The sequence below is a fragment of the uncultured Aliivibrio sp. genome (assembly GCF_946479765.1).
Lineage (GTDB): Bacteria > Pseudomonadota > Gammaproteobacteria > Enterobacterales > Vibrionaceae > Aliivibrio.
Map to the genome: position 1 here is coordinate 1 of NZ_CAMLHO010000022.1, position 57,671 is coordinate 57,671.

55 protein-coding genes and 2 tRNA genes are annotated in these 57,671 nt (G+C 39.5%); 21 read left to right on the forward strand and 36 right to left on the reverse strand.

The window, feature by feature from the left end; translation table 11 throughout:
• Positions 1-133: 133 nt before the first annotated feature.
• The 4 genes from Q1K78_RS09905 (at position 134) to grxB (ending at position 2,228) form a co-directional block, all read left to right on the forward strand.
• Positions 134-217, forward strand: a tRNA-Tyr gene (locus Q1K78_RS09905).
• Between the two features lie 161 nt (positions 218-378).
• The gene (locus Q1K78_RS09910) at positions 379-570 is read left to right on the forward strand and encodes a hypothetical protein (protein WP_300177610.1); all 192 of its coding nucleotides are present in this window, start codon (positions 379-381) and stop codon (positions 568-570) included.
• Positions 571-660: 90 nt separating this feature from the next.
• A complete protein-coding gene (gene xthA, locus Q1K78_RS09915; RefSeq protein WP_300177613.1) occupies positions 661-1,467 on the forward strand; it encodes an exodeoxyribonuclease III in 807 nt (268 codons plus the stop codon).
• Between the two features lie 110 nt (positions 1,468-1,577).
• Entirely contained in the window at positions 1,578-2,228 is a 651-nt protein-coding gene (gene grxB / locus Q1K78_RS09920) for a glutaredoxin 2 (protein ID WP_300177616.1), read from the forward strand.
• Between the two features lie 285 nt (positions 2,229-2,513).
• Here the strand turns inward: grxB and Q1K78_RS09925 are convergent, their stop codons facing one another.
• The 4 genes from Q1K78_RS09925 to Q1K78_RS09940 all read right to left on the reverse strand — a co-directional run bounded on the left by Q1K78_RS09925 (position 2,514) and on the right by Q1K78_RS09940 (position 5,695).
• Complete coding sequence (locus Q1K78_RS09925; RefSeq protein WP_300177619.1) at positions 2,514-3,191, reverse strand: ABC transporter permease; 678 nt, start codon at positions 3,189-3,191, stop codon at positions 2,514-2,516.
• 2 nt (positions 3,192-3,193) lie between these two features.
• Positions 3,194-3,934 carry an ABC transporter permease gene (locus tag Q1K78_RS09930; protein ID WP_300177622.1) on the reverse strand — a complete coding sequence of 247 codons (741 nt, stop codon included), beginning with the start codon at positions 3,932-3,934 and terminating at the stop codon, positions 3,194-3,196.
• A gap of 132 nt (positions 3,935-4,066) precedes the next feature.
• Positions 4,067-4,843 carry an ABC transporter substrate-binding protein gene (locus tag Q1K78_RS09935; protein ID WP_300177625.1) on the reverse strand — a complete coding sequence of 259 codons (777 nt, stop codon included), beginning with the start codon at positions 4,841-4,843 and terminating at the stop codon, positions 4,067-4,069.
• Between the two features lie 81 nt (positions 4,844-4,924).
• Positions 4,925-5,695, reverse strand: a complete 771-nt coding sequence (locus Q1K78_RS09940) for an ATP-binding cassette domain-containing protein (protein WP_300177628.1) — start codon at positions 5,693-5,695, stop codon at positions 4,925-4,927.
• Between the two features lie 629 nt (positions 5,696-6,324).
• On the opposite strand from Q1K78_RS09940, the gene Q1K78_RS09945 reads away from it, so the two are divergent.
• From Q1K78_RS09945 to Q1K78_RS09960, 4 genes are all read left to right on the forward strand, one after another.
• Positions 6,325-7,851, forward strand: a complete 1,527-nt coding sequence (locus Q1K78_RS09945; RefSeq protein ID WP_300177631.1) for a DUF3360 family protein — start codon at positions 6,325-6,327, stop codon at positions 7,849-7,851.
• A gap of 286 nt (positions 7,852-8,137) precedes the next feature.
• Positions 8,138-10,414, forward strand: coding sequence for a formate C-acetyltransferase (pflB, locus tag Q1K78_RS09950; protein ID WP_300177634.1), 2,277 nt, complete (start codon positions 8,138-8,140; stop codon positions 10,412-10,414).
• A 161-nt stretch (positions 10,415-10,575) separates the two neighbouring features.
• Positions 10,576-11,313 (forward strand): pyruvate formate lyase 1-activating protein, encoded by a 738-nt coding sequence (gene pflA / locus Q1K78_RS09955; protein ID WP_300177637.1) that lies wholly within the window; start codon positions 10,576-10,578, stop codon positions 11,311-11,313.
• A gap of 65 nt (positions 11,314-11,378) precedes the next feature.
• Complete coding sequence (locus Q1K78_RS09960) at positions 11,379-12,545, forward strand: cupin domain-containing protein (RefSeq protein ID WP_300177640.1); 1,167 nt, start codon at positions 11,379-11,381, stop codon at positions 12,543-12,545.
• A 101-nt stretch (positions 12,546-12,646) separates the two neighbouring features.
• Here Q1K78_RS09960 and oppF read toward each other — a convergent pair whose 3' ends face one another.
• The 5 genes from oppF to Q1K78_RS09985 form a co-directional block, all read right to left on the reverse strand.
• Positions 12,647-13,642, reverse strand: a complete 996-nt coding sequence (gene oppF / locus Q1K78_RS09965) for a murein tripeptide/oligopeptide ABC transporter ATP binding protein OppF (protein ID WP_300177643.1) — start codon at positions 13,640-13,642, stop codon at positions 12,647-12,649.
• On the reverse strand, positions 13,642-14,607 hold the full coding sequence (locus tag Q1K78_RS09970; protein ID WP_300177646.1) for an ABC transporter ATP-binding protein: 966 nt from the start codon (positions 14,605-14,607) through the stop codon (positions 13,642-13,644). Before Q1K78_RS09970 ends, oppF begins: the two co-directional genes overlap by 1 nt.
• Before the next feature lie 50 nt (positions 14,608-14,657).
• On the reverse strand, positions 14,658-15,560 hold the full coding sequence (gene oppC / locus Q1K78_RS09975; RefSeq protein WP_300177649.1) for an oligopeptide ABC transporter permease OppC: 903 nt from the start codon (positions 15,558-15,560) through the stop codon (positions 14,658-14,660).
• A gap of 14 nt (positions 15,561-15,574) precedes the next feature.
• Positions 15,575-16,495: an oligopeptide ABC transporter permease OppB gene (gene oppB / locus Q1K78_RS09980; RefSeq protein ID WP_300177652.1), complete on the reverse strand. Its 921-nt coding sequence runs from the start codon at positions 16,493-16,495 to the stop codon at positions 15,575-15,577.
• Between the two features lie 105 nt (positions 16,496-16,600).
• Positions 16,601-18,265, reverse strand: coding sequence for an ABC transporter substrate-binding protein (locus Q1K78_RS09985; protein ID WP_300177656.1), 1,665 nt, complete (start codon positions 18,263-18,265; stop codon positions 16,601-16,603).
• 619 nt (positions 18,266-18,884) lie between these two features.
• Here Q1K78_RS09985 and Q1K78_RS09990 point away from each other — a divergent pair.
• A complete protein-coding gene (locus tag Q1K78_RS09990) occupies positions 18,885-21,419 on the forward strand; it encodes a glycosyl hydrolase family 18 protein (protein WP_300177659.1) in 2,535 nt (844 codons plus the stop codon).
• Between the two features lie 84 nt (positions 21,420-21,503).
• Here the strand turns inward: Q1K78_RS09990 and Q1K78_RS09995 are convergent, their stop codons facing one another.
• Positions 21,504-22,082, reverse strand: a complete 579-nt coding sequence (locus Q1K78_RS09995; protein WP_300177661.1) for a thymidine kinase — start codon at positions 22,080-22,082, stop codon at positions 21,504-21,506.
• A gap of 81 nt (positions 22,083-22,163) precedes the next feature.
• Positions 22,164-23,552 (reverse strand): cysteine--tRNA ligase, encoded by a 1,389-nt coding sequence (gene cysS / locus Q1K78_RS10000; RefSeq protein WP_300177664.1) that lies wholly within the window; start codon positions 23,550-23,552, stop codon positions 22,164-22,166.
• Between the two features lie 148 nt (positions 23,553-23,700).
• On the opposite strand from cysS, the gene Q1K78_RS10005 reads away from it, so the two are divergent.
• The 4 genes from Q1K78_RS10005 (at position 23,701) to Q1K78_RS10020 (ending at position 26,711) form a co-directional block, all read left to right on the forward strand.
• Complete coding sequence (locus Q1K78_RS10005) at positions 23,701-24,198, forward strand: peptidylprolyl isomerase (protein WP_300177667.1); 498 nt, start codon at positions 23,701-23,703, stop codon at positions 24,196-24,198.
• Between the two features lie 60 nt (positions 24,199-24,258).
• Complete coding sequence (gene lpxH, locus Q1K78_RS10010; protein WP_300177670.1) at positions 24,259-24,984, forward strand: UDP-2,3-diacylglucosamine diphosphatase; 726 nt, start codon at positions 24,259-24,261, stop codon at positions 24,982-24,984.
• A gap of 115 nt (positions 24,985-25,099) precedes the next feature.
• Positions 25,100-26,302, forward strand: a complete 1,203-nt coding sequence (locus tag Q1K78_RS10015; RefSeq protein WP_300177673.1) for an HDOD domain-containing protein — start codon at positions 25,100-25,102, stop codon at positions 26,300-26,302.
• A 10-nt stretch (positions 26,303-26,312) separates the two neighbouring features.
• Positions 26,313-26,711, forward strand: coding sequence for a YchJ family metal-binding protein (locus Q1K78_RS10020; protein ID WP_300177675.1), 399 nt, complete (start codon positions 26,313-26,315; stop codon positions 26,709-26,711).
• A gap of 148 nt (positions 26,712-26,859) precedes the next feature.
• Here Q1K78_RS10020 and Q1K78_RS10025 read toward each other — a convergent pair whose 3' ends face one another.
• Complete coding sequence (locus Q1K78_RS10025) at positions 26,860-28,290, reverse strand: sodium-dependent transporter (protein WP_366899818.1); 1,431 nt, start codon at positions 28,288-28,290, stop codon at positions 26,860-26,862.
• A 306-nt stretch (positions 28,291-28,596) separates the two neighbouring features.
• Between Q1K78_RS10025 and cls the strand changes: the two genes are divergently transcribed.
• Positions 28,597-30,051 (forward strand): cardiolipin synthase, encoded by a 1,455-nt coding sequence (cls, locus tag Q1K78_RS10030; RefSeq protein ID WP_300177681.1) that lies wholly within the window; start codon positions 28,597-28,599, stop codon positions 30,049-30,051.
• 92 nt (positions 30,052-30,143) lie between these two features.
• Here cls and folE read toward each other — a convergent pair whose 3' ends face one another.
• Complete coding sequence (gene folE / locus Q1K78_RS10035; RefSeq protein WP_300177684.1) at positions 30,144-30,797, reverse strand: GTP cyclohydrolase I FolE; 654 nt, start codon at positions 30,795-30,797, stop codon at positions 30,144-30,146.
• Between the two features lie 153 nt (positions 30,798-30,950).
• Here folE and moeA point away from each other — a divergent pair, with 153 nt between their 5' ends.
• The 6 genes from moeA to pstB all read left to right on the forward strand — a co-directional run bounded on the left by moeA (position 30,951) and on the right by pstB (position 36,705).
• Entirely contained in the window at positions 30,951-32,195 is a 1,245-nt protein-coding gene (moeA, locus tag Q1K78_RS10040; RefSeq protein WP_300177784.1) for a molybdopterin molybdotransferase MoeA, read from the forward strand.
• A gap of 11 nt (positions 32,196-32,206) precedes the next feature.
• Positions 32,207-32,956, forward strand: coding sequence for a molybdopterin-synthase adenylyltransferase MoeB (moeB, locus tag Q1K78_RS10045; protein WP_300177687.1), 750 nt, complete (start codon positions 32,207-32,209; stop codon positions 32,954-32,956).
• 240 nt (positions 32,957-33,196) lie between these two features.
• Positions 33,197-34,018: a phosphate ABC transporter substrate-binding protein gene (locus Q1K78_RS10050; RefSeq protein WP_300177690.1), complete on the forward strand. Its 822-nt coding sequence runs from the start codon at positions 33,197-33,199 to the stop codon at positions 34,016-34,018.
• Positions 34,019-34,096: 78 nt separating this feature from the next.
• On the forward strand, positions 34,097-35,023 hold the full coding sequence (pstC, locus tag Q1K78_RS10055) for a phosphate ABC transporter permease subunit PstC (RefSeq protein WP_300177693.1): 927 nt from the start codon (positions 34,097-34,099) through the stop codon (positions 35,021-35,023).
• Between the two features lie 4 nt (positions 35,024-35,027).
• Positions 35,028-35,885 carry a phosphate ABC transporter permease PstA gene (pstA, locus tag Q1K78_RS10060; protein WP_300177696.1) on the forward strand — a complete coding sequence of 286 codons (858 nt, stop codon included), beginning with the start codon at positions 35,028-35,030 and terminating at the stop codon, positions 35,883-35,885.
• A 70-nt stretch (positions 35,886-35,955) separates the two neighbouring features.
• A complete protein-coding gene (pstB, locus tag Q1K78_RS10065; RefSeq protein ID WP_300177699.1) occupies positions 35,956-36,705 on the forward strand; it encodes a phosphate ABC transporter ATP-binding protein PstB in 750 nt (249 codons plus the stop codon).
• Positions 36,706-36,789: 84 nt separating this feature from the next.
• Here the strand turns inward: pstB and Q1K78_RS10070 are convergent.
• The 7 genes from Q1K78_RS10070 to Q1K78_RS10100 all read right to left on the reverse strand — a co-directional run bounded on the left by Q1K78_RS10070 (position 36,790) and on the right by Q1K78_RS10100 (position 41,914).
• Positions 36,790-36,877: transfer RNA gene (locus tag Q1K78_RS10070), tRNA-Ser, on the reverse strand.
• Positions 36,878-37,009: 132 nt separating this feature from the next.
• Positions 37,010-38,230 (reverse strand): hypothetical protein, encoded by a 1,221-nt coding sequence (locus Q1K78_RS10075; protein ID WP_300177702.1) that lies wholly within the window; start codon positions 38,228-38,230, stop codon positions 37,010-37,012.
• On the reverse strand, positions 38,230-38,844 hold the full coding sequence (locus Q1K78_RS10080; protein WP_300177705.1) for an energy transducer TonB: 615 nt from the start codon (positions 38,842-38,844) through the stop codon (positions 38,230-38,232). Before Q1K78_RS10080 ends, Q1K78_RS10075 begins: the two co-directional genes overlap by 1 nt.
• Positions 38,844-39,248, reverse strand: coding sequence for a biopolymer transporter ExbD (locus Q1K78_RS10085; RefSeq protein ID WP_300177707.1), 405 nt, complete (start codon positions 39,246-39,248; stop codon positions 38,844-38,846). The genes Q1K78_RS10080 and Q1K78_RS10085 overlap by 1 nt, the downstream gene beginning before the upstream one ends.
• Complete coding sequence (locus Q1K78_RS10090; RefSeq protein ID WP_300177710.1) at positions 39,239-39,775, reverse strand: MotA/TolQ/ExbB proton channel family protein; 537 nt, start codon at positions 39,773-39,775, stop codon at positions 39,239-39,241. Before Q1K78_RS10090 ends, Q1K78_RS10085 begins: the two co-directional genes overlap by 10 nt.
• Positions 39,759-41,087, reverse strand: a complete 1,329-nt coding sequence (locus Q1K78_RS10095) for a MotA/TolQ/ExbB proton channel family protein (RefSeq protein WP_300177713.1) — start codon at positions 41,085-41,087, stop codon at positions 39,759-39,761. Before Q1K78_RS10095 ends, Q1K78_RS10090 begins: the two co-directional genes overlap by 17 nt.
• Entirely contained in the window at positions 41,087-41,914 is an 828-nt protein-coding gene (locus tag Q1K78_RS10100; protein ID WP_300177716.1) for a DUF3450 domain-containing protein, read from the reverse strand. The genes Q1K78_RS10095 and Q1K78_RS10100 overlap by 1 nt, the downstream gene beginning before the upstream one ends.
• 251 nt (positions 41,915-42,165) lie before the next feature.
• Between Q1K78_RS10100 and Q1K78_RS10105 the strand changes: the two genes are divergently transcribed.
• On the forward strand, positions 42,166-42,756 hold the full coding sequence (locus Q1K78_RS10105; RefSeq protein WP_300177719.1) for a UPF0149 family protein: 591 nt from the start codon (positions 42,166-42,168) through the stop codon (positions 42,754-42,756).
• Positions 42,757-42,854: 98 nt separating this feature from the next.
• Here Q1K78_RS10105 and nadA read toward each other — a convergent pair whose 3' ends face one another.
• The 16 genes from nadA to aspS all read right to left on the reverse strand — a co-directional run bounded on the left by nadA (position 42,855) and on the right by aspS (position 57,307).
• A complete protein-coding gene (gene nadA, locus Q1K78_RS10110; protein ID WP_300177722.1) occupies positions 42,855-43,904 on the reverse strand; it encodes a quinolinate synthase NadA in 1,050 nt (349 codons plus the stop codon).
• A gap of 111 nt (positions 43,905-44,015) precedes the next feature.
• Positions 44,016-44,780, reverse strand: coding sequence for a tol-pal system protein YbgF (ybgF, locus tag Q1K78_RS10115; RefSeq protein WP_300177725.1), 765 nt, complete (start codon positions 44,778-44,780; stop codon positions 44,016-44,018).
• 25 nt (positions 44,781-44,805) lie between these two features.
• Positions 44,806-45,378, reverse strand: coding sequence for a peptidoglycan-associated lipoprotein Pal (gene pal, locus Q1K78_RS10120; protein WP_300177728.1), 573 nt, complete (start codon positions 45,376-45,378; stop codon positions 44,806-44,808).
• Positions 45,379-45,412: 34 nt separating this feature from the next.
• Complete coding sequence (tolB, locus tag Q1K78_RS10125) at positions 45,413-46,765, reverse strand: Tol-Pal system beta propeller repeat protein TolB (protein ID WP_300177731.1); 1,353 nt, start codon at positions 46,763-46,765, stop codon at positions 45,413-45,415.
• Positions 46,766-46,775: 10 nt separating this feature from the next.
• Positions 46,776-47,807, reverse strand: coding sequence for a cell envelope integrity protein TolA (gene tolA / locus Q1K78_RS10130; RefSeq protein ID WP_300177734.1), 1,032 nt, complete (start codon positions 47,805-47,807; stop codon positions 46,776-46,778).
• A 16-nt stretch (positions 47,808-47,823) separates the two neighbouring features.
• On the reverse strand, positions 47,824-48,270 hold the full coding sequence (gene tolR / locus Q1K78_RS10135; protein WP_300177737.1) for a protein TolR: 447 nt from the start codon (positions 48,268-48,270) through the stop codon (positions 47,824-47,826).
• Complete coding sequence (tolQ, locus tag Q1K78_RS10140) at positions 48,270-48,953, reverse strand: protein TolQ (protein WP_300177740.1); 684 nt, start codon at positions 48,951-48,953, stop codon at positions 48,270-48,272. Before tolQ ends, tolR begins: the two co-directional genes overlap by 1 nt.
• Positions 48,943-49,353, reverse strand: coding sequence for a tol-pal system-associated acyl-CoA thioesterase (gene ybgC, locus Q1K78_RS10145; protein ID WP_300177743.1), 411 nt, complete (start codon positions 49,351-49,353; stop codon positions 48,943-48,945). Before ybgC ends, tolQ begins: the two co-directional genes overlap by 11 nt.
• Before the next feature lie 183 nt (positions 49,354-49,536).
• The gene (locus tag Q1K78_RS10150) at positions 49,537-49,839 is read right to left on the reverse strand and encodes a cyd operon YbgE family protein (protein WP_300177746.1); all 303 of its coding nucleotides are present in this window, start codon (positions 49,837-49,839) and stop codon (positions 49,537-49,539) included.
• Positions 49,832-49,939: a cytochrome bd-I oxidase subunit CydX gene (gene cydX, locus Q1K78_RS10155; protein WP_012550467.1), complete on the reverse strand. Its 108-nt coding sequence runs from the start codon at positions 49,937-49,939 to the stop codon at positions 49,832-49,834. The genes Q1K78_RS10150 and cydX overlap by 8 nt, the downstream gene beginning before the upstream one ends.
• A gap of 11 nt (positions 49,940-49,950) precedes the next feature.
• Positions 49,951-51,087, reverse strand: coding sequence for a cytochrome d ubiquinol oxidase subunit II (gene cydB / locus Q1K78_RS10160; RefSeq protein WP_300177756.1), 1,137 nt, complete (start codon positions 51,085-51,087; stop codon positions 49,951-49,953).
• A 17-nt stretch (positions 51,088-51,104) separates the two neighbouring features.
• Complete coding sequence (gene cydA, locus Q1K78_RS10165) at positions 51,105-52,691, reverse strand: cytochrome ubiquinol oxidase subunit I (RefSeq protein WP_300177787.1); 1,587 nt, start codon at positions 52,689-52,691, stop codon at positions 51,105-51,107.
• A gap of 377 nt (positions 52,692-53,068) precedes the next feature.
• Positions 53,069-54,082 carry a Holliday junction branch migration DNA helicase RuvB gene (gene ruvB / locus Q1K78_RS10170; RefSeq protein WP_300177759.1) on the reverse strand — a complete coding sequence of 338 codons (1,014 nt, stop codon included), beginning with the start codon at positions 54,080-54,082 and terminating at the stop codon, positions 53,069-53,071.
• Between the two features lie 58 nt (positions 54,083-54,140).
• Entirely contained in the window at positions 54,141-54,764 is a 624-nt protein-coding gene (gene ruvA, locus Q1K78_RS10175) for a Holliday junction branch migration protein RuvA (protein WP_300177762.1), read from the reverse strand.
• 91 nt (positions 54,765-54,855) lie between these two features.
• Positions 54,856-55,377: a crossover junction endodeoxyribonuclease RuvC gene (ruvC, locus tag Q1K78_RS10180; protein WP_300177765.1), complete on the reverse strand. Its 522-nt coding sequence runs from the start codon at positions 55,375-55,377 to the stop codon at positions 54,856-54,858.
• A gap of 154 nt (positions 55,378-55,531) precedes the next feature.
• Entirely contained in the window at positions 55,532-57,307 is a 1,776-nt protein-coding gene (aspS, locus tag Q1K78_RS10185) for an aspartate--tRNA ligase (RefSeq protein ID WP_300177767.1), read from the reverse strand.
• Positions 57,308-57,671: the final 364 nt, after the last annotated feature.

A 57,671-nucleotide genomic window follows, 5' to 3' on the forward strand; every position in this document is an offset into this window, starting at 1 on the left:
TAAATCTGCCGCGTAAGCTTCGATGGTTCGAATCCGTCCCCCTCCACCATTATTTTTTTACTCGTTATTAACGGATAAGATAACTTGATTGCTCTGTTGGGAAACGAGTTGATTAAGTATAAAAATCCCCGTTGGAGGGGTTCCCGAGTGGCCAAAGGGAGCAGACTGTAAATCTGCCGCGTAAGCTTCGATGGTTCGAATCCGTCCCCCTCCACCATTATTTATCTCGTCAGAGATCAAAAAGCCAATTCAGTAATGAGTTGGCTTTTTTTGTGCCTGCTAACAAATTAAAAATATCTTATTCTTAATGTTAACACTTGCCAAAATAACTGTATAAATATACAGTTAAAATAACTATTCAAACTCAGAGATTGTTAAATGCACATTGCAGAAGTACAAAAAAAACAAGAACAGCCTTCACAATGGAAAACATGCAGCCTATGCAATAAAGAAGCGTTTTGTAACCCTTCTACCAGCGTAACCATGGCATGGATAAAAGCCGGATTTGGGCAACAGAAATGCACATGGCGCTGTGAAACTTGCCAGCCTAATGCGAAGTTAATGAATTAACCTTTCTCTTAAATTAATGGTAATATCATTGTATTAAAAAGATCCTTTCTTAGATTAGGATTCAAAATAAAAACAAGGATTTTAACCACAATGAAAGTAATCAGCTTTAATATAAATGGCCTTCGTGCTCGTCTTCATCAACTGCAAGCAATCATTGATAAACACAACCCTGATGTGATTGGCCTGCAAGAAATCAAAGTACATAACGAGATGTTCCCTGTCGAAGCCGTTGAGGTGATGGGCTATAAAGTCTACTTCCATGGCCAAAAGGCACATTACGGTGTTGCTATGCTATGTAAGCAAGAACCAATCTCTGTTCAATATGGTTTCGATACCGATACTGAAGAACACCAAAAGCGCATGATAATGACAACGCATCAACGTGAAGATGGCTCAAAGTTCACGGTGATGAATGGCTATTTTCCACAAGGCGATAGCATCAAGCACGAAACTAAATTCCCTTATAAACGCCAATTCTATAAAGATTTAATGACTCACCTGAACACTCACCACAATAGCGATGAAGAACTAATTATAATGGGTGACATTAATATCAGCCCTATTGATGCAGATATAGGTATTGGTGAGCCGAACGCAAAACGCTGGTTAAGAACAGGCAAATGTTCTTTCCAACCAGAAGAGCGTGAATGGCTACAAACCTTAAAAAATTGGGGATTTGAAGATACTTTCCGTAACCTTCACCCAGAAGTGACCGATCAATTCTCTTGGTTTGATTATCGCTCAAAAGGCTTTGTTGATAATCGAGGCCTTCGTATTGATGTTGTTATGGCAACGCCAGCACTCGCAGCTAAGTGTACTGAAGCTGGCATTGATTACGAACTACGCGGTATTGAAAAGCCATCTGATCACGCTCCGATTTGGTCTACCTTTAAATAATATTAAGCTCTCACCTTATTTAAGGGAGAGCTTTTTTATTACGTTGTTGTTACGAGCCAAAATAAGTCAACACTGACCTTTATTTAGGCTCGTATTATTGAGGAAATGCAATGAAATTATTCATCTTTGATCACTGTCCGTTTTGCATGAAAGCAAAAATGGTCGCAGGAATAAAAAACCTTCCTGTTGAATTTACTTATCTTCAAAATGATGATGTCGATACACGGATCGCAATGGTAGGTGCAAATATGGTACCTATTCTAGAGAAAGACGATGGCAGCTACATGGCTGAAAGTCTTGATATTGCCAAGTATCTAGATAAAAATGACCATTATCCTGTCATTGAACAAGGTACTTGTGCTGATGATATTTCAGAATGGTTAATTAGTGCTCGCCCTTTATTTAATAAATTGACCTTCCCTCGTTGGACTCAATTTGATTTACCAGAATTTGAACGACCTGAAGCCGTTACTTGGTTTACAGAGAAAAAAGAAGCATTTATTGAGATGAGCTTTAAAGAGGCCCTTGCTCAAAGCGATGAGTATATTGCTGCGCTAAGACCTTTATTAGTTGATGTTGATTTCATTACTTTACCGTCAGAAAAAGGCAACAAGATCACTTGGGATGACATCAACTTTTTCCCATTCCTGCGCAACTTAACCGTTGTAAAAGGACTGGATTTTCCTCCTCATTTAAAAAACTATTTAGAAGAGATCAGCGAGCTAACAGGTGTAAATCTATACTTAGATGTCGCTGTATAACAGTAATGTTAATCTGTGATTATAGAATCAAAAAAGAGCACATAAAAAGTGCTCTTTTCTTATCACTACTACTATAACCAGCGTTGGTGCCAAAGGATTTCACCATATTCAATGAAATCAAAAACACTCAAAAATAATGCACAAATCAGTGTGAATTTTACTAGCCTTACCAATAAAGATGATAAGCCCATAACGACCTCCTCAAAGAGTATAATCTGGCTATACTACATCCAAACAAAAAGAGCACAGTTCTGTACTCTTTTTTATTATAGCTTAAAAATACAATTAACTTAATGGCCTCATAAATCTAAGCATTCGTGTTTCTAACTGTTTAAATACAAAAATAATGATAAAGGTTAGACACATATAAAACATACCCGCGGCAATATATGACTCAAAAGGTGCGTAGTAACGTGAGTTCACTAATCGTGCAGCGCCAGTCAAATCCATTAAGGTTACAATGCCGGCTATCGCAGAACCATGTAACATGAAGATCACCTCATTACTGTAAGCGGGTAACGCCCTGCGTAATGCACTTGGCAAAATAATACGCTTATAGGTTTGAAATTGATTCATGCCATATGCTTTCGCGGCTTCAATTTCACCTTGTGGCAAGCCATTAATAGAGCCTCGAACGATTTCAGAAGTATAAGCGCCTGTATTTAATGCAAAAGCAACTAAAGCACAAAAAGAAGCATGCTCCCATACCGTGTCTTTCACTGGATAAAATTGATCCATCCCGTAATAAATAAGATACAGTTGGATCAATAACGGTGTACCACGGAAGAAGTAAATATAAGCCCAAGCAGGAACCCAAATTAATGGATTATTGCTATTTCTTGCTATCGCAGAAGGTACGGCTATACACAGGCCAATAACAAGAGATAACGCAACTAACCAAACTGTTGTCCAAAGCCCATCTAAATAAATCGGTAGGCTCTCAATAATAATTGAAAAATCCATGCTTACCTCATATGAATGCTGAATTTACGTTCAACCAGTTTTAAAGCACCAGTTGAAACCGCAGTAAATAATAAGAAAATACAAGCAACTGTCATATAAAAAGTAAATGGCATTTTGGTTGTCCCTGCAGCCATAGAGCTGACTCGCACCATATCTTCCAAACCAATAATAGACACTAAAGCCGTGGTTTTAAGCAAAACTAACCAATTATTACCAAATCCTGGGAGTGCATGTCTGATCATCTGTGGAAACAAAATACGACGGAAGGCCATTGGCCCACTCATACCATACGCTTTTGCCGCTTCCATTTCACCACGATCAACAGCCATGATTGCACCACGGAAAGTTTCAGCCATGTAAGCACCAAAGATAAACCCAATGGTTAAAACACCTGCGATAAACGGGCTAATTTCAATATAGTCTGGAAGGTAAGAAAACCATTCATGATCTGGATTAGAATTAGTCATCCACTCATTAATCCATTCATTCGTTGCGTACAATCCGTTATTAAGCAGCATCTGACCGCCAAAAAATAACAACATCATTAACACAAGATCGGGGATACCACGAACAACAGTTGTATAAATAGTTGCTATTCCTCTCGCCCAACGATAAGGCGCCATTTTAGCCAGTGCGCCAAGTAAACCTAAAAACACAGCTAAAATAAGAGACAATAATGCAACTTGTAGCGTCACTATCGCTCCGTCTAAGATGGAGGATTCATATCCTTGTAAATCTAACATACTACTTCCAAGCTTTCGCTTTAATACCTACTCCAATAAAAATCAGTCGCTATTTATTGGAGTGGATATAACTATTAGAAATAATGGAAGAGACACTAGACATGCCTCTTCCCTTTTTATACTTGCTACCGCTTACTCACCATAAACATCATAGTTGAAGTATTTAGCAGCAATTTCTTGATAAATGCCTTTTTCACGCAGTGATTGAATCGCTGCATTTAGTTGTTTAGTTAAGTCTTTATCTTGCTTACGAGTCGCAATACCAAAACCGTCACCAAACCATTTTGGATCGGTTAATGATGGCCCAACAAACTCATACTCTTTACCGCCAGGTTTATTCAAAAGACCTTCTTCTAATGCAGATGCATCACCTAAAACAGTATCAATACGACCGGCTTTAAGATCTAGGTATGCTTCATCAAATGAACCGTAACGTTTAAGATCAACACCTTTACCAAAGTTATCTGTTAGGTATTTATCGTGCGTAGTTGCACGTTGAACACCAACAGTCACGCCTTTAAGGCCTGCTTTTGTCATGACTAAATCTGTGCCTTTTTTAGCAACAAATTTATTCGGGATCAGTGCGTATTTTTCTGTGAAATCAATTTTCTTTTTACGCTCTTCAGTAATCGACATTGCTGCAATAATCGCATCGTATTTACGAGCCAATAGTGATGGGATAATACCATCCCAATCTTGAGCAACGATCTTACAACGCGCTTCCATTTCTTTACACAGTGCGTTCGCAATATCAACATCAAAGCCTTTTAGCTCACCAGAAGGTTCAGTCCAACTAAAAGGAGGATAAGCGCCTTCAATACCAAATCGTATTTGCTTCCATTCTTTTGCTTGAGCTGCGCCAGTGACGGCTGTAGATGCAACAACTGCTGCTAGTAACCACTTTTTCATTTCCTTGCTCCTGTAACTAACGATTTTTATATTTATACTATATTGTTGTGTTTCACTTATTACTAAGAGATCCCTCTACTTCTAATAAATAGATGAGATAAACTGTTGTAGTCGTGCAGATTCTGGATTAGTAAAAAGCTTTGCAGGATCACCTTGTTCTTCTACTAAACCTTGATGTAAAAACATCACATGATTCGATACATCGCGCGCGAAAGCCATTTCGTGGGTAACCACCAACATAGTACGCCCTTCTTCGGCAAGATCTCGCATTACACCAAGAACTTCACCCACTAACTCTGGATCAAGTGCTGACGTTGGTTCATCAAACAGCATAACTTCAGGATCAACAGCTAATGCACGTGCAATAGCAGCACGTTGCTGCTGACCGCCAGATAAATGCCCAGGGTAATAGTCCCTACGCTCGTATAATCCAACTTGCTTTAATATTTGTTCTGCTTTTTCAATCGCTTCTGTTTTTGGCACTCCTAATACATGTACAGGCGCTTCAATTACATTTTGCAGTACCGTCATATGAGACCATAAATTAAAGCCTTGAAATACCATCGCAAGACGAGAGCGAATTCGCTGAACTTGCTTTTCATTGATAGGAACAGATTCACCTAAACGATTATTCTTCATTTCGATAAGCTCACCGTTCACCCAAATTTCGCCTTGAGTCGGCGTTTCGAGTAAATTGATACAACGTAGGAAGGTACTCTTACCTGAACCAGATGATCCAATAATCGAAATTACATCACCTTTATTGGCTTCTAAAGAGATACCTTTCAGCACTTCATTTTGTCCAAAGTGCTTATGTAAATCTTTTACTTCTAGCGCGACAGCATCCTTCATGCGCCATAACTCCTAATTCAAATACACACTAATTATTTTGATTTTTCGTTTATTTGTAGAATTTAACACTCAAAAACAGCGCAAGCAACAATTTGTTAACTACCGACCTCTCAGTATTAATATAATTACATTCAAGGGATTAAATATGCGAATTTTTATAGATTGAAATTCACTTTATCTATCTTTTTTATAATAACTATTCAAATTTAAAAATTAACAAATGACTTACATCTGATTGTGGCATGTTTTTACGTATTACATTATAAACCTTCCGTGCAACACGTAAAAACCTGTATACATGTAACCTAATTACTGCGGCTTTATTTTTTGTTCATATTTTTTAATAAAAAAGACCAGGAAATCAAAGAGCTAATTACTAACAAAAAATAACATAAGCTACTGAAAAACATAATTAATACCAACGATAACGATTAAATTAACATTATAACCATAAAGTATTAACGTTCTCATTTTGTAGTTTTCTTTCATATACAAATATAAAATGATCAAGATCAATCATTAGATGTTTTTTCATGTGCTACACTCAGCTCAAATAACAAGAAACACCATCAATATCAGCTAAGATATTGACAGTTAATTTTACTTTAAAATTCTATTATGAGGATTCTATGTCTATAGACAAAGACCAGAACGAAAAAAGCTACAGCGAGTTACATCGCCCAGCTTCTGAGTTCAACAACCGTTCAGATTATTTAGATCACGAACTTCAAATCATGAAACCACGTCGTTTTCGCCTAAATTTACCAGGCCGTGATTTCCGTTTTGAATTTGAAGATCTTGTTCCTGCTTTAGCCGGCACAATTGGTATTATCGCAATGTATTCTGCGGTAATGATGTCTTGGGCTGATGGCCTAACTCAAGCATGGGATCACGTGAACTTAGGCAAAGAATTTGCCATTGAAGTTGCTCGTGTTGAAATGCTTATCCCTGCATTACTATTTTGTATCCTTGCATCTGGTTTTATTAACCCTAGAGCTAACCTTGCAGGTAACCACGGCCCAATGATACCCCTAATCGGTACGATCGCTCTTGCCGGTGCCCACCCTCTTGCTCTTGCTCTTCTTTTGGGTGTCTTTGGTCTCTTACTCAGTTACTTCAAAGGTGGCTCTAAATTAGTGAATTTAACCAGTGAAGGTGTTGCTGGTGGTTTACTTGTTTTCTTAGGCTTTACCGGTGCGATGAGCCAAATTGGTGAAATCCAATCTTGGGCAACAGGCCTTGAATCAGCAGACGTTGCAAAAGGCAGTTTAGGCTATGTCGGTTTAGTTGTTTTAGCCGCTAACATTGTTTTATATGCGTTATTGGCTCGTATTAATAAGCGTTGGTTAGCTATTCCTGCTTGTGCGTTTACTGGCTTAATCATTGCTCTTATGTTTGGAACTGGATTTGATCTGGTTTTTGAAACAGAAATGGGCTTGCCTAATTTAAACCCTGTTTACTGGTGGGGCTCTACCACTGAAGGTTGGATGCTTGGTTTACCAAACCTTCAACACTTTATTGCTTCGCTACCATTTGCTATTCTTGCTGTAGCAATGTGGTCACCTGATTTCTTAGGTCACCGTATATTCCAAGAATTAAACTACCCACGTCGTACTGAAAAAGTATTGATGGACGTAGATGATACAATGACCATGTGTTCAATTCGCCAAATGGTTGGTACTGCGATTGGTGGTGGTAACATTACCTCTTCTTGGGGTACCTACATGATCCCTGCTGCGATAGCAAAACGTCCTATCCCGGCTGGCGCTATTTTACTAGGTTCTTTATGTATCATTATTGCAATCTTAGGTTTCCCTATGGATGTGGCTGTATGGCCACCAGTAATGCGCATTGCTTTATTAGTTGGTGTATTCTTACCTCTACTTGAAGCTGGCGTTCAAATGATCAAAGATACTAAAGATTCTCAATCTGCGGGTATTTGTATCTTTGCTGCTGCCGTAACGAACCCTGTTCTTGCATGGGCTTTAGCTATGTTATTGGATAATAACGGATTAATCGGTAATAAAGATCGTCCTAAGACACTTTCTTTTGTTGACCGTATTATCATTCCAGCAGGTGTTTTGATTATTTGTTTCATCGCTATGCTGGCTGTAGGTATGTTTGAAGGTCAATACGGCATCCCTGCTTTACTTTAATAAGCAAGCGTTACTATAATACTTCTGGGGTAGCGTCAACAGCTACCCCAAGTTTATTAAAAAAGTTGAATATTTATTGATTTAGTTTAAGGTTTGCAAAAAAAGTTTAAACTATGCTTGAGAAATAGAATAATTAGTCGCAATATGAATGCTTATAGACTAGTTTCTGTAACCATTCATATTGTAATTAAGTATAGAGTGTACTATTTGCCCATACGGGTTGTGGTCTATTCATAACACCACTTAAATAGTACGTATTTTTTCTACTAAGAAAGGTAGGTATATCATGGCAGAGCAATTTGCTAAAGCTTGGACAGGTTTTGCAGACGGTGAGTGGCAAAATGAAGTTAACGTTCGCGATTTCATCCAAAAGAACTATACACCTTATGAAGGTGACGAAGAATTCCTAGTTTCTGAAGGTACTGAAGCAACTAACAAGCTTTGGGCTAAAGTAATGGAAGGCATCAAACAGGAAAACGCAACTCATGCACCTGTTGATTTTGATACTTCTCTTATCTCTACCATCACATCTCACGATGCGGGCTACATCAACAAAGACCTAGAAACAATCGTTGGTCTTCAAACTGATGCTCCTCTAAAACGTGCAATCATCCCTAATGGTGGTGTACGCATGGTTGAAGGTTCTTGTAAAGCATACGATCGTGAACTTGATCCTATGGTTTCAAAAATCTACTCTGAATACCGTAAAACACACAATGCTGGTGTTTTCGATATCTACACTAAAGACATTCTAAACTGTCGTAAATCAGGTGTTCTTACAGGTCTTCCTGATGCTTACGGCCGTGGTCGTATCATTGGTGATTACCGTCGTGTTGCACTTTACGGTATTGATTTCCTTATCACAGATAAACTGGCTCAATTCGCTTCTTTACAAGAACGTTTTGAAAAAGGCGAAGACCTAACAGCAACAATGCAACTTCGTGAAGAAATTGCTGAACAACACCGCGCTCTAGGTCAGATCAAAGTTATGGCAGCTAAATACGGCTGTGATATCTCAGGTCCTGCTACAACTGCTCAAGAAGCAATTCAGTGGACTTACTTCGGTTACCTAGCTGCTGTTAAATCTCAAAACGGTGCTGCAATGTCTCTAGGTCGTACTTCGACTTTCCTAGACATCTACATCCAACGTGATATTGAAGCTGGTCTTCTAACTGAAGAACTAGCTCAAGAAATGATCGATCACTTCGTAATGAAGCTACGTATGGTTCGTTTCCTACGTACTCCTGAATACGATGAATTGTTCTCTGGTGACCCAATCTGGGCTACAGAATCTATGGGTGGTATGGGTATTGACGGTCGTACACTAGTTACACGTACTAACTTCCGTTTCCTAAACAGCCTTTACACTATGGGTCCTTCTCCAGAGCCAAACATTACTGTTCTTTGGTCTGAGCAACTGCCTGTAGGCTTCAAACGTTTCTGTGCGAAGGTATCTATCGATACGTCTTCTATCCAGTACGAAAATGATGACCTAATGCGTCCTGACCTAGGTTCTGATGATTACGCAATCGCTTGTTGTGTATCTCCAATGATCGTTGGTAAGCAAATGCAGTTCTTCGGTGCTCGTGCTAACCTTGCGAAAACAATGCTTTACTCTATCAACGGCGGCGTTGATGAGAAGTTGAAAATCCAAATTGGCCCTAAAGAAGCGCCAATGACTGATGAAGTTCTTGATTACGCTAAAGTAATGGATCGTCTAGATCACTTCATGGATTGGTTAGCAACTCAATACGTTACAGCATTGAACTCTATCCACTACATGCACGACAAATACAGCTACGAAGCGTCTCTAATGGCTCTTCATGACCGTGACGTTCGTCGTACAATGGCGTGTGGTATTGCTGGTCTATCTGTTGCAGCCGATTCACTATCTGCAATCAAATACGCTACAGTTAAACCAATTCGTGACGAAAACGGCATCGCTATCGATTTCGATATCGAAGGTGATTACCCTAAATTTGGTAACAACGACGCTCGCGTTGATGATATCGCATGTGAACTAGTTTCTACGTTCATGGGTAAAATCCGTAAGCTTACTATGTACCGTAATGCTATCCCTACTCAATCTATCCTTACTATTACATCTAACGTTGTATACGGTAAGAAAACTGGTAACACACCAGATGGTCGTCAAGCAGGTGCTCCTTTTGCTCCTGGTGCTAACCCGATGCACGGCCGTGATGAGAAAGGTGCTGTAGCATCACTAACATCAGTAGGTAAACTACCGTTTGCTGATGCACAAGATGGTATATCTTACACATTCTCTATCGTTCCTAACGCACTAGGTAAAGACGATGACAACCGTCGTTCTAACCTTGCTGGCCTAATGGATGGTTACTTCCACCACGAAGCTAACGTAGAGGGTGGTCAACACCTTAACGTAAACGTTCTTAACCGTGAAACTCTAGAAGACGCAGTTAAGCACCCAGAGAACTACCCACAACTAACTATCCGTGTATCGGGTTATGCTGTGCGTTTTAACTCTCTAACTACTGAACAACAAAAAGACGTAATCGCGCGTACTTTCACTGAAACTCTATAATTTCAGCGTTAATTAAGTAGCATTGAGCCCTGCCATTTTGGTGGGGCTTTTTTATTTCTATTTTCCTCTTAAATCCCCTAATTTCTCTCTGCTTTTCCCTACTTAATTACACCAAAGTATAATAAAATGGCAGGATAATTATAGTTCGGAGAAATGTCGTCATGTCTGTAGGTCGTATTCACTCTTTTGAATCTTGTGGTACCGTTGATGGTCCAGGTATTCGCTTTATCATATTTCTACAAGGCTGCTTAATGCGTTGTATGTATTGTCATAACCGCGATACTTGGGATACCCATGAAGGCAAAGAAGTCTCTGTAACAGAGTTAATTGAAGAGGCCAAAAGCTACCGTCATTTTATGAAGGCGTCAGGTGGAGGCATTACCTGTTCTGGTGGCGAGGCTATGCTTCAACCTGAATTCGTACGTGATTTCTTTCAAGCTGCTCAAGCTGAAGGTATGCACACGTGCTTAGACACTAATGGCTATATTCGTAAACATACTGATGTTATCGATGAAGTTCTTGCTGCTTCTGATCTTGTTATGCTTGACCTTAAGCAAATGAAAGATGACATTCATAAAGAATTTATTGGCGTATCGAACGCACGAGTCCTAGATTTTGCTCGTTACTTACATAAAATCGGCCAAAAAACGTGGATCCGTTACGTTATTGTTCCAGGCTATACTGACGATGAAGAATCAGCACATCTGCTTGGTGAATTCATTAAAGATATGGATAACATTGAAAAAATTGAATTACTTCCTTACCACCAATTAGGTGCGCATAAGTGGGAAGCTATGGGGCTTGAATACCCTCTTGATGGAGTAAACCCTCCTTCTAAAGAAACCATGGAAAAAATGGTAGATATCTTGAGTCAATACCACAATAACGTAAAATTCTAAGATCTCTTTTCACCTTAAACTTATTCTAAATGCCCGACTATCGGGCATTTTTATTGGAAATAATCATGTATCAATTAAGCTTTTCATTAAAAGAATTCCTTGCTGAATATTGGCAGAAAAAACCAGTTATTATTAAAGGTGGTTTTAAAAACTTCCAAGATCCTGTCACTCCTGAAGAGTTAGCAGGCTTAACACTAGAAAATGACGTTGATTCTCGCTTTGTTTCTAACTTAAATCACGAATGGAAAGCAGAACACGGTCCATTAACCGAAGAGCTTTTTGATACACTTGGCGAAACCAATTGGTCAATTATTGTTCAGGCAGCGAACCATTGGCACGAAGGTGCCGCTGAGCTATTCAAGCCATTTAAACAAATACCAAACTGGTTATTTGATGACATCATGATCAGCTACTCTGTACCTGGTGGCGGCGTTGGCCCACACATTGACCAATACGATGTGTTCATCATGCAAGGTCAAGGTAAGCGTCATTGGCGTGTTGGTGATATCGGTGAATACGAAGAAGAACATCGTCATAGTGCATTAAAGCAAATTACAGGTTTTGATCCAATCATCGATCAAATTTTAGAACCGGGTGATATTCTTTATATTCCACCAGGCTTTCCACACGATGGCTACGCACTAGAGCCATCAATGAGTTACTCTGCCGGCTTCCGCTCTCCAAAAGAACAAGAGCTAGTGAGTAATTTTGCGGATTTCATTATTGAAAATGAAAAAAATGATGTGCATTATCATAATCCAGATCTTAAAGCGCAAACACATGGTAAAGAGATCACCACACAAAGTTTTGAAGATTTAAAAGCCATGATGCTAAATGCGTTGTCGGATGAACAGAGCCTTAAGCAATTTATGGGAAAGTATTTAAGTAACTCTCGCCATCACTTGAACATTTTGCCTGATACTGAAAAATGGACAACAGAAGAGTTATTGGCTTATCTACAATCAGGTCAAGCTCTGATTAAAGTGGCCGGTGTTCGTGCTTTCTATCATGAAGAAGATGCATGTGAAGACAACATGACACTTTATATTGATGGTGAGAGCTATGTGTTCCCACTAACAGTAAAAGAGGATGTGATTGCTTTATGTGAATCATCAGAATTTACACTACTTGATATTGAGAACTTACTGCAAGATCCGCACTCAGTGGCTAACCTGCTGCAATTTGTCAACACAGGTTACTGGTTCGTAGAATCAGACGAAGATGAAGAATAAAAAAAGCGCGATACAAATATCTATCGCGCTTAAGCCTGTCACGGGCTGAATATGTATCTAATTAATAATACGGAGACATTCTTGTTACCGTATTATTATATCTAGATATCAGTTACTGCTAAACAAGAAACAGCATGTACATCTGTTCCTTTTAGTTCTGGTTTTGTTTGCGCACATGCCTCTGTTGCTTGAGGGCAACGCGTACGGAATACACAACCCGAAGGTGGATTAATTGGCGAAGGTAAATCACCTTCTAGCATATCAATCACTTTTGCTCTTTCAAGCTTAGGATCTGGAATTGGAACCGCTGACATTAACGCTTTAGTGTATGGGTGTTTAGGATCATTAAACAACGCATCTGATTCACCTAGCTCAACTTCATTACCTAAATACATCACTAATACACGATCAGAGATGTGTTTTACTACTGATAAATCGTGAGCAATAAATACTAAGCTTAGACCAAGCTCTTTTTGCAGTTCTTTTAGTAGGTTTACTACTTGTGCTTGGATCGATACATCAAGAGCTGATACTGGTTCATCACAAATGATCATCTTTGGTTTTAAGATAAGCGCTCGAGCAATACCGATACGCTGACACTGCCCACCAGAAAACTCATGAGGATAACGGTTAATTACATTAGGCAATAAACCTACCTTAGCCATCATCTCTTTTACTCTATCTTTCACTTCTTCTTTCGTTAACTTCGAGTAGAAGGTTTGCAATGGCTCAGCAATGATATCGCCAACCGTCATACGTGGGTTAAGAGATGCTAGCGGATCCTGAAAGATCATCTGGATCTCTTTGCGTTTCTGACGTAGAGGCTCATCTTCTAGCTTAGTAAGATCTTGCCCTAGCCAAACCACTTCACCTTCAGTTGCTTCTACCAAACCAATAATGGCACGAGCAAATGTTGATTTACCACAGCCAGATTCACCTACCACACCCAGTGTTTCGCCTTCATATAAACGAACGTTAACACCGTCTACGGCTTTCAAATTTGCAGGTTTCGCCCAAGGCCATATTGACTTTGATGGAATGCTAAAGTGAACTTTTAAGTTCTTTATATCTAGTATTAATTTTTTATCTGCTGACATTACCACGTCTCCTGATCAGAAAAACAAGCACGTAAACGACCGTCTGCAAATGGTTGCAGGATCGGAGCTTCTTGCTTACAACGGTCCATTACACGATGGCAACGCTCTTGATAAGGGCAACCTGTAGGTAAACGAAGTAAGTTTGGTGGATTACCAGGGATAGTTGGTAAAATCTCACCTTCTTGATCTAAACGAGGAATAGCTTTTAACAGACCTTCTGCGTATGGGTGGCTTGGTTCATAGAAAATTTCATTCACTGAACCATATTCCATTGTACGACCTGCGTACATCACCAATACTTTATCACACGAGCCTGCAACCACACCCAAATCATGGGTAATCATAATTATCGCGGTATTAAATTCACTTTTTAGTTCATTCAATAGCTGCATGATTTGTGCTTGGATTGTTACATCTAGTGCTGTTGTTGGTTCATCCGCAATAAGTAGCTTAGGACGACATAATAATGCCATCGCAATCATTACACGTTGACGCATACCACCTGAAAACTCATGTGGGTACATAGTAATACGCTTACGAGCTTCTGGGATCTTAACCGCTTCTAGCATGCGAACTGATTCTTCAAACGCTTCTGCTTTACCCATACCTTTATGAAGCATTAATACTTCCATTAGCTGATGACTAACTTTCATATATGGATTAAGTGACGTCATTGGATCTTGGAAAATCATCGCCATTTGCTCAGCACGAATGCTGTTTAACTCTTTTTCAGGAAGGTTAAGAATTTCTTTACCTTCAAATTTTGCACTACCAGTAATGATACCGTTTTTAGCCAAAAGGCCCATTAATGCAAATACAGTCTGCGATTTACCAGAACCTGATTCACCTACGATACCCAATGTTTCACCTTGTTGTAGTGAGAAGTTTAAGTCATTTACTGCGGTTACGTTGCCATCTTGAGTTGTAAACTCTACACGCAGATCTTTTACATCTAATAAACTCATAATTCTTTCCTACTCAAATTTGTTTAATAACTAACTGTCCATACAGAGGGTTATCTGTCTTTTGGATCCAGCGCATCACGTAAACCATCACCTACATAGTTAAAGCAGAATAAAGTAACAACCATAAATAAAGCTGGGAAAGTTAACTGCCAAATCGCCACTTCCATTGTTTGAGCGCCTTCTTGAAGCAAAGCACCCCAGCTCGTCATTGGCTCTTGAACACCAAGACCTAGGAAAGATAGGAAAGATTCCGTTAAGATCATGCTTGGGATAAGTAGTGTTGAGTAAACAGCAACAATACCTAATACGTTTGGAACGATATGGCGAGTGATGATACCCCACTTGCTCACACCACAAACGTGGGCTGCTTCGATAAATTCTTTACTACGCAAACTAAGCGTTTGACCACGTACAATACGAGCCATATCTAGCCAAGCAATCGCACCAATAGCAACAAAGATAAGAACAATATTACGACCAAAGAACGTTACCAGTACAATGACTAGAAACATAAATGGAACTGCATAAAGGATCTCAATAAAACGCATCATTATTCGGTCGACTTTACCGCCAATAAATCCAGAGGTCGCGCCGTAAAGGGTACCGATAATCACCGCAACTAACGCGCCTAGAATACCTACCATCAATGAGATTCGACCACCAACTAAGGTACGAACAAATAAGTCACGACCTAAGCTATCGGTACCAAAAAGGTGAGCAGCACTTGGGGCTTCATGCAATGCATACCAATCCGTGTCGTCATAAGCATACTGGCTAAACATTGGTAAAAATATTACTGCTAATGTCATTACCGTTAGAACACAAAGGCTGATCATTGCTGCTTTATTTCGCATAAAACGTAGACGAGCATCCTGCCATAAACTACGACCTTCAATCTCAAGATTTTCTGAGAAATTTTCGATCGCTTCTAAATTTTCTTTTTTAGTTAACATGCGTCCATTCCCTATTAATAACGAATTTTCGGGTCGATAAGAGCTAGTAATACATCAACAATTGCGTTGAATAAGATAAATAGGAAACCAATTAAAATGGTGACCCCCATTACTAACGAATAATCACGGTTAAAAGCGGCGTTTACGAATAACTTACCAATACCTGGTAAACCAAAAATGGTTTCGATAACAACAGAACCGGTGATAATGCCTACGAACGCAGGTCCCATATAAGATACAACAGGTAGCATTGCTGGCTTTAACGCATGTTTTAGTACGATGTAGTGATAACTTAATCCTTTTGCACGAGCAGTACGGATGAAGTTACTGTTGAGTGTTTCAATCATGCTACCACGGGTAATACGTGCAAAAGTGGCAACATATAAGAATGACATCCCCATAATTGGTAAGAACATGTATTTGAATGAACCATCATGCCAGCCACCCGCTGGGAACCAACCAAGTTCAATTGAGAATAAGTAAATCAGTGCCGGGGCTAATACAAAGGAAGGCATTACCACCCCAACCATGGCGGTAGACATAATACTGTAGTCGAGCCAGGTGTTTTGCCTCAAGGCGGCTAACGTACCAATCGAAACCCCAAGCACAACCGTAAAAATAAAGGCAAAGAAACCTACTTTTGCAGAAACAGGCAGTGCCGCTTCAACAAGTTCGTTAACGGTGTAATCTTGATATTTAAATGATGGACCAAAATCACCTTGAAGAATATTGCCAAGGTAAGTGGTGTATTGCTCAAATACTGGTTTATCTAAACCGTATTTTGCATTGATGTTCGCCATTACTTCTGGTGGAAGTGGGCGTTCAGTAGAAAATGGGTTACCAGGTGCAAATCTCATTAAGAAAAAAGAGATGGTGATCAATACCAACATAGTTGGAATCGCTTCAAGTATCCGTTTGATAATGAATTGAAACATAATTCACTCTTCCAGTCTGTGACAAAAAATAAAATAAAGATGGATCTAACCACTACACGCTATCCTGCGTGCAGTGGCTTTTTTTATAGTTTTATTTGCTAATGATTACTTAGCTTTGATGTATAGGTCTTTCGAGTAGATTTTTTCTTCCGCATTTTCAGCGGGGAAGCCACCTACTTGTGGAGATAGTAGACGTGAACGAACATACTGATAGATAGGCGCAATTGGCATATCTTTCGCTAAAAGCTGCTCAGCTTGTAGATAGATAGCGGTACGCTCTTCTTCAGATGTTGATTTTAGTGCTTTGTCGATAAGTGCATCATACTCAGCGCTTAGGTAGTGCTTACCACCTGTTGTGTTCTTACTAACCATTAATGTTAAGAAAGAAGATGCTTCATTATAGTCGCCACACCAACCAGCGCGAGCAACTTCAAACTCACCTTGGTCTTTTGAATCTAGGTACGTTTTCCACTCTTGGTTTTCAAGAGAAACTTCTAAACCAAGTGTTTTCTTCCACATAGAACCTGCTGCAACCGCAATTTTTTTATGGTTTTCAGAGGTATTGTATAGAAGAGTAAACTTAAGTGGATTTTCAGGGCCAAAACCCGCTTCAGTTAATAGACGTTTAGCTTCTGCATTACGCTCATCTTGAGTCATCTTACCGTAAGCTGGTAGCTCAGGGTTAAAGCCCGCTGTGATTTCAGGCGTTAGGAAGTAAGCCGGTTTTTGGCCTTGACCTAGGATTGCGCCAGATACAATATCACGATCGATTGCGTAAGAGATTGCTTTACGTACTCGAACATCATCAAATGGTTTCTTTTGAGTATTGAATGAGTAGTAATAAGTACACAAGCTACCTTCAACAGAAACAGACTCTGGGTGCTCTTTCTGTAGACGCTTGAAATGCTCAGTAGGCAATGTTGATGTAAAGCTGATTTCACCAGAAAGGAAACGGTTCATCTCTGCTACTGGATTTTCAATTGGTAGATACGTTACTTTATCAAGTTTCGTCTCTTGATTATCCCAATACTGTTCGTTACGAAGCAGCTCTAAACGCTCATTTACAACCCAGCTATTTACAACAAATGCACCATTACCAACAAAGTTACCTGGCTTAGTCCACTTGTCGCCGAATTTTTCAACTGTTGCTTGATGCACAGGTTTCACAGTTGTGTGACCCATCATCATTACAAAGTATGGTACTGCTGTATCAAGTTGAATTTCTAAAGTGTGTGCGTCAACCGCTTTAACACCTAGCTCACTCTTGTCTTTTTTACCAGAGATGATGTCTTTTGCATTTACCATCTTAGTATATTCCATATACCAAGAATATGGTGATGCAGTAGCAGGATCAACAGCACGTTGGAAGCTGTATACAAAATCATCTGCTGTTACAGGATCACCATTTGACCATTTAGCGTCTTCACGTAAATGGAAAACAAATTTTTTGTTGTCTGCAGTTTCCCAGCTTTCCGCCACACCTGGAATCGTATTACCATCAGCATCTTGGTTTACAAGGCCTTCTAGTAGATCACGAATTACATGAGATTCAGGAACACCTTGAGATTTGTGAGGATCAAGAGTAGCAACTTCAGTACCATTGCCGCGCGTCAATTCTTGAACATCAGCGTAAACCACTTCTGTCGACATTGGTTTTTCAGCAGGTTTAGTTTCTTTAACTGGTTGCTCTGCAGGTTTATCTCCACAGCCAGCTAGTGTTAGTGACAGGCCACCAAGCAAGATTGCTTGTGTAATTTTATTTTTATACATGCATTAACTCCAATACATTCTATTTTGCATCCATGACACTCTTCGGGCAGAACGACTTGCCAATCATTTATGATCTAAAAAACGTTAAAGGCGCCTTAAAAAAAATAAATCCTTCGAATAATTGTGTGGGACATTAGCAACCCTCGAAGCATTTTGCCACATTTTTGTCACAAAACACCTGATAATTTTTAAAAACATCACATTTTACAGCATAAATGACCAGTTATTAGCCTATAACCGTATTCCAATATATAGAAAACTAACAAAGACTAGAATTCAACACCGTTAGTAACACTTTAGATACACCTTACAATATAAAAACCAATATTTATCCAACAAAATAACCGATAATTCGTTGATTAATCGCTCCCTTCACCTAAAAAAACATTAATTTCACTCGAAAAATAACTTTACCCGATTACACAATATGTAAAAACAATATTTTCGAGTGAACCTTCACTTTTTTATATTGGTTACATTTCAAGCATGTTGAATGTATAAGCCTGCTGCCAAACTAAATACACCAGCTGGAAATTTATAAAATATGTACAAATATAAATAGCAGAGCTGAGTATTTCAGCTGTAATCCAACTGGATTAATCAATCAAGGATGTTATTTATGTTTAAAAATAAACTGGGACTGTGCTCCGCGGCAATTACTCTTGCCCTCTCAGCCCCAACTTATGCAGCAACTCCAGGACAAGCCATTATTTCTTGGATGGAAACTGATTTTGCCATTATTGAAGTAGACCAAGCCGCCACATCATATAAAAATCTTGTCACGGTAAAAGAGTTTGCAGAAGTACCTGTAACATGGGACAGGTGGTCTGGAGAATCCGCGGAAGTATGGCGAGTTCTATTAAATGGGGTTGTCGTTCATGAAGAAACGATTGCAGCAACCGCCTCACAAAAAGCCTCTACCGTTCTCCAAGTGAGACAAGGTGGCCAATATTCGATGACAGTTCAATTGTGTAATGGGACAGTCGCAACAGAAGAGTGTAGCACCAGTGATGCTAAGTCGATTATCGTGGCTGATACCGATGGTAGTCATTTAGATCCCCTCCCAATGAATATTGACCCAACAAATGGAAATTACACAACACCAGAAGGAATGGTATCAGGTGCTTATTTTGTTGAATGGGGCGTTTATGGACGTAAATTTGCAGTTGATCAGATCCCGGCTCAAAATCTCACTCATATCCTCTATGGCTTCGTACCAATTTGTGGTCCTAACCCCTCTTTAGGTGAAATTGAAAGTGGCAATAGTTTAGCGGCTCTAAACCGTGCTTGTGCTGGCACACCTGATTATGAAGTGGTTATCCATGACCCATGGGCAGCAGTACAAATGCCACAACCTCAATCAGGTCATGTCCACAGCACACCTTATAAAGGGACTTATGGTCAAATGATGGCTCTTAAACAACGCTATCCAGACCTAAAAATTGTTCCTTCTATTGGCGGTTGGACTTTATCAGACCCTTTCTATGACTTTGTTGATAAATCTAAACGTGACATCTTTGTTTCTTCTGTTAAGCAATTCCTTAAAACATGGAAATTCTATGATGGCGTAGATATTGATTGGGAATTCCCTGGCGGCGATGGTGCAAGTTCGACCGGTGGTGACCCTGTAAATGATGGCCCTGCTTATGTTGCTTTAATGCAAGAGCTGAGAGCTATGCTTGATGAGTTAAGTGCTGAAACAGGAAAAACTTATGAACTAACCTCTGCGATTGGGGCTGGTTACGATAAAATTGAAGATGTTGATTATGCAGCAGCCTCTCAATACATGGACTACATTTTTGCCATGACTTATGATTTCTTCGGTGGCTGGAATAACGTCGTTGGACATCAAACTGCCATTTATTGTGGTTCACATATGTCACAAGGTGAATGTGATGGCACAGGGTTAGACGATAGAGGCGAACCTAGAAAAGGCCCAGCTTATACTATATCTAATGCTATCGATTTATTGCTAGCGCAAGGTGTTGATGCTAATAAACTGGTTGTTGGTGCTGGTATGTATGCTCGTGGTTGGACTGGCGTGACACGTGAAAGCATGACTGACCCGACAAACCCAATGACAGGCGTTGGTAATGGTAAAGTTGCAGGCTCTTGGGAAGCAGGCGTTATTGATTACAAAGATGTCGTCACTCGCTACGTAGATAAAGCCGGTGTTGAAGTTGGTTATGATGAAGTCGCTCAAGCCGCTTATGCTTATGATCCTAGTAATGGTGATCTTGTTACTTACGATAATAAGAAGTCGGTATTAGCTAAAGGTGAGTATGTTCGTTCACTCGGTTTAGGTGGTTTATTTGCATGGGAAATCGATGCAGATAATGGTGACATTCTAAATGCAATGCAAGAAGGGCTTGCTGGTGGAACGGTAACCCCTCCTGCGAATAAAAAACCAATTGCTAATGCTGGCGTCGATATTGCGGTAACCGCTCCAGCAATAGCTCAACTTGATGGTTCATTATCATCAGACAGTGATGGAACCATCGCATCTTATGCTTGGACTCAAATCTCTGGACCAGCTGTAGCGTTAAGTAATCAAAATACGGTTAATGCTAGTTTTGTAACTGATGGTTTTATTCAATCTGAAACTCTTCAATTCACCTTAACGGTAACGGATGATAAAGGCGTAACAGCTTCTGATTCAGTCTCTGTAGTCGTAACGGTTAAAGGAACTGAGCTGGTTAATACCCCACCAGTAGCTGTGATTATTGCACCAAGTTCGGTTAATAAAGGGGATCTAGTGACGCTAGATGCCTCTTCTTCTACTGATGCAGAAGGTGACCCTCTAACGTTTACGTGGGCAGTTCCATCAGGAATAGATGCTACGGTTACAGGGTCTACAGTCACCTTTATTGCTGGTTCTTATACGGTAGATACTCCGCTTTCATTCTCAGTAACAGCGAATGATGGCCAAGCATCAAATACAGAAACAGTAAGTGTTATTGTGCTAAAAGATGCAGGAGAACCGCCTGTAACTTGTGACAATGCATGGGATGCAACAGCGGTTTACACTGGTGGCGATCAAGTATCTCAAGCTGGAAAAACATGGGAAGCAAAATGGTGGACTCAAGGTAATGCTCCATCAACTTCTGGTGAATGGGGAGTATGGAAAGAAGTAGGTATTTCTACTTGTAACTAATATCCTTCTATATCACTAACAAAAAGGCCAAATTCATGAAATTGAATTTGGCCTTACTTTTTTATCAATTAGAACTAAACGTAATTACTTACCTAGTGCTTCTTTATAATGATTTCGGCAAACGGAGACATATAATTCATTACCACCAATCGCCACTTGATCACCGTCCGCTATCGCAACACCATGCTCATCGGTACGAATAACCATGTTCGCTTTGCGACCACAGTGACAAATGGTTTTTAGCTCAACTAATTTATCAGCCCATGATAATAAATACTTACTGCCTTCAAATAGCTCACCTAAAAAATCAGTACGTAAGCCATAACATAACGCTGGGATATGCAATTTATCAACGACTTCTGTTAATTGGTAAACTTGTTCTTTCGTTAAAAATTGGCACTCATCGATTAATACACAATGAATTTTTTTTGCTTCATGGAGTGTTTTAATCGTTTCAAACATATCCATGTCTGTATTAAATAAATGCGCATCGGCATCTAGGCCAATACGAGAACTCACTTTTCCCACGCCATATCGGTCATCAATAGCCGCGGTAAAAATCGCAGGGTTCATTCCGCGTTCTTGGTAATTAAAAGACGATTGAAGAAGTGTTGTTGATTTACCCGCATTCATTGCTGAGTAATAAAAGTACATCTGAGCCACAAATGTGTCCTCTATTAAAGTTCAAAAATTTGGTAATAAAAAAGGCTGGAAAAACCAGCCCTTTATATAAAACTGTTGATACTATTTACGACGCCAAGTTGTCCCTTCAGGGCCATCTTCTAAAATAATATTTAATGCTGCGATCGCATCACGAGCCGCATCAGCCGCTGCCCAATCTTTTGCCGCACGAGCATCATTACGTGCTTTAATTAAAGCCTCTATTTCTGCCACTTCATTATCGCTACCACTTTCACCTTGTAAAAAAGCTTCAGGATCTTGTGATAATAAACCCAGCACTTCTGCTAATTCACGCATTAATGCACCAAGCTTAGAGGCCGCTTCAATGCTTTCTGTTTTTAAGCGATTAACTTCACGAGCCATTTCAAACAGTACAGAGTAAGCCTCTGGTGTATTGAAGTCATCATTCATTGCCGTCGAAAAACGTGTCACGAACTCTTCACCACCAGCAGCGGCAATGGTTAAATCAAGACCACGTAACGAAGTGTACAAACGCTCTAGCGATGCACGAGCTTGATTTAAATTGTCTTCACTGTAATTTAATTGACTACGGTAATGACCAGACATTAAAAAGTAACGAACCGTTTCTGAATCGTAATGTGCTAATACGTCACGAATAGTAAAGAAGTTGCCTAATGACTTAGACATCTTTTCACGATCAATCATCACCATACCACTATGCATCCAAGTATTTACATACTTAGAGTCATGAGCACAACACGATTGCGCAATTTCATTTTCGTGATGTGGGAACATTAGATCAGAACCACCACCATGAATGTCAAAATGATTACCTAAAATTGAAGAGTTCATTGCAGAACATTCAATGTGCCAACCAGGGCGGCCCGCTCCCCATGGAGATTCCCACGTTGGTTCTCCAGGTTTAGACATTTTCCATAACACAAAGTCCATACCGCTACGTTTTACGCTTGCTTCTTCAATTGTTACACGAGAGCCTGTTTGGAGTTGCTCAAGATCTTGGCGAGAAAGACGACCGTATTCGTCGTACTTTTTAACTTCAAACATTACATCACCATTTGAGGCAACATAAGCAAAGCCACGCTCAATTAAACGCTCAACTAATTCTACAATTTCAGTGATGTATTCTGTTGCTCTTGGTTCAATATCTGGGCGCTTCATATTTAGCGCATCAAAATCAGCATGCATATCAGCAATCAAACGTTCAGTTAACGCATCACACGTTTCGCCATTCTCTGCGGCACGCTTAATAATTTTATCGTCAATATCGGTAATGTTACGAACAAAAGTAAGATCGTAACCTAAAAAACGTAAATAACGAGAAATTACATCAAAAGAGACAAACGTACGACCATGACCGATATGACACAAGTCGTAAATCGTAACCCCACACACATACATACCGATTTTGCCTTCGGTAATTGGTTTAAATTCTTCTTTTTGACGTGTAAGTGAGTTATATATTTTCAACATGCTCTTTTTTTACTCATTATTTGTTTAAAGGATATATAAAGGCTATTAAACCTATATTAAGTAATGATAGCAAGAAAATTCCCTGTAGATCCTCCTTAATCTTAGGTAAAATCAATTTCTATTTAAATACAATTACAAAGGTAATTTCATGATCATCCTTCACACATCTTTTGGTGACATCACAGTTAAACTTCACGAAGATAAAGCACCAGCAACTTGTGCGAACTTCTTACAATACTGTCAAGAAGGTTTCTACGACAACACTCTTTTCCACCGTGTAATTGATGGCTTTATGGTTCAAGGCGGCGGCATGACTTCTGGTCTTGAAGAAAAAACTAGTCGTGCAACAATCAAAAACGAAGCAAACAATGGCCTAAACAATAAAGTAGGCACATTAGCGATGGCTCGCACTATGGAACCGCATTCTGCTAGTTCTCAGTTCTTCATCAACGTTAATGACAACAAATTTTTAGACTTTAAATCAGAGTCTGTAGATGGTTGGGGTTACTGTGTATTTGCTGAAGTTGTTGACGGCATGGACGTAGTAGACAAAATCAAAGGTGTTGCAACTGGTAATTACGGTTACGTACACCAAGATGTTCCAGTTGAAGAAGTATTCATCACTGGTACTACAATTACAGAATAATTCTATTTTTATGTCAGCTCTAAATCCAGAGCTGACATCTTCCTTATAAAAAAGCATTTTATGACTATATTATTTATCTCTGATCTCCACCTATCCCCTCTTAGACCTGATATCACCGATTGCTTCCTCGACTTTATGAGCAATGACGCAATTCATGCAGAAAAGCTTTATGTATTAGGTGATTTATTTGAATTCTGGATTGGCGATGATGATGATTCATCATTTAATGGTGTCATTAAAAATGCATTTAAAGCATTAAATCAACAAGGTGTAGAATGCTATTTCATTCAAGGAAATCGTGATTTCTTATTGAATAAACGTTTTTGTAAAGAAACGGGCGTACAACTTTTAAATGACCATACTGTTATTGATATAGATGGTGAAAAAGTACTGATCATGCACGGCGATACACTCTGTATTGATGACATCAAATATCAAGAGTTTCGCGCTAAAGTTCACCAACCATGGTTACAATGGGTATTTAATCGCATCCCGCTCTTCATTCGCCAGCGCATCGTTAAAAATGTACAAGATAAAATCAAAGAAAAAAAACAGCATAAAGCATTAACGCTCATGGATGTGACCCAAAGTGAAGTTGAAAAGGTCATGTCAGAAGAAGGTGTAAAAAGACTGATCCACGGACATACTCATCGCCCAGACACCCATACTTTTAGTCATAATAACCAAGATATGATCCGTATTGTTCTTGGGGACTGGTATACACAAGGATCTATTCTTGAATATACGAACAATAAATACACACTTCACAATAAAACTTTTAAATAAATCACATTAATAGGCACCCTTTATCCCCTGGATGAAGTGAGTCATAGTTTTTTTTCGATAAACGGATTATGATAAGCCTAATTTCGATTCAATACGCTGTAGAGAATAACTTTTTATGTACTCATATGTTGCTCGTCAACCTATCTTAGATTTGAAAAAAAATACGATTGGTTACGAATTATTGTTCCGTGATGGGCCAAAAAATACGTTTCCTGCAATAGAAGCAGAAGAAGCAACAAGTCGATTATTATCAGACCATTTTCTCAGTTCCCAATGCAATGCAACTAATGATAAGTTGGGCTTTGTTAATTTCCCTCAACAAAGTTTAATTAATCTAGTACCAACTCTCTTTAATTCAAATAATTTAGTCGTTGAAATTCTTGAAGATTGCATACCAAACCAAGAGCTACTCAATGCTATTAAAATACTCTCTAAAAGTGGCTATAAATTAGCACTTGATGACTTTGAGCCAAGCCCTGAATGGACACCCTTTCTTCCTTATATTGACATAATCAAATTTGATATTCGTACTATCCCTATTTTAAAAGCTAAGTTATTTATTCGCCATTGCGAAAAATACAACATCTCTTTTTTAGCTGAAAAAGTAGAGAGCTATGAAGAGTTTGAAGAAGCAAAAGCCGCTGGATTCATTTATTTTCAAGGCTACTTTTTTAGTAAACCTGAAATGCTACAACAACGTGCAATGCAACCAAATCAACTCTCTATTATGAAACTTTATCAAGAGATCTCTGCGCCAAGCGTTGATTTTCAAGCCGTTGAAAAATACTTAATTCAAGATGTCTCGCTCTCTTATAAACTATTACGCTTTGTTAATTCTTCATCAATAATTGATCAACCGATCAGTTCTTTTAAACAAGCTTTAGTTTATTTAGGTGAAACCAAGTTGCGTCAATTCGTTTCTTTGGTTGCCATCGCTCATGCAACTGAACATAAGCCCCAATCGCTTTATACGTTATCTGTTCACCGTGCTAAACTCTGTGAGCTGATCGTAACAAAAACAAATATAAATCTTGAACCAAGCCAAGCATTTTTAGTCGGCCTATTCTCGCTTCTAGAGCCATTATTAGATCAGCCGTTGAACAGTTTGATTCAGTATTTACCTATTTCTACCGAAATAAAATTGGCCCTAACAGAACGTAAAGGCGCTCTTGGGAAGCTTATTTTAGCGATTGAAAGCTATGAAAAAGCGAACTGGACGATGGTATCTAAATGCTGTGCTATTTTAAAAATTACCGAGGAAGAGTTTTCTACCTGTTATAACGAATCTGCTGAATGGGTAGACGAGATGGCAAACTAGGTTATTAATTATGTCTAAAATTAGTCATTGTCCATGTGGCAGCAAAAAAAACTATTCAATCTGTTGTGAACCAATTCACAACAATCATGAATTGGCAAAAACACCAGAACTATTAATGCGTTCACGTTACAGTGCGCATGTAAAACGATTAACTCAATATATAATTGATACCTATCACCCCTCTTGTAATGCACAAGAATTTAAAGACGGCATAGAAGAATCCATTGAGCTTAACTGGCGTAAACTGAAAGTAATTTCTTCACACCTCTCTAATAAAACAGATAATGAAGGTTTTGTTTCTTTTAAAGCAAGCTACTCTGAAAATGGTCAACTGCATCAACTAAAAGAGCATTCTCGTTTTCTAAAAGAAAATGGTAAATGGTATTACATCGATGGTGACATTGAATGAACCACACCTTCTACATTTAAATACATTAAAGCCTGATATTCGTATTAGGCTTTTTTATTTTGATTGAGTTAACCAAAAAAACGAGAGCCATAAGACTCTCGTTTATATTTTATATTACTCTATGTATTTATTACTGTTTTATCTCAGTTTAGAACTTCTTAGAGATAAGCGCAGAACCCGCAATGATAGCAACACCTAGCAGCATGATTGGACCTTTTCCACCATCAAACCCTGATGAAATACCCATAAATGCAACGATTGCAATAGCAACAGGGATAATATATTTAACTAATGTGTACCATAGACCAAACAGTGGGAATTTCACTTCACCGCCATTTGTAATTTCATCTTCAAGATCTTCACGCTTCAGTCTCCAACCAGCGAAGATACATACCAACATACCGCCAACCGCTAGGAATATCTTATCGGTTAATAAATCAAAGATATCGAATGCACCAGTATCAAACAGCATTGGACCAAGACCGCCTAAAGATAATGACGCAAATACACATAAAATAGCCATTACTGTACTTGAAACAATAACCGCTTTAACACGTGAGAAACCTTTTTCATCGATTAAGTAAGACACGACAACTTCGAGTAGAGACACAGAAGAAGTTAATGCTGCAACACTTAAACCAATAAAGAACAGTAAAGCAAGTAAAATACCAATTACGCCGCCCATCTCTGCAAATATTTGAGGTATTACAACAAACACTAGACCAGGTCCAGCAGTTGGTGCCATACCAAATGCAAACATTGCAGGGAACATTGCAACACCAGCAAGGATAGCAACACCAGTATCCATTGCTGTTACCATCGCCGTTGTTTGTACAAGGTTTTCTTTTTTCTTCAGATAAGAGCCGTAAGTCATCATACAACCCATACCAAGAGATAGAGAGAAGAATGCTTGGCCTAACGCCGCAAGAATTACATTGCTATCAATCTTAGAAAAGTCAGGACTGAACAAAAACTCAAGACCAGCCATTGCGCCAGGAAGCATAAGTCCCTTCACTGAAACAATAACTAATATCAAGAATAATAGAGGCATTAGTAGCTTTCCAGCTTTCTCTATACCACCAGAAATACCCTTAATTACAATGACGACATTTAAAAGTAGATATAAACCCATCCACATAAGTGGTTCTATTGGGTTAGAAATGAAAGCACCAAAGCTGTCACCAATAGTTTCAGGCGTATTTAAAAGACCCGTCCCTACTTTAGCAATGTAGGCAATCGCCCAACCACCAACGACTGGATAAAAACCCATAATCAAAAGACCACTGACTACACCAATAACGCCAGCAAATGTCCAACGACGATCGATAGATTTAAACGCACCTACCGCAGATTTTTGAGTACGACGACCGATAGCAAACTCAGTCAACATCACGCTAAAACCAATAAAAATCACAAAGAATAGATAAATAGCAACAAATGCACCACCACCATTCTCACCCGCTGTATACGGAAATTTCCAAATATTACCTAGACCCACAGCAGAACCTGCCGCTGCCATTACAAATCCTAATTTTGAACCCCAGGTATCACGGGGTTTAGTGGTATTATTCATAGCCACAATTCTCCAAATATTCTGTATTATTGTATATGCACTGTGTTTGTATATGAGCATTAAAGTGGTGTATAAAAATGTATACACTTATAAAAAGGTTAGTTAACACTCAATATTGCAAGTAAACCAGTTTAGGAATAAAATTGGAACCCCTTATGTTATTTTTTTTAACGTATAGCTCTATCTTTTAACTCAATTGCTTACAAAAACATCAATAGGCTTTATTTTGTAAATATTTCCTTCCCTACCTACTCTTTTCCTACAACTCCTGATTTAATAGAGATCTACTTATTATTTCTGCGATGAAGGCTAATGGATAAATTTTATCAAGCACTTACTCTTATTGGTTTTATCTTATACTGGCTACTTGTTGCAGGCGTAACCATACGTGTTGTATTTAAGCCAAGGCCTGTTGGTGTCTCTTTAGCTTGGTTAATGATCATCTATATTATTCCGGTACTGGGAGTAATCGCGTATTTCTTAATTGGTGAACTAAACCTTGGTCGGACACGTGGTGAACGAGCCAAAGCCATGTTTAGCCCTTACGAAGAATGGTTTGCGCAAGTTCATCATTGTCAGCATCATCAGCCTCATTCCATCTCTCATCGAATTTCAGCCATTCATAATCTCTGCTCGAATCGATTAGGCATTCCTGCATTAAGTGGCGATACTCTTTCATTGTTAAATACACCATCAGAAATCCTAACCGCTATTGTTCGAGATATTGAACAAGCAGAGCACGAAATCAATATGGAGTTCTACATTTGGCATCATGGCGGCTTAGCTGACAGTGTTGCGAGTGCGTTAATAAAAGCAGCAAAACGAGGTGTCACTGTTAATGTTCTTTTGGATTCTGCAGGAAGTATCGATTTTTTCAAAAGCCACTGGCCTAAGCTACTTAGAGATTCAGGCGTTAATGTTGTGGAGGCGTTGAGTGTAAGTCCTTTTCGTATGTTCCTTAGAAGATTAGATCTGCGCCTGCATCGTAAAATCGTCGTAATCGATAATATGATTGCTTACACAGGCTCTATGAATTTGGTTGATCCTCAATACTTCAAACAAAATTCAGGTGTCGGTCAATGGGTGGATGTTATGGTCCGTCTAACAGGACCAAATGTAGCCGTTTTGAATACGATTCACGCATGGGATTGGGAAGTAGAAACAGGCGTTCGAGAGTTACCTGCACTGCCTGAATGCCCTATTTCAATAGATCCATTCAACCATACCACTCAAGTGGTTCCATCTGGCCCGGGGATGCCTGATGATATTATTCAACAAGTATTAATTACTGCAATTAACCAAGCAAGAACCTCTATCACAATCACTACTCCTTATTTTGTGCCTAGTGAAATATTACTTCATACATTACGAACCACTGCTCACCGTGGCGTTGAAGTTAAGCTAATTTTGCCTAAAAAGAATGATTCTTTAATGGTTAGCTGGGCCTCTAAATCTTTCTTTGAAACCCTACTAAAAGCAGGCGTTCATATTTATGAATTTAATGGCGGCTTATTACATACCAAATCCGTAGTTATTGATAACAGCCATTGTATTATTGGAACGGTTAATTTAGATATGCGTAGCTTCTGGTTAAATTTTGAAGTGAGTTTGATTGTTGATGATCCTGAATTTACCAAACAACTAGCTTGGGTTTTAAACGGTTATCTAGAACAATCGACCCCTATCGAACTAGCTGTATGGCAACAGCGAAATTTACCTCATCGCTTTACTGAACGCTTCTTCTCTATGTTCAGCCCACTGCTTTAATAATACTAAGCCCCGTAAATTAGTATTAAACAAACAGAAAAAAGCCCGCCACTTAAATCATTAAGTAGCGGGCTTTTTAATACCATATTCTATTAACGAATACCGCTTAAAAACTCATGTCGTGTTGCTGGATTTCGCTTAAAAATACCACCAAGCGCAGTAGTTGTTGTACTGCTCGTTGCATCCATAACGCCGCGAGATTTAACACAATAATGCGTCGCTTCCATCGTTATCGCCACATCATCACTGCCAAGTAATGTTTGCAGTGCAACTAAAATCTGTTGAGTCATGCGCTCTTGAACTTGAGGGCGTTGCGCAAAGAAACGAACAATACGGTTAATCTTTGATAAGCCAATAATTTTTTGACGAGGAATATAAGCTACCGTTGCTTTACCATCAATCGTAACTAAATGATGCTCGCAAGTACTAGTAAGAGTAATGTCGTTAACTCGTACCATTTCATCACAGTTCATTTTATTATCAATTACAGTGATCTTTGGGAAGTTTGTATAATCTAAACCAGAAAAAATTTCATCTACGTACATTTTCGCAATTCGATGAGGTGTTTCTTCTAAACTATCATCAGTAAGATCGAGGCTTAATAACGTTAAGATTTCACGCATGTGTTCTTCTATACGTTCTTTTTTCTCTTCGCGACTAATTCCATTTTCCTTCATTGGCGTCTCAAGACCACGCGCAACGAGAGCGTCACGTACTAATATGGCTGATTCACTGAGTGATGACATCGTATACTCCAAATTCCATAATCAATTGAACTTCGCTAAGGATACCCGCTCTGTGACAGAAATACACCCTGATTTTACTAGGTCTATTAGATGTTATTAGGCAAAATATGGTAATGTTCTGTCATTATTACTATTAATCTAGAGAGTACCATGATGGATTGCTGCGCAACTCAAGGTTTGATCCCAGTAGAAACCGCTTTAGAGACCCTTTTATCTCAAGTTTCTCCTATTTCATCAACAAGCACATTAGCATTAGCTGACGCAATTGGCTTTGTATTGGCTGAAGACATTTGTTCACCAATCAATGTTCCTCCGTTTGCTAACTCTGCAATGGATGGTTATGCCGTTCGTATCTCTGATTTAGAACACTCTTTAACACTACCTCTAGCTGGTAAATCTTTTGCAGGCACTCCTTTTGAAGGTCAATGGCCAGAGAAAACAACCATTCGTATCATGACAGGCGCAAAAATCCCTGAAGGTTGCGATGCTGTCATTATGCAAGAACTGACGTCTGATTCAGAAGGTAACATTACCTTTGATCTTGCTTTAGCTGATGTTAAACCACAGACCAACATTCGCCCAATTGGTGACGATGTTGCTCAAGGTCAAACGGTGTTAGCAAAAGGTCACCGCTTAACGCCGCGTGATATTCCCTTGATTGCCTCGTTAGGCATTAATAATATTCCAGTAGTTAATAAACCAAAAGTGGCTTTCTTCTCGACAGGCGATGAGCTTAAACCACTAGGTCAGCCACTAGAAGATGGTCAGATCTATGACAGTAACCGCTATGGTATCAAAGTGCTCATCGAACGCTTTGGTTGTGAAGCCATTGATTTAGGCATCATTCCTGACTGTCCTGAAACACTAAAAGAAGTGTTCTTAAAAGCAGATAAAGAAGCGGATGTCGTTGTTACTTCGGGTGGCGTAAGCGTCGGTGAAGCAGATTATACAAAAGACATTCTAGATGAACTTGGCCAAATTGGTTTCTGGAAACTAGCAATAAAACCAGGTAAACCTTTCGCATTTGGTAATTTACCAGACTCTTATTTCTGTGGCTTACCGGGTAACCCTGTTTCTGCCATGCTAACCATGTACGTATTAGTACAACCAATGTTAGCGAAATTAGCAGGTCATACGCAGTGGGAAGCTCCAAAAGCGATTCCTGCCGTTGCAACGACTCTATTTAAAAAACGCCCAGGCCGTACTGATTACCAACGTGGTATTTACTCTATTAATGCTCAAGGTCAGTTTGAAGTAGCAACCACAGGCAACCAAGGCTCTGGCGCGTTTAGTTCAATGAGCATGGCTAACTGCTTTGTGGTACTAGAGCGAGAACGTGGCCGTGTTGAAGCCGGTGAAATGGTCACTATTGAATTGTTTAATTCCTCTCTATATTAAGAGTATTTTCAATGACTGAATTAACCGATCAAGAAATGCTACGTTATAACCGTCAAATCATTTTACGCAACTTTGATTTTGATGGCCAAGAACGCTTAAAAGAGAGCTCAATACTTATTATTGGTGCTGGAGGCTTAGGCTGTGCGTCAAGTCAATACCTAGCAGCCGCAGGGATAGGAAAGATCACTCTTGTCGATGACGATACCGTCGAGCTCTCTAACTTACAGCGTCAAGTGCTGCATTGTGATGAGACGATTGGTGAGAAAAAAGTCATCTCTGCAAAAATGGCATTAAATCGCATTAATCCTCATTGCCAGATTGATACGTTTGATAAGCGCTTATCTGATGATGAATTGCGTTCACTTATTGCAGATCATGATCTGGTTTTAGATGGTACAGACAACGTAGATACTCGTAATCAACTTAATCGTTTATGCTTTGAATCTAAAACACCGCTTGTATCTGGTGCCGCGATTCGAATGGAAGGTCAAGTAAGCGTTTATACTTATCAAGATAACGAGCCTTGCTATCAATGCCTAAGCAGTTTATTTGGTCAACAAGCACTTACCTGTGTAGAAGCGGGAGTAATGTCACCTGTTGTTGGGATCATTGGGGCAACCCAAGCGCTAGAAGCGATTAAAGTATTAGCGAATTATGGCCAACCATTAATCAGTAAATTACTTATGTTAGATGCACTTTCTATGAGTTGGCGTGAAATGAAGCTAGCAAAAATGCCTAATTGTTCTATTTGCAGCCACTAAAAACACGTTCATTTATTTAATAAAGGCGGTGACCCTAATAAGGTTCATCGCCTTTTTTTATTCTAAAAATAAAAATCTCTATTAAAAACAAATAGAAATAAAAAATGCGCTTAAGACACATTCTCACATTTTCCTTTTGTCATACACTTTTAAGAAAACTGAAATATTACTGTCACATAAATTTTCTAAAGTGGCTTCGTCAACTTAATCCGGCACGTATGCCTCATAAAGGAAATGAAAATGAAAAAGTCAGTTATCGGCGCACTAGCAATTCTGAGTTCAGTAGTAGCATTACCAACATCAGCGAAAGAAACTATTTCTGCCGTTGGTTCAAGCAGCGTGACCCCTCTTATGGAAGTGTTTTCTGAAACTTACATGAAGGAACATTCAAACGTATATATCGAAGTTCAAGGACCTGGCTCTTCAGCGGGTGTAAAGGCGGCAAAAAATGGATCTGCTGATTTAGGCATGTCATCACGTAACCTTAAATCATCAGAAAAAGAAGCAACATTAAAAGAGTTAGTGGTTGCACACGACGGTATTGCGGTTGTAGTTAACCCAAGCAATACACTTAAAGGCCTAACGTCAGAGCAAGTTACTGCTATCTATAAAGGCGAAGTAAAAAACTGGAAAGAAGTGGGCGGTGAAGACAAGCCAATCGTTGCTATCACGCGTGATACAGCCTCTGGTACTCGTGGCGCATTCGAAGATATCATGAGCCTTAAGAAAAAAATCTCAGGCATGACAGTATCGGCTATCTCTCAACGAGCTCAAGTTGCAAATGGTAACGGCGCGCTAAAAACAATGGTTGCAAGTAACCCATACGCAATTGGTTATATCTCTCTAGGCACCGTTGATAACTCTGTTCACGCCCTGGCTATTGATAACGTAGAACCAAGTGTTGCTGACATTAAAAATGGCACATACAAAGTATCTCGTCCTTTCCTTGTGTTATATCGTGAAGGCAAACCATCAGCAGAAGCACAAAAATTCCTAAACTGGATGACCGCTGAAACCGCTCAAAACCTAGTTGAAAAGAACGGCTACATCTCAGTGAACTAATTTCTACCTTTTTATTGCCTGACCTGCGAAGGTTAGGCATTTTTCCATTTCGAATTTTTCGGCATGTGAGTGTTTATTATGACCATCGCAATGAATAATCAAAATACACTAAATAAAGAAAAAGGCTCACTCAGCCCACTTAGAACAAAAAAGCGAGTCGATTGGAGAGAGCGTATCTTCCACGCTTTATTTCTAAGTTGTGCCGTGATTGGTACGCTTTCTCTAGCGACAATCGCCTACTTCATTATTAAAGAAAGTATCCCAGCATTTCAACAAGCTGGTGTTAGTGGCATTATTTTAGGACAAGATTGGTTACCACCAGCACTTTATGGCGTATTCACTATGATTGTAGCGTCTGTTGTGTCTACATTTGGCGCAGTGTTAGTCGGTGTACCTGTTGGGATCTTAACCGCCATCTTCATTGCTGAGATTGCCCCAAAACGTGTTGCAGACATTATTCGTCCTGCCGTTGAACTTCTTGCTGGCATTCCCTCTGTAGTTTATGGCTTCTTCGGGCTTGTTATCATTGTTCCTCTTATTCAAGACATATTCCAAGTACCCGCAGGTAACACTATTCTTGCAGGTATCATTGTACTCGGTGTAATGATTCTTCCTACGGTAATTACCGTCTCTGAAACCTCAATTAGAGCAGTACCAGCTACCTATAAAGAAGGTTCTTTAGCGCTTGGCGCTTCAAAAATATTCACTATTTTCCGCATTCTTCTTCCTGCCGCTCGTTCAGGCATCATGACCGGGGTTATCCTCGGTATCGCTCGTGCATTAGGTGAAACCATGGCAATCATCATGGTAATGGGGAACGCCCCTGCCATGCCTGAAGGTATTTTAGATTCAGCTCGTACATTAACCGCAAACATTGCCATTGAGATGTCCTATGCAAGTGGCATTCATGCCAGTGCTCTATATGCAACAGGTGTTGTTCTACTTGTGTTTATTATGTCTCTTAATGGCATTCTTCTTTATCTAAATCGTGAAACGGCGAAATAAGACAATGAATAAATTAAAAAAACAACGTCATATTAAAGATCAGATTGCCGCAGGATTTATTTGGCTATCCGCTTCGATTACAGTCGGTTTTCTGTTTTGGATCATGTGGTATATTTTATCAAATGGTTTACAACACGTAAGTTGGTCATTCATTACCGATGATTACACTCGCACTGGTGAAGAGCACGGTATTTTCCCAATGATCGTCGCCACCCTTTACATGGTACTCGCCTCTATCGCAGTTGCTGCTCCACTGGGGATAATGACGGCAATCTACTTAACTGAATACGCCAAGATTGGCAGTAAATTCGTTAAAGTTATCCGCTTCTGTACTGAATCTTTAGCAGGTATTCCATCTATTATCTTTGGTTTATTTGGTATGACTTTCTTTGTTGGGATTTTAGGGCTAGGTTTCTCTATCTTATCGGGTGCATTAACACTGAGTATCTTAATATTACCAGTGATTATTCGAACGACTGAAGAAGCGTTAATGGCTGTGCCTCAAACATTCCGTGAAGGTTCATATGGTTTAGGCGCATCAAAAATCTACACAATTTGGCGTTTGATCTTACCAAGCGCAATGCCTGGTATCATCACCTCGGTTATTCTAAGTATTGGTCGTGTTATTGGTGAATCTGCCCCAGTATTTTTAACCGCCGGCATGGTGGCACGTATTCCAGATTCATTGCTTGATTCAGGCCGCACGTTAACGGTTCATCTGTATAAGCTAACCACTGAATTGTTTACCATAGAAGAGTGGAATCAAGCCTACGCAACGGCGACAGTATTGATTGTCCTTGTATTAATAATTAACACGCTGACTAAGCTATTGGCTCGAAAAATCAATAAAGCGTCTTATTAATCAACTTATTCTTTATCACTTATTATTCACTGATTGCACGGTATAAGATGCGATCAGTAAGGAAACAACAATGAACAAATTTAATATTGAAAACCTAGATCTTTTTTACGGACAAAACCAAGCGCTTAAAAACATCAATCTGCCTATTCCTGCAAAACAAGTGACGGCACTGATTGGTCCTTCTGGCTGTGGTAAATCAACTCTACTACGTTGTTTGAACCGCATGAATGATTTAATTCCGAATGTAAAAATTACAGGTTTTGTTAGCTTAGATGATAACGACATTTACGGGAATATCGACGTGGCTGATTTACGAATCAAAGTCGGCATGGTTTTCCAAAAAGCCAACCCATTCCCAATGAGCATTTATGAAAATGTCGCGTATGGATTAAAAGCACAAGGCGTAAAAGATAAAAAAGTATTAGATGCCGTTGTTGAGAAATCACTGCGCAGTGCCGCCCTTTGGGATGAGGTAAAAGATCGCTTAAAATCTCACGCATTTGGCCTATCTGGTGGACAACAACAACGTTTGTGTATTGCTCGCACTATCGCAATGGAACCGGATGTTATCTTGATGGATGAGCCAACATCGGCATTGGATCCTATTGCAACCCACAAAATTGAAGAGTTAATGGAAACATTAAAGCAAGATTATACGATTGTTATCGTTACTCACTCTATGCAGCAAGCTCGTCGTATTTCAGACAAGACCGCTTTTTTCTTAATGGGCGAGTTAGTTGAGCACGATGATACGCAAGTTATTTTCTCAAACCCTAAAGATGACCGTACACAAGGCTATGTAAACGGTGATTTTGGTTGATTAATAATACCTCGTACTCTCCGCGGGTACTGAACAAGCTATAGATACGAAAAAACCCTAGCATTTCTGCTAGGGTTTCGAATGTGGTGGTGAGTGAGAGATTCGAACTCTCGGTACGTTGCCATACACACACTTTCCAGGCGTGCTCCTTCAGCCACTCGGACAACTCACCAAATCATTGTTCTTTCGAGACAACGAGCGCTAATTTAATGACTTAACACTCTACCGTCAAGGGGTTTCTTACATAACCTCAACTGTTTGCTTTATTTTTACACGTTTTGATGGTGTTATGAGCATAACTTCACTAAACCTTATGTATTAAATACGCTATCCAATCTTGAGCTTCATTTGATGGATACATTTCATTTAATCGTTTCGCTTGCGCCAATGCCTCATTATATCGATCCAACTTATAATAAAGTCGTATTTTCATTAATCCATACTCTGATGCACTAATAAAAGATTTGGCCTTCTCTATACTGACTAGCGCCTGCTTATACTCTTTTTGCTGCGACTGTAACTTAACTAATGACCAATAATGCTTAGCGTCTTTTTGGGCTGCTTGTCGCCATACACCGTCTGACTTCTCCCACTCTTTTGCCATTTGCCAATAGGTTGCTTGTCTAACCAATTCCAATTCACTCTTGGTGCTTGGGGAGTTGATGAACATTTCCTCCATCACCTTTGCGGCCTGCTCTGGTAATCGATTTTGACTATAAAGTTGAGATAAGGTTTTGTAATCTTGTACTTCAAATTGAATACCTTGTTGCTTTGCCAGTGAATAATTAACCAAGGCTTTGTCCGCTTTTTGTTGCTGTAACTGCGCAGCAATTAATTGATGCCACCAGATCTTTTGATTTGGTTCGAATACGATTAATGCTTGCGCGGTTTGCTCTGCTGACGACCAGCGAGTTAATTGCAACTCACTGACTAATTGAATTTTTAACTTCTGAATTTTCTCACTACGATCTTTTGGGCTAAATTGTCGAATATGAGTTAAGCAGGACTTCCACGCTCCTTGCTGGTAATAACTGTTTGCCAAACGTAAATGGAGTTCATTTTTACTCGTAGCGAGCTCTTTGTTCTGCTTATCGGTGCGAACAGGGTAATGACTAACTAAAAGATATTGATAATGCTCAATCGCTTTTGACCATTGATGATCTGAATAGTAAATATCTGCCAGCATTTTTTCAGTTTGCCACTGCGCTTGTTGTTCTAATGCATGCAAAGAAATAGCAGCAGATAATTGGGATATGGCTTTTTTAGGCTGTTCATTCTGCCAATAAAACACCCCTAAGACACGGGCGATATAAGCGCGATCATACGTGGCTGTTGGGGATAATTCAGCTAAAATAGAAATCGCTTCTGCTAATTCACCCTTTTGCTGTAGTTGGTTTGAATACTGAATTTTCTTAGTATTATAACTGCTTAGCGTTTTGGCTTGCACTTGGCCTATGACAAGTAAAAAGCTTATAATGAGCCCATAACCAATAAAGTGAAAGAGTGAGTAAAAATAAAGAGTCATTAGTTCAATCTATACTCCAATGTCACGGTTTGTCTCGGCTGAGTTATCGCCTTACCTTCCCTCAACTTAGGTTGATACTTCCACTGCCTTAATGCTTGAATCGCTGGACGAACAAATAGTCGACTTGGCTCCGCTTCAATACTCTCAATATCAACAGGTTGACCTTGCTCATCGATGGTAAAGCGTAAAATTACATACCCTTCCATTTTACGTTTTAGTGCTCGTGATGGGTATTTCGGTTCAACTCGATACAGAGGCATTGCTTGTTGGTTTTGTCCTAGCCCATCAAAAGAAGGCAGTGACACCGCCACGTTTAGCCCAATGTCTCCAACATCAATAGAAGGCATGGTGTTGTTTTCCAAAGGGGCTACGTTCGCCACACTTGATGACAGTGAACTTTTTGAAGAAGGTACACTTGGTGTTTTCGGTGGCTCGGGTAATTGACGAATACGTCGCTGACTCTCTGCATTCGGCTCTACCATCACTACATCAAATTGCAGTATCTCACTTGATACTGCCGCGTTTTTTGGTTGAATCGTCATCCACGCCATAAAACTAAACAAAGCCAACGTCATCACTATTGCCAGAAAAAAAGCCATCACACTTCGACGCATTATTTCGACTCCGTTGCCAACGCAATGCCTTCAATCCCAACACCTTTCGCTGCATCCATGACAGACACAACAGTGCCATTGTAAGCGTGTCTATCCGCTTGAATAACCAAATTAGCTTGAGGATTATCTAAATATAATGTCTCTAATACCGCTTCTACTCGCTCAATATCAACGTGTCGTTTATCGATAAATATTTGGTTATTAGCCGTAATTGCCACAAAAACCCCCGTCTCTTTTTGAGCTATAGAATTCGAGGCTTGTGGCCGATTTACTTCAACCCCAGATTCACGAACAAATGAGCTCGTGACAATGAAAAATATAAGCATGATAAACACAATATCAAGCATCGGTGTTAAATCAATACTGGCTTCTTCTTTCGCTTTAGTACGACGAATTATGCGCATTCGTCACTCCTTAATGCTTGCTCTAAACGGTATTCATGTCTAGTCATGACTTTTAATAATCGTGCATGAGCAAATAGTCCAACCAAGGCAGCAACCATCCCAGCCATGGTCGGTAAGGTTGCCATTGATATCCCAGAGGCCATTAACTTTGGATCACTGCTGCCTTGTTGTGCCATTAAATCAAATACCGTTATCATCCCTGTCACGGTTCCTAATAAACCAATCATTGGACATAAGTTGACTAATACCTTAATGAAACTTAGATTGCGATAAAGTTCATGCTGAGCAATTTGCATCAGGCCTTCCTTATGTGCAATGGCGTACCAAGATGAATGATCATCACGACATTGCCAATCTTGTATCCACTGTTTTTTATACTTTGGTAACGTGAAAGATAAAAACAATAATCGCTCAATCACTAAAAAACCACCAAAGAAAACAACCAACATTAGCCACCACAGCACACTGCCGCCTTGTGACATAAACTCACTAATGGTTGGGAAGTACTGATCAAATAATACGAGCATTATCACTCTCAGCCTTTGCAGCGACTAAACTCACACCTTGCTTTTCTAATGTGGCATTAATACTGTCTGCACGACTTGATAATAGGTTGTGCGCTAGCAATAATGGCATGGCTGCGACTAGACCTAATACCGTCGTCGTTAACGCCATCGATATTCCTCCGGCCATGACTTTTGGATCGCCATTACCAAATTGAGTGATCACTTGGAAGGTTTCAATCATACCTGTCACTGTGCCAAGTAACCCTAACATGGGTGCTAAAGCAGCAAGTAATTTAAGCATGGATAAACCCTTCTCTAATCCTTGTTGCTCATCCATAATCGCTTCCAGTAATCGCAATTCTAACGACTCTAGATTCTGTCCTTTTTCTTTGTCATAAACAGATAAAATTCGACCAAGAGGATTATTGCTCGGGGTTTCAGGAACCAATAATTGCTTGCTGATCTGCCATTGAATAGTCATCAGCACCACACCACGATACACCGTAATTATCAGTCCGATCAGCAATGATCCTAAAATGATCTGCCCTACGATCCCCGCTTGTTCAATGCGTTGAAGTAATGTTGGCTGTTCTGCATATTGTGTCAATAATCCACCACGAGTTACATCAATCAGCATTGAGTCTGACGTGAAATTCGCGCTATTAGTTGCATCATCTGGGTATCGTGAATATTGCTCAGCTTGTGCCTGTGAACGATCCCATTGCATATCACCACGATCAGAAAGCAGCGCCATATCACCAACTCGGATCATTCCCTCCTCAACGACTAATCCATCACCTTGTAGTCGATTCACCATCACAGAGGTAACCACTCTACTTTGTTCGATATAAGTTGCCATTGCATTGACATAATCAGAGAGCACTGCAATTGAAGGTAAAGTGTCCGTATTAGTTACGCGATCAAAAGGCGCTAAAGAGAGCCCTTCACTGCGCTGAATAACAGAGGACATGACGATTTGTTCCGTCGATTTAGCGCCTTGGCGAACCACTCCAAATAATTCACCTAAGCTGCCCGTTTCTATTTGTAGCTGTTTTTCCAACTCAGTTAATGCTTTTTCATTTTGACTAAAAGCAGAGCTGAGTTGCTGTGTCTCATTTTCTACTTGTTTAATGGAACGTTTTAACGCATTTAATTTTTTCTCTAACTCCACACGAGTTTGCTTGATGGTTTGTGTGCGTAATTTATCTTGCTCTAACTGTGTTACTTGGCTCTCTTTTGCTTTGTTATCTAATAAAGAAAGATCATCAGCGTGAACAAAAGAAGTCATACCAAACAGTGCTATTAGTATAATAAAAAGTAAACGGCTAAACATTAGTGGTCCCCCTTTTTATTGTTATCAATATGAGTATTTATAGACAAAGGCAATCGCAACAACTGAGGAGGCGTTTGTTTTTTTGCCATCAAAAAAGCATTGTCTAACGCGGGTAAATCCTTACTTAATAAGGAGTGCCACTTTTGCTGTTCTTGTTGCCAAATCCACGCTTGCTGCTTATCACGACTTCTTGATATCAATGTTATTCGACCAATATGCAGCTGTTGAACCACTCTTTGACTGCCGTCATCTAGCGTGATTGTTTGTTGGTAAGCCGCGATTTTATAGCCGTAATCCATTTCGATCTGAAACGCTTCAAGAATACGACGAAACTTTTCTGCATCCGAGATATCCGCACGAATAATTAAAGCATTCAATTGCTCTAAGCGTTCTGTTCGTGCCGTAAAACGAATGGGAAGATCGGTATGTAGGAGTCGGTCTAGTTCATCAAGCATATGATACATCAATGGAATAATGCCTTGGCGTGTCTCTTCTATTTGATCTCTTTGACGTTGAAGTTGCTGTATTTCTTTTTCTTGAGAAGAGACAATCTGAGTCAGGTGATTTCGATATAGCGTTAGGTTAGATAAAGAATCTGTTGCTTGTTCAATGTGGGTTTGCAGCTCTAAGACCTGCTGTGCTTCTTTATCAATATCCTGCTGAGTACGCTGAGATGAATGATTGGTTTTTGCTTCTATCACTTGAGCTTGAGTCAGTGAATTTGCGGACACTGCCGATATGCCAAGTAAACCAATTAAGCTGAGGATCAACATAGTTAAAAAATGTTTTTTCATAAGTCCATTATCTTGATAAATTTGCTTTGCCAAGAATAGCACTTTTGCTCAGAAGTGTTGACATATTCAGGCGTAAAAAAGCCAGCGATGATAGGCTGGCTCTAAATATTCAATAACGTATTAGCTCATGAATCTGAGATGTATACCCTAACACGTTGAACGCTTTCAGCATGTATCCAAGAAGTAACCGTAGAACCCCCCATCACGCATGAAATATATTTCATTTCAGACAAGGTGAAAGGTTCTTGATACAATAGAGAAAACTTGAATTGAATGAGAACATTATGTCTTTATCACTTACGGCGATTCTTTCAAACCCGGAATTAGAAAATAAACTGCTAACAGAAGCGCAAACTCAAGGTTTTGTTGCCGCGATGGCAGCAGCTCCAAACCTTATTAGCCCTAATGAATGGTTAGCTTTTTTATGGGGCGGCGAAGAAACCTCTCCTTTTACAACAGCAGAAGATCTTGAAGCTTATGCGAATGCGGTTGTTAATCTATGGAACGAATACCGCGAAGCCTTTCTTGCTGGTCAATGGCAGTGGCCTGAAGCGTGCCAACTTAATGATGAAGAGATTGTAACAGAGCAAACTCGCCAGTTTTCTGAAGGTTTATTACAAGGTTGGCAGTTAACTCGTGATGATTGGGAAACCCTAATGCCTGAAGAGAGTGAAAATAACGCTCTACTTGGTGGCGTGCTACTTTCAATCAGTATGCTTTTTGATCCTGAAACGGCATTAAACACATTGAAAGAACAAGGCATCGAAGGCTTAGGTGAATTTGTTGAAATCTACAAAGCGGTTCCTATGATGCTTTGTGGTTTAACTATGCGCGGTTATGAGCTTGCAGAAGCAGAAGCGAACGGAGAAGTATAGTACCCATTCCAAAGAGAAATACTAATTGCTACAAAAATGGCGACCGCATTGGTCGCCATTTTTATTTTAATTAATTAAAGAACACTTAACTTTATAGATTATTTACGTGCGTTTAGTTGCTCAGCAAAATCTAACATACGATTTAATGGAATAAGTGATTTTACGCGGATCTCTTCATCTACGAAGATCTCATGCTCTGCACCACCTTCATTTAAGGCTTTCTCGATAGCTACTAGACCATTCATCGCCATCCAAGGGCAATGCGCACAACTACGGCACGTTGCGCCTGCTCCTGCTGTTGGAGCTTCTAACAATTCTTTCTCTGGTACCATTTGTTGCATCTTAAAGAAGATGCCTTTATCGGTTGCCACAATCATTTTTTGTTGCGGTAATTCTTTGGCTGCTTTAATTAATTGGCTTGTAGAACCAACAGCGTCTGCTAATTCAACCACGCTTGCTGGAGACTCTGGATGAACTAATACCGCAGCATCTGGGTGAAGCGCTTTTGCATCTTTTAATGCTTTTGCCGAGAACTCATCATGGACAATACATTCGCCCTGCCATAACAGCATGTCTGCGCCTGTTTTATTTGCAATGTACGAACCTAAATGGCGATCTGGGCCCCAGATGATTTTTTTATCTTCATCATCTAAGTGCTCTACAATCTCTAACGCAATACTTGATGTTACGACCCAGTCAGCACGAGCTTTAACTGCGGCTGATGTATTCGCATACACAACAACAGTATGATCAGGGTGAGCATCACAAAATTCTGTAAATTTATCCGCAGGGCAACCAAGATCTAATGAGCATTCAGCGTCTAACGTTGGCATTAATATGGTTTTTTCAGGCGTTAAGATTTTGGCTGACTCGCCCATGAAACGTACACCAGCAATAACCAATGTTTTCGCTTCATGACGATTACCAAACTTAGCCATTTCTAATGAATCACCAACAAAGCCACCCGTTTCTTCAGCTAATGCTTGAATTTCGGGATCGGTATAGTAGTGAGCAATTAGTACCGCATTTTTATCATTCAGTAACTGCTTAATTTTAGCTATGTACTGTACTTTTTCATCAGCACTTAGCTTCGTAGGTTTTGGTGGAAAAGGATATATTGTGTCGACGTGATCTAAAATATGGCCCATTGCTCAGCTCATTAATTTTTAAAAATAATCTAAGCATTATACCCCTTATGGCATTAGCGGCAAGGCAGTGGCAATAAAAAAGGAGCTCATAAGCTCCTTTTTACATTGGATTTATAACGACTTCAACTGCTTATCCGCTGTTTTAGCGGTAGTACTATCAGGGTACTCTTTAAGTACTTTTTGATAGTATTTAGTTGCAGCTGCTTTGTTATTGTTTCGTTTAGCAAGCTCACCTAATTTCAATAACGCATCTGCGCGTTTATTAGAGTCAGAGTAACTTACTACTTTTGTAAAACTCTTAGCCGCTTCAATATCGTTCTTTTGCGCAAAATAAAGCTGACCTAGCCAATAATGTGCATTCGAGTTGTAGACCGAATCAGGATAAGCAGCAACAAAATCTTGGAATGCTTTGGTTGCACCCGCGTAATCTTTTTTCTTTAAGATTAAGTCGACTGCATTTTGATAAGCTTCATTTTCATTGGTATCAGAAGCATAAGCACCAGAGGCACTGTCAGTCGATTCTGTCGGCACTACGACAGGTACTGGCTTTGCTGTTCTCAGTGTATCGATTTCAATGTATAACTGACGTTGGCGCTCTAGCATTTGTTCAAGTTCGTAACTATTACGCTCAACCGTGCCACGCATTTCTGATAGTTCTTCAGATAAACCATCGAGTTGCTGCTGAAGTTGAAGTTGAATTTTATTACGGCTTTGAATTAAGCGCTCTAAACGCTCAAGACTTGAGGAAGATGCTGGAGCAGAAGAAGTTGACGTCGCATTTAAATCGGTGACTGGAGCAGGAGCGGCGACCACAAAGGTCGCCGCACTCGCCAGCAACGTAAGCGGAATAATTCGCTTAAGGTTACTGTATTTCATATAAGTCTGCCTTATAAACTGTCGATTAGTATACTAATACTGCGCGACGGTTTTTAGCGTAATCTTCAGCAGATTGACCTAATACTAGTGGTTTCTCTTCACCGTAGCTTACGATAGAGATTTGGTCAGCTGAAACACCTAGAGCTTGTAGGTATTTAGAAACAGCTTTAGCACGACGCTCGCCTAGTGCGATGTTGTACTCAGGAGTACCACGCTCATCCGCGTGACCTTCTACTGTTACTTTAACGTCTGCATTAGCGCTTAAGAAAGCCGCGTGAGCTGCAAGCATATCTTCATATTCAGAAGAGATAGTTGAGTTATCAAATGCGAAGTAAACAGTTTGAACTTTACGAAGTTCTTGTTCAGCTTGAGCACGAACTTCAGCTTCAGTCATTACTTCATCTACTTCAACAGAAGTGATCACTGTAATATCAGTTTGACCTTCTGCTGTTCGACCGTTTGCTGTTCGAGCTTCTGCTGCATTAGTTGATTCTTGGGCAGCAGTACTGTCAGTTGCGCTGTCGCTAGAACTACAAGCAGAAAGAGCAACCACAGGCAGCGCGATTAAAAGACTCTTAAGAAGTTTATTTAGTTGCATTATATATTTTCCTTATTTCCTAAATATTTAGTAGCTATAAAAATGGCGACCACGCTGGTGCCCTTACACGTCCGTTTGTCGCAGGTAAGCGAGCTTTAAAACGGCCATCTATAGAAACCATAGAAAGTACATTCTGCTTTCTATAGATGGAACTGTAAATCACCATCCCGCCATTTGGCGCAATACTTGGTGACTCATCCAGTAGTGTCTTGGTTAAGACCTGGACAGCACCAGTTTCTAAATCTTGTTTCGCTAGATTAAATCCAGTCTCTGAGCGATTAACCATAACGATAAATTTACCGTCTGGTGTAATCTGACCACCAAGATTTTGACTGCCTTGCCAGGTTAAACGTTTTATTGAACCGTCTTGTAAATTTACTCTATAAATCTGAGGTTTACCACCCCGATCTGAAGTAAATATTAAAGACTTGTTATCAGGAGCCCAAAAAGGTTCCGTATTATTTGATCTTCCGCTCGTAATTTGGCGCATTTTTTTCGTTTGTAAGTTTACAATATAAACCTGCAAGCTTCCTGTTTTTGACAATACGATAGCAAGTTCTTTACCATCATGAGAAAAACGAGGCGCGCCATTATGGCGAGGATAAGAAGCAATTAGCTCTCTCTTACCCGTATAGATGTTCATAATAAAAACTTGTGACTTTCTATTTTCAAAGCTTACATAAGCTAACTTTTTACCATCTGGAGACCAAGCCGGGGACATGATTGGTTGCTTAGATTTCAACACTAAGCGTTCATTGTAACCATCGTAATCAGCTATACGCAGTTGATACGGATACTGTGCTTTATCATTCACTACGACATAAGCAACTCGAGTAAGAAAAGCCCCTCTTTCACCCGTTAATTTCTCATAAACAACATCAGAAATACGGTGTGCATATTTACGAAGTTGTTTCGTTGATAATGTCGCTATTTTATTAACTAAAATATGATCTTGAGTTGAAACTAATTCGCCACTGTTGTTAAGTGCTTTTGAGTTACCTTTTGTTAATTGACCTCGTACTACGTCAATTAGTTTATACGTGACTTCATACTTACCTTGTGCATTCAGCTTCACTTCACCAGTAACAATGGCGTCTACACCCATTTTTGTCCAAGCTTCGTAATTAATGTCTGAATCTTTATACGGTGTTTGCGGCATTTTATTGGTAGCGACAGGGCTAAACTTACCACTGCGCTGCAAATCAGATGAAATGATAGCGGAAATATCTTGTGGTAACTTGCCTTCGCCATGCCATTTAAAAGGCACAATACCTATTGGTCTTGCTGAATCAACGCCTTCTGTAATAACCAGTTCTAATTCTGCTCTTGCGATCTGACTAAAACTTAAACAGACGACAAAGAGAGTTAATATCCATCGTTTAAACACTTGCTCTTCCTTATTCTGGCTCTACCGTAAGGTTTATGTTTGTTAGTTTAGTAACAACATCACCGTCAGTTGGCATTGGGAATACATTTACTTTTGTTACTGCCGTTTTAGCTGCACGACACACTTGTGCATCACCATTTAATGTTGTCACCGATAAAAGTAATCCTGATGACGCTAATTTAATTTTTACTCGGCAACTTTTACCAACATAGGTTTCATCAACCAATAAATTTTGTTGGATCATTTGAGTATAAATTGCTGCATATCTATTTACTTCATCATCAATGTGCTGCTGCTTTGCTGATGAATTTTGAACGGTTTCATCTTCTAAACCCGAAAATATATCATTTAACGCGGCTTCTTTTTGCTTACGGTCGGCTTCTGCTTTAGCTGCTCGAGCTTTATCTTTTCGTGCTTTTTCTGCTGCTGCTTTCGCTTTTATAACTCTTTCAGCCTCTGCTTTCGCTTTTCTATCAGCTTCTGCTTTAGCGGCTTTTTCTTTGGCTATTTTTTCTTTAGCCAAACGCTCTTTTTCTGCTTTCGCTGCTCGCTCTTTATCTACTCTGGCTTTCTCTGCTGACGCTTTAGCCGCTTTTTCCTTATCTGCTTTTACTTTAGCAACTCTTGCTGCTTCAACTTTCGCCGCTGTCTCTGCTTTACGTTTTCGATCATTTTCAGCTGCTACTGCTTTTTTTCTATCATCTTCTGCTTTACGAACGGCTTTTTTTTCTTTGACTTGCTGCTCTTTAAGTTTACGAATTCGGTCTTCTTCTACTTTACGGTTTTTTTCTAATTGGTCAGCTTGTTGCTTTAATCGTTTTAAACGTTCTTTTTCTGCACGTTCAGCTATTTCTCTTTCTTGACGAATTTGAGACGCTTGTTTTGCAATTGTGTTAGGATCAATCACAACCGCTTGAATGGTATTAGGCTTTGCCTTTTCATCCAGAGCAAAATCGCTGCCAAAAATAAGTGCCACCACCAGTAGCAAATGCAAGCCGACAGAAACAACAATGGCGAAAGTGTAATTATTATCCGATTTCATCAATGATTATTCACTTCTATTCCTTGAGATCGGTAAGTAATCCCACTTTACTTACCCCTGCACGGCTTAATTCATCAAGAACCAATACTATTTCTGAATAAGGCGTACTCGCATCACCACCAACCGCGACGGGTGAGTTTGGTTTAATACTCAATTCTGCTTTGATGTTAGTGATCATCTCTTGCATCGACATTGGACGTCGAACTTCTTGGTTATCAACACTTAACCCAAGATTACCATTTTTATCTATCTCAACAATTATAAACGTCGCATTTGGATCTTCTCCCGCCATCGCTTGTGCTGATTTAGTATTGGTCATCTCAGGTAGCTCTACATCAACACCTTGAGTGACAAATGGAGCCGTTACCATAAAAATGATTAATAACACCAACATAACATCAATGTATGGCACTACATTAATTTCTGCGGTTAATTTTCTTTTTTTCGGTTGATAGCCAGACATTATTTCTCCTGACTTGCCATTGCTTGACGATGTAGAATACTAGAAAACTCATCCATAAAAGCAGCGTAGTTATGCTCTAACTTACCCACTTTTACACTTAAACGGTTGTAAGCAATTACTGCAGGAATTGCAGCGAACAGACCCATTGCTGTTGCAACTAGTGCTTCTGCAATACCAGGAGCGACCATTGCTAATGTTGCTTGCTTCACGGCACCTAATGCAATAAATGAATGCATGATGCCCCAAACGGTACCAAATAGACCAATGTAAGGTGTAATTGAACCTACGGTTGCCAAAAATGGTAAATTTGTCTCAAGGCCGTCAACTTCACGTAAAACCGTTACTCGCATAGCACGTGTCGTTCCATCCATAACCGCTTCTGATGAACTACTAACTCTAGATAAGCGGGCAAATTCATTGAAACCTGAATAAAATATTTTTTCTGTTCCACTAATTCTGTCTTTACGAACTTTTACTTCGTTAAATAATTGCGCCAAATCCATACCTGACCAAAATTTATCTTCAAAGCGACTAGCATCGTTATGAGCAACAGCTAAGATTTTTGAGCGTTTAAAAATCATTGCCCATGACATTACAGATAAGCTCAATAGAATAAGCATCACGACCTTAACTAATAAACTAGCTTGTAAAAATAGATCGAGAATGGATAGTTCACCTGCCACAAGATATCTCCGATAATATAAATGATGGTATCGCTGTTGGTTTCATTTTAGTGTTATCGATACAGGCTACCTTAACTGTAGCTTTGCACAATACTTTCCCTTCAAAATTAACCAATAACTGACAAAAGGTCAGTGATACCCTTTTAATTTCTGTTATGAATGTTTCAACAATAAGTTGCTCATCTAATCGAGCACCTTGAATAAAGTCCATCGTTACATTTTTAACGACAAATCCAACTGATTTTTCTAAAAGCACTTGTTGGGAGACACCATGCTGACGTAACAATTCCGTTCGAGCACGTTCAAAAAATTTCAAATAATTAGAATGATAAACAACGCCACCAGCATCGGTATCTTCATAATAAATGGTTATATGCCACTTAAATATGCTTTTATCCATTATATCATTTCTCTTTTTATTGAAAAATCAGACACTAACTATAACTGATAATCGATGATATTCACTATATGAAATCAGGATTTTGAGGTTAAATCGTCAAAAAAAAAGCGGTTTATTACTTCAAAAAGTAACAAACCGCTTAGTATGACGTTCCAATATACAAATTTTATTGAATACTAAAAACTACATAAAATAGAGATAGTTAAAGTAACCTAAAATCAATATTGAAAAATACGGACTAAATGACAACTTCCAAATCCATTTTTGTGGAATAAATCCAACAGCAAAAATGAATGCCGTACACACTGAATAAATTAATGCCGGTGCTAATAGCCCACCGAAACCGCCAATTTGTTCAGAATATACCGTTGGCTCCCACATTAGCATTGCCATGTGGAAAATCGCCGCTCCAACTAATAATAATCGTACGATAATATTATTAATTGGGCGTTGCATGTTGTCTATTTTGTCAGCGATATTACTCACTGTCTTTATCCATCATTTCTGAATGCTCTAACCAAAGCGCATTAATGATTGCGAATGAGCATGCTAATAGCACACCTAAAATCCAAGCAAAATACCACATTGTTATGCTCCTTAATAAAGCGAATTTTTGTTGTCTTCAACAAATTTAGTATCAATACGACCGAACATTTTATAGTACGTCCATGCTGTGTAAGCAAGGATTGTAGGTACCATAACAACAGCAACTACTGTCATAATTTTCAGTGTTAATTCGCTTGATGTTGAATCCCACATAGTCAAACTATGATTAGGGTTTAAGCTTGATGGCATTACAAATGGGAACAGTGCAAAACCAGACGTTAAAATAACACCCGCATTCGTTAAGCTTGATGCGATAAACGCAACCCATGCTGTCTTCAACTTAGTCGCAATCATCGCAACAACAGGCATGACAACCGCAAGACCAGGTGCAATCCATAGTAATGGATATTCTTTAAAGTTTAAGAATAGAGCGCCCACTTGACGAATAACATCTTTGTTTAGAGGATCTGACGGTGCGTTATGATCCATAACACTCGTAATCACAAACCCATTAATGCTTTGTGCCCAGAAACCTGCAATCGTAAACAACACAATAATCAATGCAGAACAAATCATAGAAACTTGACTTGCACGAGCATGAATTTGATCAGTTGTTTTCATTTGTAGCCATGTTGCGCCTTGCAATATAAACATTGCAGAACTCACTAAACCACACACTAAGGCAAATGGATTCAATAGGTCAAAGAAGCCACCATGATACTTAAGCATCATTAGGTTATTTAGCTCAAATGGAACCCCTTGAAGTAGATTACCAAACGCAACACCAAAGATTACAGGTGGAACAAAGCTACCAATAAAGATCGCAGCATCCCACGCTGAACGCCAGCGTTTATCTTCAATTTTAGAACGGTAATCAAACCCTACAGGTCGGAACCATAGCGCAGCTAACGTCAACATCATGGCTAAATAAAAGCCAGAGAATGATGCTGCGTATACTAAAGGCCATGCCGCAAATAACGCACCACCGGCGGTTACTAACCAAACCTGGTTACCTTCCCAGTGAGGAGCGATTGAGTTAATCATCACTCGACGCTCTGTATCTGTCTTACCGATGATAGGCACTAATGCACCTACACCCATATCAAAACCATCTGTTACAGCGAAACCAATCAGTAATACACCGATCAATGCCCACCAAACAAATCGCAATACTTCATAATCAAACATTGCTCAAATCTCCGTTGTTATGCTTCTACTTGGCGAGATAATTTCGCTTCTGAATCTTGACCGTCTTGTTCAAAGTGGTAGCGGCCAGTTTTCAAGCTACTAGGTCCTTTGCGTGCGAATTTCACCATTAGGTAAACTTCAGCAATCAAGAATATTGTGTACAGACCAATGATCATTGCCATTGAGATTAAAATCTCAGATACCGTCAATGCAGACGCTGCAACATTCACAGGTAAGATTTCACCAACAGCCCATGGTTGACGACCATACTCTGCAATGAACCAACCTGCTTCAATAGCAATCCACGGTAGTGGCATACCAAATAGTGCGGCTTTAAGTAACCATGATTTTTGACCGATCTTCTGACGACATGTCTGAACAAAAGCAAAACCAAAGATAAGTAGCATTGCTACACCACAAGCAACCATGATGCGGAACGAGAAGAATAGCGGCCAAACTGTTGGGATTGAGTCATCCGCAGCAGCTTTAATTTGCTCTTCAGTTGCATCAACCACGTTGTCAGTATAACGCTTAAGTAACAAGCCATAACCTAAATCATGCTTAACGTCATCAAACGCAGCAATATTTTCTGGCGTTTTCTCACCATTGCGTAGTTGATCAAGTAAACCATAAGCAATCATACCATTGCGAATTCGCAATTCATGCTCACCTTTAAGATCACGTAAACCTGTTACTTGCTTATCTAATGAACGCGTTGCAATAATACCCATTACATATGGGATCTTGATCGCATAATCCGTTTCCATTGTTTCTTGGTTTGGTAAGCCAAATACAGTGAAAGCCGCTGGTGCTTCTTCTGTATGCCATTCAGCTTCAATCGCTGCTAGCTTAACTTGTTGAACTTCACCCAGTTCATAACCAGATTCATCACCAAGTACCATTACAGATACAATTGATGCCATACCAAAAGAAGCTGCAATTGCAAATGAGCGACGAGCAAAAGCAACATCACGACCTTTTAGTAGATAGTAAGAACTGATACCAAGCACGAACATTGCGCCACATGTGTAGCCTGATGCGACGGTATGTACGAATTTAACCTGAGCTACTGGGTTTAATACCACCTCTGCAAAACTAACCATTTCCATACGCATGGTTTCAAAGTTAAATTCTGCACCAACTGGGTTTTGCATCCAGCCGTTCGCCACTAGAATCCAAAGTGCTGAGAAATTTGAACCTAACGCCACTAACCAAGTAACAGTAAGGTGCTGACGTTTAGATAAACGATCCCAACCAAAGAAGAATAGGCCTACAAAAGTAGATTCTAAGAAGAATGCCATCAGTGCTTCGATTGCAAGAGGTGCACCGAAGATATCACCAACATAGTGAGAATAGTAAGACCAGTTAGTACCAAACTGGAACTCCATCGTTAGGCCTGTTGCCACACCTAATGCGAAGTTAATACCGAATAATTTACCCCAGAACTTTGTCATGTCCTTGTAGATTTGTTTGTCGGTCATTACATATAACGACTCCATGATAGCCAATAAAAAGGCCATACCTAGAGTCAGAGGAACGAATAGGAAGTGATACATCGCTGTCATTGCAAACTGCAATCGCGATAACTCCACTACATCAAAGATCATGAGAACTCCTTTGTGTCAGGCTGAATGACACAGTGCTTCCACACTTTTGGGTGAGCGTAAAACTTTATACCGTGGTTTTAATATTTATAACCGTATTAATAACCATAAAGTGTTACATGGATGTATAAAAAACGTTAGCTTAATGTTAAGCATAACCTAATATAGAACCCGCTAATATTAATAGGAAATACGATATCTTTCAAAAGATTTGTCCATTTTTTGAAAGTTAATTACAGTTTTTTTTACATAAACACTCGTTTTTCACATTTTACACATTTCTTATACGAAAAAGCGGATGATTTTGATCACCCGCTTTCACTAAACTTATTATTTTATTAAAATTATATTAAAAATTATGAATAGATTTTCTTTGACTATTTATCAGGCCTATCAAGTCCAAAATGGATATAAGCTCTATCAGACACAATCCGCCCTCTTGGTGTTCGTTGTAAATAGCCTTGTTGAATCAAATAAGGCTCAATTACATCTTCAATCGTATCTCTTTCTTCACCAATGGCCGCTGCAATGTTATCAAGACCGACAGGTCCGCCATCAAATTTTTCCATTATGGCTAAGAGTAATTTTCTATCCATATAATCAAAACCGCGAACATCAACATCAAGCATGTTCAGAGCCTTATCTGCGATATCTGAAGAGATATAACTATCATTCATTACATCGGCATAATCACGTACTCGACGTAATAGTCGGTTTGCTATTCGTGGTGTACCACGCGCACGACGAGCAACTTCAAGCGCTCCCTCAGACTCCATCGAAAGATTAAGGCAATCCGCACTACGTTGGACAATATATTGAAGATCATCCACATTGTAATATTCTAAACGTTGTACAATACCAAAACGATCACGAAGTGGTGACGTTAATGATCCCGCTCTTGTTGTTGCGCCAATTAAGGTGAATGGGGGTAAATCAATTTTAATTGAGCGTGCTGCTGGTCCTTCCCCAATCATGATATCTAATTGGTAGTCTTCCATTGCTGGGTACAAGATCTCTTCAACAACTGGACTTAATCGATGGATTTCATCAATAAATAGAATATCATTTTCTTCTAAATTGGTCAGAAGCGCCGCTAAATCTCCTGCTTTTTCAAGCACTGGGCCTGAAGTAGTGCGAATATTGACGCCCATTTCATTCGCTACAATGTTCGCTAATGTTGTTTTTCCTAATCCAGGAGGGCCAAAGATCAATAGGTGATCAAGAGGCTCATTTCTCATCTGTGCCGCTTTAATGAAAATTTCCATTTGGCCACGCACATGATCTTGACCACGATAATCTTCTAATTTCTTCGGACGTATCGCTCGGTCAATAACTTCTTCTTCACGAAAAACAGGGTTATCTGCCGCAATAAGGCGATCAGCTTCAATCATAAAAAGGCACTCAAAAATTCAATAGATAAAGCAATTAATAAAAGGCACTAGGATAATATTAGATCATTGATTTCAATGATTCACGAATTAACGCTTCACTAGTCATATCAGGCTTAGCAATTTGAGACACCATTTTCGACGCTTGTACTGGTTTATAGCCTAGCGAAATAAGCGCACTTACCGCTTCATCTAATGCACTTTGAGGAGACGAGATAAAATCAGACCCATTATCCATCGGAGCTGCATCAGTTGCTGGAGTGAATAAATCTCCTGCTCCCCATCCTTTAAGACGATCTTTCATTTCTACCACTAAACGCTCTGCGGTTTTCTTACCAACGCCAGGTAATTTCACTAATGTTGAAATATCTTCACGTTCAACACTTTGAACAAATTGAGATGCCGTCATTCCAGATAGAATTGCAAGACCCAGTTTTGGTCCAACGCCATTTGCTTTAATAACTTCTCTAAATAAAGCTCGTTCTTTTTTAGTATTAAAACCGTAGAGTAATTGAGCATCTTCACGCACTACATAGTGAATGTAAATGATCGCTTCAGTGCCAATCTCTGGTAACTCATAAAAACAACTCATTGGCATTTGAACTTCATAACCAATACCACTGACTTCAATGAGTAATTCTGGTGGTTGTTTTTCTAATAGATTTCCACGAAGGCGTCCGATCACAATAGATACTCTTTAAAATAATTAACTGGTTGGAATAGTAATAAAGAACTGGATAGATATCCAGTAAAAGAAATGAGAATTTAAGTACACTTTAGCGATAACGTCCACGTCGGGCGCTCGTTGCTTTGCCCGCTAATGCGATTAAGGTTTTATTGGTATTTGCATGACAAATCGCAACACCTAAGCCATCCGCCGCATCAGCTTGTGGCCTTGCTGACAATTTAAGCATCGTCATAACCATATGTTGAACTTGTGCTTTATCTGCTGCACCCGTTCCCGTTACGGCTTGTTTAATTAAACGCGCGGCATATTCATAAACGGGTAAATCTGCATTTACTGCTGCAACTATTGCACTGCCTCGTGCTTGCCCTAACTTTAACGCTGAGTCAGCATTTTTAGACATAAACACTTGTTCAATAGCGAATACATCTGGTTGAAACTGCGTAATAATTTCAGAAACACCAGCATAGATCTGCCTTAAGCGACCTGGGAGTTCCTTTTCTGACATGCGAATACAACCACTGCCTAAATATTGCAGATGTCGGCCATTTTGACGAATAACGCCATAACCGGTAATACGAGAGCCGGGATCAATCCCTAGAATAATAGACATAGTAAAACCACTGAGTATTTATACATGTATATTAGCTAGGTATCCTTCTAAACTCAAGGGATTAGTAATGTGCTACTTTCTCATTTTAGATAGAGCAGATACAAAAATGCCCGCATAAGGCGGGCATTTTTTAATAAAAAGAAAACTTAATTAATTAAGCGTCTTTTTTCTCAGCAAATTTTACTGCAATCGCTAATTCTGCAAGAGAATCAGGATTAGCAAGACTTGGTGCGTTCGTAAGTAGACACGCTGCAGCCGTTGTTTTAGGGAATGCGATAACATCACGGATATTTTCTGTACCACAAAGAAGCATTGCTAAGCGATCAAGACCGAATGCAAGACCTGCGTGTGGTGGTGTACCGTATTTAAGCGCTTCAAGTAAGAAACCAAATTTCTCTTGTTGCTCTTTCGCTTCGATACCTAAAATACCAAATACTGCTGTTTGCATTTCAGCATTGTGAATACGAACAGAACCACCACCAACTTCATAGCCATTAATAACCATGTCGTAGGCATCAGAGTTTGCAGCAGCTGGATTCACTTTTAGCTCTTCTGCTGTCATACCTAATGGAGACGTAAATGGGTGGTGCATTGCGTGCAAGTTACCTTCACCATCTTCTTCAAACATTGGGAAGTCAATAACCCAAAGAGGCGCCCACACTTTTTTATCTGTTAGCTCTAAATCATCGCCAAGCTTGATACGTAATGCACCCATTGCTTCAGAAACAATGTTTGCTTTATCTGCACCAAATAGGATGATATCGCCACTTTCAGCTTCTGTGCGTTCTAGAATACTGTTTACTATCTCTTCACTTAGGAACTTAGCTACAGGAGATTGAACACCTTCAACACCGGCTGCGCGATCGTTCACTTTCATCCAAGCTAGACCTTTCGCACCATAGATACCTACGAACTTGCCATATTCATCAATTTGCTTACGAGAAAGCGATGCGCCACCAGGAACACGAATAACCGCTACACGGCCTTTTTCATCATTAGCTGGACCTGCGAATACTTGGAATTCTACGTCTTTAAGAAGATCAGCAACATCAACTAATTCTAGTGGGTTACGTAGATCTGGCTTATCAGAACCAAAACGACGGATCGCTTCAGAATATTTCATTATTGGGAATTGACCAAGCTCAACATCAAGAAGCTCTTTCCACATGTCATGGACCAAACGTTCAGTAATATCACGTACTTGATTAGACGAAAGGAAAGAGGTTTCGATATCTATTTGAGTAAATTCAGGTTGACGGTCAGCACGTAAATCTTCATCACGGAAACATTTAACGATTTGGTAGTAACGGTCAAAACCAGACATCATCAAAAGTTGCTTAAACAACTGTGGTGATTGTGGAAGTGCATAGAAACTGCCTTTATGAACACGGCTTGGTACTAGGTAATCACGAGCGCCTTCTGGCGTTGCTTTTGTTAGTACTGGTGTTTCGATATCTAAGAATAAGTTCTCATCTAAGAAACGGCGAACGAAGCTAGATGCACGAGCACGTAACTTGATACGGTCACTCATTTCTGGACGACGTAAATCAATATAACGGTACTTCAGGCGTTGTTCTTCAGAGTTCGTTTGATTGAAATCCAGTGGAAGTGCTTCTGAACGGTTGATGATCTCAAGACCTGTTGCGTAAAGTTCAACTTCACCCGTAGACATATCTTTATTTACTTGGCTGTCAGGACGAACACGTACTTCGCCAGTAAATTTAATACAGAATTCATTGCGCAGTTGGTTAGCGATTGAAAAGATATCTTTCATATCTGGATCAACAACTACCTGAACGACACCTTCACGATCTCGCATATCAATAAAGATAAGACCGCCTAAGTCACGGCGACGGTTTACCCAGCCGCAAAGTTCTACAGTTTGCCCTGCAAGGGACTTGTTCAGGTTACCACAGTAATGGGTGCGCATGATGATTTTCCCAATCTAATATACATATCAATAGTAAATGCAATAAAAAGCCTTACTGCATTTCTCATAAACCGATTTACGCTTGCTAAAATGACTAATAAAACAGCCACTTTGCTGTATTAATATACAAAACGCAAAAATATAGCGCCATTATAAAGGAAAAATATTCTAACGACATAGCAAGGAGCAAAAAAAGTTCACTTTCAATTCTCATTGCCCTAAAGACTTTAAGATAAGAATTAACTACAATAGTGCCATCATGTGCAGGAGAGCACGGATGTATGCAATTCTAGGTAAGTAGTACAAACCAATATTTACCTAGAATGGATATAAATAAGTACGGATAAACAACGTGCCTTTGCGA

Coding starts and splice junctions, on each gene's coding strand:
- pal (WP_300177728.1), bottom strand. CDS start 45,378: ATGCAACTAAATAAACTTCTTAAGAGTCTTTTAATCGCGCTGCCTGTG.
- oppC (WP_300177649.1), bottom strand. CDS start 15,560: ATGTTAACTAAAAAAGAAAATTTAGAAGCGATCGAAAATTTCTCAGAA.
- pflA (WP_300177637.1), top strand. CDS start 10,576: ATGTCTGTAGGTCGTATTCACTCTTTTGAATCTTGTGGTACCGTTGAT.
- Q1K78_RS10090 (WP_300177710.1), bottom strand. CDS start 39,775: ATGCTCGTATTATTTGATCAGTACTTCCCAACCATTAGTGAGTTTATG.
- moeA (WP_300177784.1), top strand. CDS start 30,951: ATGGATTGCTGCGCAACTCAAGGTTTGATCCCAGTAGAAACCGCTTTA.
- Q1K78_RS10105 (WP_300177719.1), top strand. CDS start 42,166: ATGTCTTTATCACTTACGGCGATTCTTTCAAACCCGGAATTAGAAAAT.
- aspS (WP_300177767.1), bottom strand. CDS start 57,307: ATGCGCACCCATTACTGTGGTAACCTGAACAAGTCCCTTGCAGGGCAA.
- pstA (WP_300177696.1), top strand. CDS start 35,028: ATGAATAAATTAAAAAAACAACGTCATATTAAAGATCAGATTGCCGCA.
- moeB (WP_300177687.1), top strand. CDS start 32,207: ATGACTGAATTAACCGATCAAGAAATGCTACGTTATAACCGTCAAATC.
- Q1K78_RS09960 (WP_300177640.1), top strand. CDS start 11,379: ATGTATCAATTAAGCTTTTCATTAAAAGAATTCCTTGCTGAATATTGG.
- oppF (WP_300177643.1), bottom strand. CDS start 13,642: ATGTCAGCAGATAAAAAATTAATACTAGATATAAAGAACTTAAAAGTT.
- Q1K78_RS09925 (WP_300177619.1), bottom strand. CDS start 3,191: ATGGATTTTTCAATTATTATTGAGAGCCTACCGATTTATTTAGATGGG.
- Q1K78_RS09945 (WP_300177631.1), top strand. CDS start 6,325: ATGTCTATAGACAAAGACCAGAACGAAAAAAGCTACAGCGAGTTACAT.
- pflB (WP_300177634.1), top strand. CDS start 8,138: ATGGCAGAGCAATTTGCTAAAGCTTGGACAGGTTTTGCAGACGGTGAG.
- pstC (WP_300177693.1), top strand. CDS start 34,097: ATGACCATCGCAATGAATAATCAAAATACACTAAATAAAGAAAAAGGC.
- folE (WP_300177684.1), bottom strand. CDS start 30,797: ATGTCATCACTCAGTGAATCAGCCATATTAGTACGTGACGCTCTCGTT.
- Q1K78_RS09985 (WP_300177656.1), bottom strand. CDS start 18,265: ATGTATAAAAATAAAATTACACAAGCAATCTTGCTTGGTGGCCTGTCA.
- Q1K78_RS10015 (WP_300177673.1), top strand. CDS start 25,100: ATGTACTCATATGTTGCTCGTCAACCTATCTTAGATTTGAAAAAAAAT.
- cydB (WP_300177756.1), bottom strand. CDS start 51,087: ATGTTTGATTATGAAGTATTGCGATTTGTTTGGTGGGCATTGATCGGT.
- Q1K78_RS10085 (WP_300177707.1), bottom strand. CDS start 39,248: ATGCGCATAATTCGTCGTACTAAAGCGAAAGAAGAAGCCAGTATTGAT.
- xthA (WP_300177613.1), top strand. CDS start 661: ATGAAAGTAATCAGCTTTAATATAAATGGCCTTCGTGCTCGTCTTCAT.
- oppB (WP_300177652.1), bottom strand. CDS start 16,495: ATGTTTCAATTCATTATCAAACGGATACTTGAAGCGATTCCAACTATG.
- Q1K78_RS09940 (WP_300177628.1), bottom strand. CDS start 5,695: ATGAAGGATGCTGTCGCGCTAGAAGTAAAAGATTTACATAAGCACTTT.
- Q1K78_RS09970 (WP_300177646.1), bottom strand. CDS start 14,607: ATGAGTTTATTAGATGTAAAAGATCTGCGTGTAGAGTTTACAACTCAA.
- ybgC (WP_300177743.1), bottom strand. CDS start 49,353: ATGGATAAAAGCATATTTAAGTGGCATATAACCATTTATTATGAAGAT.
- cls (WP_300177681.1), top strand. CDS start 28,597: ATGGATAAATTTTATCAAGCACTTACTCTTATTGGTTTTATCTTATAC.
- tolA (WP_300177734.1), bottom strand. CDS start 47,807: ATGAAATCGGATAATAATTACACTTTCGCCATTGTTGTTTCTGTCGGC.
- Q1K78_RS09910 (WP_300177610.1), top strand. CDS start 379: ATGCACATTGCAGAAGTACAAAAAAAACAAGAACAGCCTTCACAATGG.
- Q1K78_RS10005 (WP_300177667.1), top strand. CDS start 23,701: ATGATCATCCTTCACACATCTTTTGGTGACATCACAGTTAAACTTCAC.
- Q1K78_RS10020 (WP_300177675.1), top strand. CDS start 26,313: ATGTCTAAAATTAGTCATTGTCCATGTGGCAGCAAAAAAAACTATTCA.
- lpxH (WP_300177670.1), top strand. CDS start 24,259: ATGACTATATTATTTATCTCTGATCTCCACCTATCCCCTCTTAGACCT.
- Q1K78_RS09935 (WP_300177625.1), bottom strand. CDS start 4,843: ATGAAAAAGTGGTTACTAGCAGCAGTTGTTGCATCTACAGCCGTCACT.
- cysS (WP_300177664.1), bottom strand. CDS start 23,552: ATGTTGAAAATATATAACTCACTTACACGTCAAAAAGAAGAATTTAAA.
- ruvB (WP_300177759.1), bottom strand. CDS start 54,082: ATGATTGAAGCTGATCGCCTTATTGCGGCAGATAACCCTGTTTTTCGT.
- cydX (WP_012550467.1), bottom strand. CDS start 49,939: ATGTGGTATTTTGCTTGGATTTTAGGTGTGCTATTAGCATGCTCATTC.
- nadA (WP_300177722.1), bottom strand. CDS start 43,904: ATGGGCCATATTTTAGATCACGTCGACACAATATATCCTTTTCCACCA.
- Q1K78_RS09930 (WP_300177622.1), bottom strand. CDS start 3,934: ATGTTAGATTTACAAGGATATGAATCCTCCATCTTAGACGGAGCGATA.
- ybgF (WP_300177725.1), bottom strand. CDS start 44,780: ATGAAATACAGTAACCTTAAGCGAATTATTCCGCTTACGTTGCTGGCG.
- Q1K78_RS10080 (WP_300177705.1), bottom strand. CDS start 38,844: ATGCGTCGAAGTGTGATGGCTTTTTTTCTGGCAATAGTGATGACGTTG.
- Q1K78_RS09990 (WP_300177659.1), top strand. CDS start 18,885: ATGTTTAAAAATAAACTGGGACTGTGCTCCGCGGCAATTACTCTTGCC.
- pstB (WP_300177699.1), top strand. CDS start 35,956: ATGAACAAATTTAATATTGAAAACCTAGATCTTTTTTACGGACAAAAC.
- tolR (WP_300177737.1), bottom strand. CDS start 48,270: ATGTCTGGCTATCAACCGAAAAAAAGAAAATTAACCGCAGAAATTAAT.
- Q1K78_RS10050 (WP_300177690.1), top strand. CDS start 33,197: ATGAAAAAGTCAGTTATCGGCGCACTAGCAATTCTGAGTTCAGTAGTA.
- grxB (WP_300177616.1), top strand. CDS start 1,578: ATGAAATTATTCATCTTTGATCACTGTCCGTTTTGCATGAAAGCAAAA.
- Q1K78_RS10095 (WP_300177713.1), bottom strand. CDS start 41,087: ATGTTTAGCCGTTTACTTTTTATTATACTAATAGCACTGTTTGGTATG.
- ruvC (WP_300177765.1), bottom strand. CDS start 55,377: ATGTCTATTATTCTAGGGATTGATCCCGGCTCTCGTATTACCGGTTAT.
- Q1K78_RS10075 (WP_300177702.1), bottom strand. CDS start 38,230: ATGACTCTTTATTTTTACTCACTCTTTCACTTTATTGGTTATGGGCTC.